The sequence below is a fragment of the Ruminococcus sp. genome, assembly GCF_017650195.1.
Classification (GTDB): Bacteria; Bacillota; Clostridia; order Oscillospirales; family Ruminococcaceae; genus Ruminococcus.
This window is the reverse complement of record NZ_JAGCFH010000017.1, coordinates 1-43,895: the sequence shown is the minus strand read 5'-3', so window position 1 is coordinate 43,895 and position 43,895 is coordinate 1. Positions and strand designations below refer to the sequence as shown.

Annotated in this window: 38 protein-coding genes and 1 other annotated feature; of the genes, 12 read left to right on the top strand and 26 right to left on the bottom strand. The window is 45.1% G+C overall.

The features are described from left to right. Positions 1-509: 509 nt before the first annotated feature. The 6 genes from rpoC to J6U00_RS00650 form a co-directional block, all read right to left on the bottom strand. Positions 510-4,232: a DNA-directed RNA polymerase subunit beta' gene (gene rpoC / locus J6U00_RS00675; protein ID WP_296577582.1), complete on the bottom strand. Its 3,723-nt coding sequence runs from the start codon at positions 4,230-4,232 to the stop codon at positions 510-512. 133 nt (positions 4,233-4,365) lie between these two features. Further along, on the bottom strand, positions 4,366-8,286 hold the full coding sequence (gene rpoB, locus J6U00_RS00670) for a DNA-directed RNA polymerase subunit beta (RefSeq protein ID WP_296577580.1): 3,921 nt from the start codon (positions 8,284-8,286) through the stop codon (positions 4,366-4,368). Between the two features lie 547 nt (positions 8,287-8,833). After that, on the bottom strand, positions 8,834-9,874 hold the full coding sequence (locus J6U00_RS00665; protein ID WP_296577579.1) for a TraB/GumN family protein: 1,041 nt from the start codon (positions 9,872-9,874) through the stop codon (positions 8,834-8,836). Positions 9,875-9,893: 19 nt separating this feature from the next. After that, positions 9,894-10,565: a GntR family transcriptional regulator gene (locus tag J6U00_RS00660; protein ID WP_296577576.1), complete on the bottom strand. Its 672-nt coding sequence runs from the start codon at positions 10,563-10,565 to the stop codon at positions 9,894-9,896. Between the two features lie 172 nt (positions 10,566-10,737). Beyond that, positions 10,738-11,685, bottom strand: a complete 948-nt coding sequence (locus tag J6U00_RS00655; RefSeq protein WP_296577574.1) for a PPK2 family polyphosphate kinase — start codon at positions 11,683-11,685, stop codon at positions 10,738-10,740. 43 nt (positions 11,686-11,728) lie between these two features. Further along, positions 11,729-12,706: a DUF4003 family protein gene (locus J6U00_RS00650; RefSeq protein WP_296577572.1), complete on the bottom strand. Its 978-nt coding sequence runs from the start codon at positions 12,704-12,706 to the stop codon at positions 11,729-11,731. A 314-nt stretch (positions 12,707-13,020) separates the two neighbouring features. Between J6U00_RS00650 and J6U00_RS00645 the strand changes: the two genes are divergently transcribed. Together J6U00_RS00645 and J6U00_RS00640 are read left to right on the top strand one after the other, a co-directional pair. Further along, positions 13,021-13,806 (top strand): nucleoside phosphorylase, encoded by a 786-nt coding sequence (locus J6U00_RS00645; protein ID WP_296577570.1) that lies wholly within the window; start codon positions 13,021-13,023, stop codon positions 13,804-13,806. Between the two features lie 4 nt (positions 13,807-13,810). Further along, the gene (locus J6U00_RS00640) at positions 13,811-14,629 is read left to right on the top strand and encodes an RNA methyltransferase (RefSeq protein WP_296577568.1); all 819 of its coding nucleotides are present in this window, start codon (positions 13,811-13,813) and stop codon (positions 14,627-14,629) included. A 75-nt stretch (positions 14,630-14,704) separates the two neighbouring features. Here J6U00_RS00640 and J6U00_RS00635 read toward each other — a convergent pair whose 3' ends face one another. The 10 genes from J6U00_RS00635 to J6U00_RS00590 all read right to left on the bottom strand — a co-directional run bounded on the left by J6U00_RS00635 (position 14,705) and on the right by J6U00_RS00590 (position 25,421). Beyond that, entirely contained in the window at positions 14,705-16,465 is a 1,761-nt protein-coding gene (locus J6U00_RS00635) for a HAMP domain-containing sensor histidine kinase (RefSeq protein ID WP_296577566.1), read from the bottom strand. 5 nt (positions 16,466-16,470) lie between these two features. Then, positions 16,471-17,145, bottom strand: a complete 675-nt coding sequence (locus J6U00_RS00630; RefSeq protein ID WP_296577564.1) for a response regulator transcription factor — start codon at positions 17,143-17,145, stop codon at positions 16,471-16,473. Positions 17,146-17,949: 804 nt separating this feature from the next. Next, positions 17,950-18,723: a tryptophan synthase subunit alpha gene (gene trpA, locus J6U00_RS00625; protein ID WP_296577562.1), complete on the bottom strand. Its 774-nt coding sequence runs from the start codon at positions 18,721-18,723 to the stop codon at positions 17,950-17,952. After that, positions 18,716-19,906 (bottom strand): tryptophan synthase subunit beta, encoded by a 1,191-nt coding sequence (gene trpB, locus J6U00_RS00620; RefSeq protein ID WP_296577560.1) that lies wholly within the window; start codon positions 19,904-19,906, stop codon positions 18,716-18,718. The genes trpA and trpB overlap by 8 nt, the downstream gene beginning before the upstream one ends. 21 nt (positions 19,907-19,927) lie before the next feature. Then, complete coding sequence (locus J6U00_RS00615; RefSeq protein WP_296577558.1) at positions 19,928-20,524, bottom strand: phosphoribosylanthranilate isomerase; 597 nt, start codon at positions 20,522-20,524, stop codon at positions 19,928-19,930. A gap of 1 nt (position 20,525) precedes the next feature. Further along, the gene (trpC, locus tag J6U00_RS00610) at positions 20,526-21,302 is read right to left on the bottom strand and encodes an indole-3-glycerol phosphate synthase TrpC (RefSeq protein WP_296577556.1); all 777 of its coding nucleotides are present in this window, start codon (positions 21,300-21,302) and stop codon (positions 20,526-20,528) included. Positions 21,303-21,310: 8 nt separating this feature from the next. Next, on the bottom strand, positions 21,311-22,330 hold the full coding sequence (gene trpD / locus J6U00_RS00605; protein ID WP_296577554.1) for an anthranilate phosphoribosyltransferase: 1,020 nt from the start codon (positions 22,328-22,330) through the stop codon (positions 21,311-21,313). Positions 22,331-22,357: 27 nt separating this feature from the next. After that, positions 22,358-22,924, bottom strand: a complete 567-nt coding sequence (locus tag J6U00_RS00600; RefSeq protein WP_296577552.1) for an aminodeoxychorismate/anthranilate synthase component II — start codon at positions 22,922-22,924, stop codon at positions 22,358-22,360. Next, positions 22,921-24,387 carry an anthranilate synthase component I gene (gene trpE / locus J6U00_RS00595; RefSeq protein WP_296577550.1) on the bottom strand — a complete coding sequence of 489 codons (1,467 nt, stop codon included), beginning with the start codon at positions 24,385-24,387 and terminating at the stop codon, positions 22,921-22,923. The genes J6U00_RS00600 and trpE overlap by 4 nt, the downstream gene beginning before the upstream one ends. 61 nt (positions 24,388-24,448) lie before the next feature. Next, positions 24,449-24,717: a binding site (T-box leader), on the bottom strand. Positions 24,718-25,037: 320 nt separating this feature from the next. Then, positions 25,038-25,421: a VOC family protein gene (locus J6U00_RS00590; RefSeq protein ID WP_296577548.1), complete on the bottom strand. Its 384-nt coding sequence runs from the start codon at positions 25,419-25,421 to the stop codon at positions 25,038-25,040. Positions 25,422-25,778: 357 nt separating this feature from the next. Here J6U00_RS00590 and J6U00_RS00585 point away from each other — a divergent pair, with 357 nt between their 5' ends. The 7 genes from J6U00_RS00585 to J6U00_RS00555 all read left to right on the top strand — a co-directional run bounded on the left by J6U00_RS00585 (position 25,779) and on the right by J6U00_RS00555 (position 31,801). Continuing rightward, positions 25,779-26,507 (top strand): ATP-binding cassette domain-containing protein, encoded by a 729-nt coding sequence (locus J6U00_RS00585; protein ID WP_296577546.1) that lies wholly within the window; start codon positions 25,779-25,781, stop codon positions 26,505-26,507. 13 nt (positions 26,508-26,520) lie between these two features. Continuing rightward, a complete protein-coding gene (locus J6U00_RS00580; protein ID WP_296577544.1) occupies positions 26,521-27,447 on the top strand; it encodes a SufD family Fe-S cluster assembly protein in 927 nt (308 codons plus the stop codon). Between the two features lie 81 nt (positions 27,448-27,528). Further along, complete coding sequence (locus tag J6U00_RS00575) at positions 27,529-28,587, top strand: alpha/beta fold hydrolase (protein WP_296577542.1); 1,059 nt, start codon at positions 27,529-27,531, stop codon at positions 28,585-28,587. Positions 28,588-28,765: 178 nt separating this feature from the next. Further along, on the top strand, positions 28,766-29,065 hold the full coding sequence (locus tag J6U00_RS00570) for a hypothetical protein (protein ID WP_296577540.1): 300 nt from the start codon (positions 28,766-28,768) through the stop codon (positions 29,063-29,065). Positions 29,066-29,153: 88 nt separating this feature from the next. Then, a complete protein-coding gene (locus J6U00_RS00565; RefSeq protein WP_296577538.1) occupies positions 29,154-30,182 on the top strand; it encodes a metal ABC transporter substrate-binding protein in 1,029 nt (342 codons plus the stop codon). Positions 30,183-30,197: 15 nt separating this feature from the next. Next, complete coding sequence (locus J6U00_RS00560) at positions 30,198-30,725, top strand: hypothetical protein (RefSeq protein ID WP_296577536.1); 528 nt, start codon at positions 30,198-30,200, stop codon at positions 30,723-30,725. 194 nt (positions 30,726-30,919) lie between these two features. Then, positions 30,920-31,801 carry a DegV family protein gene (locus J6U00_RS00555; protein WP_296577534.1) on the top strand — a complete coding sequence of 294 codons (882 nt, stop codon included), beginning with the start codon at positions 30,920-30,922 and terminating at the stop codon, positions 31,799-31,801. 32 nt (positions 31,802-31,833) lie between these two features. Here J6U00_RS00555 and J6U00_RS00550 read toward each other — a convergent pair whose 3' ends face one another. From J6U00_RS00550 to J6U00_RS00515, 8 genes are all read right to left on the bottom strand, one after another. After that, entirely contained in the window at positions 31,834-32,148 is a 315-nt protein-coding gene (locus tag J6U00_RS00550) for a hypothetical protein (RefSeq protein ID WP_296577532.1), read from the bottom strand. Positions 32,149-32,405: 257 nt separating this feature from the next. Beyond that, a complete protein-coding gene (locus tag J6U00_RS00545) occupies positions 32,406-33,764 on the bottom strand; it encodes an AAA family ATPase (protein WP_296577530.1) in 1,359 nt (452 codons plus the stop codon). Between the two features lie 520 nt (positions 33,765-34,284). Next, positions 34,285-35,043: a carboxymuconolactone decarboxylase family protein gene (locus J6U00_RS00540; protein ID WP_296577529.1), complete on the bottom strand. Its 759-nt coding sequence runs from the start codon at positions 35,041-35,043 to the stop codon at positions 34,285-34,287. 12 nt (positions 35,044-35,055) lie between these two features. Beyond that, positions 35,056-35,538, bottom strand: a complete 483-nt coding sequence (locus J6U00_RS00535) for a flavodoxin (RefSeq protein WP_296577527.1) — start codon at positions 35,536-35,538, stop codon at positions 35,056-35,058. Positions 35,539-35,551: 13 nt separating this feature from the next. Then, the gene (locus J6U00_RS00530; RefSeq protein WP_296577525.1) at positions 35,552-35,884 is read right to left on the bottom strand and encodes a putative quinol monooxygenase; all 333 of its coding nucleotides are present in this window, start codon (positions 35,882-35,884) and stop codon (positions 35,552-35,554) included. A 21-nt stretch (positions 35,885-35,905) separates the two neighbouring features. Next, positions 35,906-36,907 (bottom strand): alpha/beta hydrolase, encoded by a 1,002-nt coding sequence (locus J6U00_RS00525; RefSeq protein WP_296577523.1) that lies wholly within the window; start codon positions 36,905-36,907, stop codon positions 35,906-35,908. Between the two features lie 163 nt (positions 36,908-37,070). Beyond that, a complete protein-coding gene (locus J6U00_RS00520; RefSeq protein ID WP_296577521.1) occupies positions 37,071-38,249 on the bottom strand; it encodes a flavodoxin in 1,179 nt (392 codons plus the stop codon). After that, positions 38,246-38,452, bottom strand: coding sequence for a hypothetical protein (locus tag J6U00_RS00515; protein ID WP_296577519.1), 207 nt, complete (start codon positions 38,450-38,452; stop codon positions 38,246-38,248). Before J6U00_RS00515 ends, J6U00_RS00520 begins: the two co-directional genes overlap by 4 nt. A gap of 136 nt (positions 38,453-38,588) precedes the next feature. Here J6U00_RS00515 and J6U00_RS00510 point away from each other — a divergent pair, with 136 nt between their 5' ends. Further along, on the top strand, positions 38,589-39,491 hold the full coding sequence (locus J6U00_RS00510) for a LysR family transcriptional regulator (protein ID WP_296577517.1): 903 nt from the start codon (positions 38,589-38,591) through the stop codon (positions 39,489-39,491). 386 nt (positions 39,492-39,877) lie between these two features. On the opposite strand, the gene J6U00_RS00505 is transcribed toward J6U00_RS00510, so the two are convergent. Then, the gene (locus J6U00_RS00505; RefSeq protein ID WP_296577515.1) at positions 39,878-40,876 is read right to left on the bottom strand and encodes a GGGtGRT protein; all 999 of its coding nucleotides are present in this window, start codon (positions 40,874-40,876) and stop codon (positions 39,878-39,880) included. Between the two features lie 14 nt (positions 40,877-40,890). Continuing rightward, positions 40,891-41,583 carry a hypothetical protein gene (locus J6U00_RS00500; RefSeq protein WP_295080535.1) on the bottom strand — a complete coding sequence of 231 codons (693 nt, stop codon included), beginning with the start codon at positions 41,581-41,583 and terminating at the stop codon, positions 40,891-40,893. 561 nt (positions 41,584-42,144) lie between these two features. Between J6U00_RS00500 and J6U00_RS00495 the strand changes: the two genes are divergently transcribed. Together J6U00_RS00495 and J6U00_RS00490 are read left to right on the top strand one after the other, a co-directional pair. Further along, a complete protein-coding gene (locus J6U00_RS00495) occupies positions 42,145-42,621 on the top strand; it encodes a C-GCAxxG-C-C family protein (protein ID WP_296577513.1) in 477 nt (158 codons plus the stop codon). Between the two features lie 130 nt (positions 42,622-42,751). Beyond that, positions 42,752-43,861 carry a GGDEF domain-containing protein gene (locus J6U00_RS00490; RefSeq protein WP_296577511.1) on the top strand — a complete coding sequence of 370 codons (1,110 nt, stop codon included), beginning with the start codon at positions 42,752-42,754 and terminating at the stop codon, positions 43,859-43,861. The last annotated feature ends 34 nt before the right edge of the window (positions 43,862-43,895 follow it).

Below are 43,895 nucleotides of genomic sequence, written 5' to 3'. Positions count from 1 at the left end.
TATATTCCGGTAATTCCTAATCACAGTATAACCAAAGGAATCAAAAAACTAACTGAGTTATGCGAAAAGGTAGCAAATGAATAAGGGAAAACACTTCATGGTTCAAACCTGCAATGCTTGGAAAAGATATTAAAAAATGGGTAAGTGAAAATAACACTAATCTTTCGGTGACATATAGAGAATGGCTGCTTTTTTATGAAGATGTGAATAGAATCCCGTATCATCGATGTTTCCATTATTTTCAATAAAGGAGAGCCTAAGAAATAAACTCTCCTGTCTGTCTTATCCTATTCGTTACATTTCTTCGATTGTCAGTTAATAGAATCCGAAAAATATATGTGTTTTTTTATGTATGAACCAGAAAGAAAAAAATAACGCAGTTCTGAATATTTAGGCTACGTTATTGGTGCAGTGGAAATTTGACGTATTTTCGTATTATTGATAAAGGTGTTTTCATCTGTTTTAACCTAATAAAAGCTCCCGAAGAACAATCTCCGGGAGCTTTGAGCTTATATCTGATTTGTAATGGGAGCAGCTGCGTTATGCTCGCCGTAGCCCTCATTCTTAACGACCTCAACGTTTCTGTAACACTCCATACCTGTACCAGCGGGTATGAGCTTACCGATAATAACATTCTCCTTAAGTCCGAGAAGACGGTCGCTCTTTCCTCTGATAGCAGCGTCTGTAAGAGCCTTTGTGGTCTCCTGGAAGGAAGCTGCAGACATAAAGCTGTCCGAATTGGATGAAGCCTTTGTGATACCCTGAAGCACAGGACTTGTCTGTACAAGCTGTACATCGTATTCGCCTGCATCGATACGAGCCTGAAGCTCCTCATTGATAGCATCGATCTCCTTGCTGTCAACGAGAGTACCGGGAAGCAGATAGCTGCTGCCTGTCTCCTCTACCTTGATCTTGCGGAGCATCTGACGTACTATAACTTCGATATGCTTATCGTTGATATCAACACCCTGTAAACGGTAAACCTTCTGAACTTCATTTATGATGTAGTTCTGAACAGCCTGTGTTCCAAGAATATTGAGAATATCGGCAGGATAGATGTTACCCTCTGTAAGACGTGTTCCCTTCTCAATCTCTTCGTTCTCCTGAACTCTGATCTTGAGGTTATATGGAATCATATAGCTTTCAGCATCACCTGTCTCTTCATTGGTAACAATGATATTTCTTGTGGTCTTGATCTCTTCAATGTGCACCTTTCCTGAAAGTCTGGAAAGGATAGCCGCACCCTTGGGGCGTCTGCTCTCGAAGAGTTCCTCAACACGGGGAAGACCCTGTGTGATATCTTCAGCGTCGGCAGAAGCAACACCACCGGTATGGAAGGTTCTCATGGTAAGCTGTGTACCAGGCTCACCGATAGACTGAGCAGCGATGATACCAACAGCCTCACCAACTGATACCATATTGTTGTTAGCAAGATTAGCGCCGTAGCACTTAGCGCATACGCCGGTCCTCGACTTACAGGTAAGAACAGAGCGGATCTTTATCCTTTCTATGCCCGAGTCGATTATCTTCTTTGCGTCTGCGTCATTAATAAGCTTATTGCGCGATACCACGAGCTCACCGGACTCGTCTCTAAGATCCTCTGCAAGGAATCTACCAACAAGACGCTCGTCAAATGGCTCAACGATCTCGTTGCCGTTCTTGATTTCGAATACCTCAATGCCCTCTGTGGTTCCGCAATCCTCCTCACGGATGATAACGTCCTGAGATACATCAACGAGACGACGGGTAAGATATCCCGAGTCAGCGGTACGAAGAGCGGTATCTGCAAGACCCTTTCTCGCACCTCTTGAAGCGATGAAGTACTCCAAAATGTTAAGACCTTCACGGTAGTTAGCTCTAATCGGAATCTCGATAACGGTACCGGAAGTATTGGCGATAAGTCCACGCATACCAGCCAGCTGACGAATCTGTGATATAGATCCACGGGCACCCGAGTCAGCCATCATCCAAATAGGATTGTACTTGTCAAAGTTGGATTTAAGAGCCTTTGTAACATCGTCTGTGGTATTTGTCCAAAGAGCGATGATCTTCTTTGTCTTTTCCTGAGCGGAGATATATCCGTACTCATATTCTGTTGTGATCTGCTCTACCTCTGCGTCTGCACTTGCAAGTATATCCTTCTTCTGAGGAGGTATAGTAGCGTCGCAGACAGCAACCGTAAGAGCTGCTCTTGTTGAATATTTATAGCCGAGAGCCTTGATACGGTCAAGTACCTCTGATGTTGTTGTTGTTCCATGTATCTTTATGCAGCGCTCAATGATGTCAGAAAGCTGCTTCTTTCCAACGAGGAAAGCAACTTCAAGATCAAACTGCTTGTCAGAGTTCGTTCTGTCAACGTATCCGAGGTTCTGAGGGATATTCTCGTTGAAGATAAGTCTGCCGACTGTAGCGTCGATGATCTTGGATACCTTCTTGTCGCCGATATCCTTTGTTATCTTTACCTTGATGTTTGCATGAAGAGATACATCATGCTCATTGTAAGCCATGAGAGCCTCGTTCACATCACGGAACACCTTGCCCTCGCCGGGTTCGCCTGGCTTATCCATTGTCAGATAGTATGAACCAAGTACCATATCCTGTGAAGGAACAGCAACAGGCTTACCGTCTGAAGGCTTCAGCAGATTGTTTGCAGCAAGCATAAGGAATCTTGCCTCAGCCTGAGCCTCTGCAGAAAGAGGAAGATGTACAGCCATCTGGTCACCGTCGAAGTCAGCGTTGAAGGCAGAGCATACGAGGGGGTGAAGCTTGATAGCACGACCCTCAACGAGAATAGGCTCGAATGCCTGGATACCCAGTCTGTGAAGCGTGGGAGCACGGTTCAGCATAACAGGGTGATCCTTGATAACGTCCTCAAGAGCATCCCATACCTTGTTGTCTGCACGGTCTATGAGCTTTCTTGCGCTCTTTATATTGGCTATAGCCTTTTTGTCAACGAGTCTCTTCAATACGAATGGCTTGAAGAGTTCGAGTGCCATTTCCTTAGGAAGACCGCACTGATACATTTTTAGTTCAGGTCCTACTACGATAACCGAACGTCCGGAGTAGTCAACACGCTTACCAAGAAGGTTCTGACGGAAACGTCCCTGCTTACCCTTGAGCATATCGGAAAGGGACTTGAGAGCACGGTTGCTTGGACCTGTAACAGGTCTGCCGTGTCTGCCGTTATCTATGAGAGCATCAACAGCTTCCTGAAGCATACGCTTCTCGTTCCTTACGATAATGTCGGGAGCATCAAGCTCGAGCATTCTCTTCAGACGATTGTTTCTGTTGATAACTCTTCTGTAAAGGTCATTAAGGTCTGATGTAGCGTAACGTCCACCGTCCAGCATTATCATAGGACGGATATCGGGTGGTATAACAGGAACAACGCTGAGTATCATCCACTCAGGTTTGTTGCCGGAGAGGCGGAATGCCTCTATTATCTGCAATCTCTTAAGAAGCTTTACCTTCTTCTGTCCACCGGGGAGACCCACCAGCTCAGCCTTGAGGTCATCTGCAACAATCTCAAGATTGTTTCTCCAGTCGATATCCTCCAGTTCCCTGAACTTCTGGCATTCCTCGCACTCACACTCTGTAGGCTTGTTGAAGCACTCAAGCTTTTTGCCGCCAAGAGATACCTTGCCCATTTCCACAAGTCTCTGCTTGTGAGTGTCATATCTTGCAGGGTCATACTCGTTGAGGAGCTTCCTTATAGCCTCAGCACCCATTTCTGCCTTGAAGTCATCACCGTACTTTTCAAGGTAGGAGAGGTACTCCTTCTCGGAGAGGAGCTGCTTCTTGATCAGCTCTGTATTGCCGGGATCGGTAACTATATACTTTGTGAAATAAAGAACCTCCTCCAGTCTCTTCTGAGATACCTCAAGCACCTGTCCTATACGGGACGGAGTGCCCTTAAAGTACCATATATGAGAAACAGGAGCAGCCAGCTCGATGTGACCCATTCTCTCTCTTCTTACTCTTGCTCTTGTTACCTCAACGCCGCAGCGGTCACAAATCTTACCCTTGAAGCGTATCTTCTTGAATTTTCCGCAGTGGCACTCCCAGTCCTTTGTAGGTCCGAAGATCCTTTCACAGAAAAGACCGTCACGCTCGGGCTTCTGGGTTCTGTAATTTATAGTTTCAGGTCTTTCAACTGCGCCGTGTGACCAGCTTCTAATCTGTTCCGGCGAAGCAAGACCTATCTTTATTGATTCAAAAGTTGTAAATTCCAAACTGCTACCTCCTAAAATATTAATTCGGAATCCTTAATTCGGAACTGCTGATCGCGGTATGTATAAGGACGAGCCGTATACATCGCCGCGGTCATTATTTCGTATCCGCTATCCTTAGTTCGTGTTCCTTTGATTAGTCCTCGCTGTCGAAATCGAATTCCTCATTGTCGTCGTCCAGATCAAGAACGTCTGCATCGTCGGAATCGAGGTCCATTTCGTCGTCCTCGTCGAAGTTGAAGTCGTCTTCGCCGCCGAGAAGATCAAGATCACCGTCTTCGCTGTCCTCGTCCTCACCTTCAACACCGAAGCCTGCGTCGCCAAGCTCGCTTTCGGAGAAGTCCGAATTGTCAAGTGTATCCTCGTCGTCGTAGGAACGTGAAGGCATCGGATCATCGTCATCAAAGTTCTGAGTAAGGTCAATCTCCTCCTGATTCTCGTCAAGCACCTTAACGTCGAGACAGAGAGACTGCATTTCCTTGATAAGTACCTTGAAGGATTCAGGTATACCCGGAGTAGGTACGTTTTGACCCTTAACGATAGCCTCGTAGGTATTGACACGTCCGATAGTATCGTCTGACTTAACAGTAAGAATCTCCTGGAGGGTGTATGCAGCACCATAAGCCTCGAGAGCCCAAACTTCCATCTCTCCGAAACGCTGACCGCCGAACTGAGCTTTACCGCCCAGAGGCTGTTGTGTAACGAGAGCATAAGGACCGACAGAACGTGCGTGGATCTTATCGTCAACAAGGTGGTGGAGCTTGAGGTAGTACATATAGCCCACAGTTACACGGTTATCGAACTTTTCACCTGTACGTCCGTCGTAAAGAGTAAACTTACAATCCTCTGTGAATTCCAGAGCATTGGGATTGATAACTTTATCCATAGCCTTGAGCTCGAACATATCGTCCTTGTGCTCCTTGGCGTGTTCGTTAGCCATTCTGAAGCATTCACGGATATCGTCCTCATGAGCACCATCGAATACAGGCGTCATAATGTGCCAGCCCAGTGCCTTACAAGCCATACCAAGGTGTACTTCAAGAACCTGTCCGATATTCATTCGTGAAGGAACGCCGAGAGGGTTCAGCACGATATCGAGCGGAGTACCATCTGGAAGGAAAGGCATATCCTCCTCAGGAAGTATACGCGAAACAACGCCCTTGTTACCATGACGGCCTGCCATCTTATCGCCGACAGTGATTTTACGCTTCTGAGCGATATAGCAGATAACACGCATATTTACACCTGCCGAGAGCTCGTCGCAGTTGTCTCTTGTGAATACCTTTACATCAACGATAACGCCCGACTCACCGTGAGGCACCTTAAGAGAGTTATCACGCACCTCTCTTGCCTTTTCACCGAAGATAGCACGGAGAAGTCTTTCCTCTGCGGTAAGCTCGGTCTCGCCCTTCGGCGTTACCTTGCCGACGAGAATATCGCCGGAGTTTACTTCAGAACCAATGCGGATGATACCATTTTCATCGAGGTTTGCAAGAGCATCGTCACCTACGTTGGGAATATCACGAGTGATCTCCTCAGGTCCGAGCTTAGTATCGCGGCACTCGATCTCGTATTCTTCTATATGAACTGATGTGAATACATCTTCTCTTACAAGGCGCTCGTTAAGAAGTACAGCGTCCTCATAATTGTAACCTTCCCATGTCATGAAGCCAATGAGGGCGTTCTTACCGAGGGAGATCTCTCCGTCAGCAGTAGCGGGACCGTCTGCAAGTACCTGTCCCTTCTTTACTTCCTCGCCAGCTGTGACTATAGGTCTTTGATTTACGCAGGTGCCCTGGTTGGAGCGCTTGAACTTTATAAGCTCGTACTTGTGCTCAACTCCGTCCGTATCAACCATAGTAATCTTGTCTGCGTCAACGTAAGTAACCTTTCCGTCATAGTCGGAAACGACACATACTCCCGAGTCAACAGCAGCCTTGTATTCCATACCTGTACCAACGAATGGACGCTCTGTCTTGAGGAGCGGAACAGCCTGACGCTGCATGTTAGAGCCCATGAGGGCACGGTTAGCGTCATCGTTCTCAAGGAAGGGAATCATTGATGTAGCTACTGATACGACCATCTTAGGAGATACATCCATGTAATCTACCTTTTCGCGCTCGCACTCGAGGATCTGCTCACGGAAACGTGCGTTTACACGTGGCCTTGCAAGCTTGTTATCCTCTGTGAGGGGCTCATTTGCCTGAGCAACTACAAAATTATCCTCCATATCGGCAGTCATGTATACTACCTCGTTGGTAACAACGCCGGTACTCTTGTCTACCTTTCTGTATGGAGCCTCGATGAAGCCATATTCGTTTATTCTTGCGAATGTTGCGAGGTAGGAGATAAGTCCGATGTTAGGTCCTTCAGGAGTCTCGATAGGACACATTCTTCCGTAGTGGCTGTAGTGAACGTCACGTACCTCGAATCCGGCACGGTCTCTTGAAAGGCCTCCGGGACCGAGGGCTGAAAGACGTCTTTTATGTGTAAGCTCAGCAAGAGGATTGTTCTGATCCATGAACTGTGACAGAGGTGAGGAGCAGAAGAATTCCTTCATAGCTGAAGAAATAGGTCTTATATTGATAAGTGTCTGAGGAGTGAGGGTATTCACGTCCTGAGTCTGAAGGTTCATTCTCTCGCGGATACCGCGCTCCATTCTTGTATAGCCGATGCGGAACTGGTTCTGGAGAAGCTCACCTACGGAACGGATACGTCTGTTTCCAAGATGGTCGATATCGTCAACAGTACCTACGCCCTCGCAGAGGTTAAGAAAATAGCTTATGGAAGCTCTGATATCGTCAAGAGTGATATACTTGGGTGAGAGCTCGTCAGCCTTCTTCTTGATAGTCTCCTCCAGCTCATCTGCGTCGGCAGCGTTGTCTATAATATCCTTGAGGACACTGAAGGATACCTTCTCGTTGATGCCGTACTTCTCAGCGTCGAAATCAACATAGCCCTTGATATCAACCATACCATTACCGATAACCTTTACGGTCTTCTCCACCATGCGGACAGATGTCTCTCCGCGCTCGTCGGTATAGTATTCCTTTGACTCAACGTTTACGTAAGCGCTGTAAACGCCTGCCTGCTCTATCTCACAAGCCTTGTCATATGTGAGTGTCTCGCCTGCATCTGCAAGTATCTCACCTGTCATCTCGCTTACAATAGGCTGTGCAAGAGTTCTTCCTGAAAGACGTGAAGCTATGCCAAGCTTCTTATTGTACTTGTAGCGTCCAAAACGACAGAGGTCATATCTCTTTGCCTCAAAGAAGAGGTTATTGAGGTGGCTCACTGCACTTTCAACCGTAGGAGGCTCACCGGGACGGAGCTTCTTGTATACGTCTATGAGAGCGTCCGAGCGGTTCTTTGTCTGATCCTTCTGGAGGATAGTTTGTCTGAGGCGCTCGTCCTCACCGTATATCTCAAATATCTCCTCATCGGTGCCCTCTTCTCCGAGAGCTCTAATGAAGGTAGTGAGCGGTATTTTTCTGTTTTTATCTATACGAACGTAAACAACGTCGTTTGAATCCTGTTCATACTCCAGCCACGCACCGCGGTTAGGGATTATCTGCGAGCTGAAAAGGTCCTTACCAGTCTTGTCCTTAGTGAATGCGTAATAAACACCAGGCGAACGAACGAGCTGAGATACGATAACACGCTCAGCACCGTTGATAACGAAGGTACCACTGTCCGTCATAAGCGGGAAATCACCCATATAGATCTCGCTTTCGCTGACAGCGCCTGTCTCCTTGTTTGCAAGGGTAGCGGTCGCTTTCATCGAGACCTGATAGGTAGCTCCTCTTGATTTACATTCTGCGAGAGAATATTTGGGAGTGTCGTCAAAGCGGTAGTCCTTGAAGTTGAGGACGAGATTGCCGTTGTAGTCGGTGATAGCGGTCATTTCGCGGAACACCTCACGAAGACCTTCTTCCTTGAACCACTTATACGAGTTCTTCTGTACCTCGATAAGGTTCGGCATCTCCAGAGGCTCGGTAATCTTACCGAAGCTCATTCTGACATTCTTTCCCAGCTGCTTAGGTGTAACATTCACCATAGGCGGAACCTCCTTGTATTTTTTTGCTGCCCTTCCCTTCGCACACAGAGTCGGGAACGACAGTTCTGTTTGTTGCTGCCGTATCATCTGAAAAAATTTCTGCCAAAACTATTGACAAGTCTGTGCAAAGTATGCTATAATATCTTGCAAAATAGCGATACTATTCCATATTGATACATTATAACATTATAATACAGTTTTTGTCCCGTGTCAAGGGGCTCCGTAAAGATTTATCAAAAAGCGCCTAATTTAAAAATGATAAGGCGCTTTTTTTGTTGGAATTTTTCCAGCTCAGTCTTTTCATATGTCAGGACAAAACGGCATATCAGCTTTGTATGATTTCGCATATTTTGGCAGAGAGAAGATATCCTCTATCTTCACAGTCGAATATACCTCTTCCTCCCTCGTTGCCATTGCTGTCAGCAACTTGAATTCTGCTTTACTTATAGGTAAATCTCTACGATAAGACTTTCGCCCGCAAAAACTGTATCATGCCCGACACACAAAAAAAACACTTGTGCAATACGCACAAGCGCTTTTTCATCTATCACTGTCTATCTATGCGTTCCACCTTGTAGCCCTTTTCTTCAAGGATATCATCGATTCCATTCTTTCCTGAGAAATGGGTAACTCCGATGACAATGAAATAATTATCGCCGTTTTCGAGGAATCCCTCTATCTTTTCAGCCATATTCTCATTGCGTTCATACAGGTTGACCTTCAGATAAGCCGCATAATCGTCGTCAAGTTCGGAGGAACGGTCGCCCCAGTAGTACTCCTCGTCAAGAACGTCCACATCTCCTTTTGCCCAACTGTCATGCTGGTCTGCAAGATTTGCTGTAAAGGCAGATATATCCTCTCCGCGGCGCATAGTATCACTTATCATGAAATCTGTCAACTCGTCCGAGCAGGCATTCATAGACTTTGTCTGCGTACTCATATCTTCAAGACCTAATATAGGCTTGCCGTCTATCTTTGCCTTGCCGGTAAAGCTAGCATCGAGAGTTTCCATAACAAGGTTCTTGACGCGGTTTATGATTATAGCATTAACCTGAGAAGCCCAGCCGTTGGCAATTATATTCTCGGACATCTCATTGTAATAGAAATTATCCTGCAAGAACTTCTTTGCCTTCTCATAAGTCTCCTTAGAGATATGATCCTTCACGGTAGTCCCGTCATTATAGAACATCTGGTTGTAAAACTCGTCCCACTGCTCTTTTGTCATATCCGCACCGTCTGTCTCAATAACTATGCCGCTACTCTTGTCATACAGCTCATTAACATAATCCGGCATGGCAAACGTATACTCCGTCGCAAAACGCAATATTCCAAGCATATACAGTTCGCTTCCAGTTTTGGTGTCAGTCACCTTCCATACGGCAGGCTTTGCCTCTTTGACCTTTATGTATGAGTTGATATCGTCAGAATCTTTATTTGTATTATCCGACGTTGTTTCCTTTTCCCCTTCTCCAGTGACTGTTGTCTGTACATTATTATCATTGTCATCATCGACATTGATCTGATGCGAACATGAAACAGCACTAAAAGCAATCAGTGCCGCCGTAACGGCAGCAAAGAAACGTCCCATACTCATAGCATTCCTTTCATCAGCCAAAGCTCTTGTCAATTATATCATAATGTGCGTCTATCGCACGGAAACAGAACTCAGTATCGCCCGTAATGATGCCCTGCACCATTTTTTCATGAGCGTCCTGCAGCTGTTCCTTAACCTCCGGACCGGATGTTGTAAGAAAATCGTCTATCCACCTCATATAGACCTCAGAAACAGCGTTCATGAAGGTTATCCAGAAACTGTTATCCGTAGCATATATAAGGGAATAGTGGAAATCCCTGTCTGCGACCGTCTGTCTGCTTGTTCCCTCAGACTCCTTGAGCCTGTTCAAAGCAGCAACGATCTTAAGCTTGTTCTCCGATGAGCAACCTCTTGCAATAAGATAGCTGCAAACGGTCTTTTCCATGCTTCTTCTGAACGAACATATCTCCTCCTTCGAGGTCTTGTTCATAAGCAGCATGACATCCATTGCCTTTGCGATAGAATCTGAGATATTATCTGTAAGATAATTCCCTGATCCCTGTTTTCCATTGACTATACCGAGAATCTCAAGTCCCCTGAGCGCCTCGCGGACAGTATTTCGGCTTATGCCGAGCTTTTCCGAGATACTGCGCTCTGTCGGAAGCTTGTCCCCTACCTGCAGCATTCCGCTTCTGATAAGATCTAAGATATAATCAATTGTCTTGCGGTACTCACTGTTGCCCATAGCTTCCTCCTTGGCATAAAATTATACATGATAAATTATATCACACTTTTTGCTGCAAGTCAAGAATTTAACGTATTTTCTTGCAAAAGTACAATAAAGGTTAAAAAAATGCCGAACCTTTGAAAGAAATTTCAATTAACCTGATTCATTCTCTCTAGCAGCTTGCCGGACATTATTTTTTGCTCTTTTTCTTGGATTTTTTCTTAGCTGACTCCGGCTTCTTTTCTTTTTTGCCGCTTTCGTACTCCTCCATAGCTTCTGAGAGTATCCTCCTGCACTCGGGCAGCTTTTCCGCTTCCTCGGGCGAAAGTGCAGGATACTGAGGCTTGCAGGCTCTCAGAGCGTCAATGAGTATCTCCGTGAACAGATATCTAGTATACCACCTCTGATCACCCGGGAGCACGTACCAAGGGCTATTTTTAGTAGAAGTGTTGTTTATAACGTCGTTGAAGCACTTAAGATATGCGTCATACTTGTCCCTCACCTTGAGATCATCAGCGCGAAATTTCCAGTTCTTTTCCGGGAGCTCTATACGCTCAAGAAGCTGTCCTGTCTGCTCCTCCTTTGAGACGTGCAGGAATATCTTTACCATGCGGTAGCTGTTCTCATAGAGGTACTGCTCGAAATCATTCACCTGCCTGTATCTCTTCTCAAAGAACTTTTTCTTTGTATCATCGAGCACTCTATCGGATATGTGATATCCCTTCCATATATCCTCAGCTTGAACGGTGACAAGGTCCTCGTAATGGCTTCTGTTGAAAACTGCTATCTCGCCTCTGCGAGGAACATTCTGATGTATCCTCCACAGGTAATCGTGAGCAAGCTCATCAGCTGTAGGAGCCTTGTAGTAATGCACCTTTACTCCTTGCGGATTAATACCGCTGAAAACATACTTTATTATCGAATCCTTTCCGGAAGCGTCAAGAGCCTGTATCACCACGATAAGCCCCTCTTTTGCGTCCGCATAGAACTTGTCCTGAAGAAATGCTATCTCGCGCTTGTTTTCCTCATACTTTTCAATGATCTCATCCTTGTCCGCATTGTCCTCCTTACTGTCTGTTGGGAGCTTGCGGATATCGGTCTTTTTGCCTTCACGGATCAAATATTTGTCTGCCTTCAATTTATATACCTCCATTCTGTAAGAGCCGGTACCGGCTGTTTGTCTATTGATGTATCAGCGGCGCTACGGTCATCATGCTGTAGACCAGCACCGAGTACAGAGTTGCCTGTCTTGCAGCAAGGAGAGTGCGTCTTTCCTGCTCTCCGCCAACATTTTCATCACTTGAGTATGCTATAGTGAGCAACAAGAAGGCGTGGCTTATGGGCTCGCTCCTCCCGAATTCTGAAAGATCCCCAACCGACTTATGCTCGGCAAGAAAGGTTTCACTGTCGCATATATCGCTGATTATCTCCTCGCTGCTGAACTTTGTTATCGAAAGAGCCGCCAGCATGGCAAGCTCGTAAAGCTTGCCGTACTTACGCCCCTTTTTTATCATACTGTCGTACAATTCACAGAATTTGGCGCATTTATCCTCAGGAGTGCCGTGAGCCATCGCAAGTACATGAGAAACCGTCTGTATACTGTTATTGTCGGCACTATGCTTAAGAAGCTTAAAACACGCCTCCATGTCTTCTATGAGCTCGTCGTCGGATTTTTCCGAATATGCCAGCATAACCGCAAATGCAACGTCCTCCTTTGTAGTGAGGATACGGTGCTCCTTCTTCATACGGTCGTATATCTGCCTGCCGCGCATTATGCGCTCCTCGATATTTCCTGTTGGAGCTATTCTCACAAGCAACACCGAAAGCAGGGCAAGATGTTCAGAATTGGTAAAATATTTTTTCAACAGATCATAGCATTCAAGATAGCGCTCCATCTCGCTCTTCGGGTCGCCGCTAACGGATAACCACGATGCTATGAGCGGACGTACAGTGCTCCGGAAGCTGGACAGCATTTTTGGATTCTCCTTTATGAGCTCCATGCTATTACTGAACTTGTCTAGCTCAAACACCGCGTCCGAGGCGCAATAAACATTAGCACATACCGGATAGAGTATATCCCTTTCAAGTGGATAGAAGTCGGTAAACAGTCCGAGGTTAAGAAGGTATTTGTCGCACAATGTCTCAAGCAGTTCTTTCATGGCACACCTCCTTTTGGTATTATCCGAACATAATATTTACAGAGTATGCGCGGCGAAGTTTTCGGCTACGTTTCTCCGTAAAAAACGGTTATTTCTTCCAGCAAGAAATAATTATTGAAACTATTATACCACATTGCAGCAAAAAATTCAACCAAAATCTTGTGAAAATATTGTTTTTTTCGCACAAATGTATTATAATAATGGCATAACTGTCAAAAATCAGGGAGTTCTGACATAATAACACCGTTTCTCTTACTCATGTCACCCCTGTTATTTTCTGCCACAGACCAGCAATAATATGAAAGGATAAAACCATGGCTCTTCAAAAAAACGATTTTCCCATACTGGAATATGACACCTCTCTCTCCTCAATATTTAATTTCAAAAAAACCGCCTCGCCCCTACCACCAAAGGCTGTATACGGCTTTCTCGGCAGTTGTATCGACGACTTTGCCCGCTCCTGCGAAGCATCAATCTCCGGAGAGATAAAAACCATAACAAAGGATTATCCAATATATACCGTAAACTATAAGGGCGAGGAGATATGTTTTTGTCAGGCTCCCATGGGTGCTCCGGCAGCTGTTCAAAATCTGGAACACCTCATACATAACGGCGTAAGACATATCGTTTCCGCAGGCTCCTGCGGAGTACTTTTCGATATCCAGGAAAACGAGTTCATGGTGCCAGTAAGAGCTCTCCGTGATGAGGGCAGCTCCTACAAGTACCTGCCTCCCTCACGGTATATCGAACTTGATATGCCAATGACGGAGCATATATGCCGTACACTCAGTGAAAAGGGCATAGGTTTTCGGAGCTGCACCACATGGACAACCGACGGACTGTTCCGCGAAACCCCTGAAACAGTTACCTGTCGCCGCAGTGAGGGTTGCGATACTGTGGATATGGAATGTGCTTCCCTTGCCGCCTGTGCGAAGCTCCGCGGCGCAGATTTCGGTATGCTTTTTTTCACAGCTGATTCCCTTGCTGATATAAACAACTATGACGAACGGGATTTCGGCACGGCCTCCCTTGTACCTGCCCTCAGCCTTTGCCTTGACATAATAAGCAGCTATTCTCCCCCAAAACAAGGAAAGAGGTAACAAAATGGCAAATATTATAGAAATTAATGACCTTGCAGCCCGTGAACTCCTTCCCTACACCGATACATCAGAGAAAAAGCTCCTTGACTATTTTGCGCCGGGAGATGGCATATTCACTGCTGAAAGCCCAAAGGTCATTCGTACCGCCCTTGATTCTGGCTATGAGCCTGTTTCTCTTCTCCTTGAAAGGAAATACATAAACGGTCAGGCAGCAGATATAATTGAACGCTGCGGAGATATACCGTTCTATACCGCTTCATCTGATATACTCGAAAAGCTCACGGGCTTCAGACTCACACAGGGAGTTTTATGTGCAATGCACCGTAAAAAGCTGCCTGATCCTCAAGATATTCTTGCAGGAGCGGAGCGTATAGCTGTCCTTGAAGACGTGATGAACCAGACCAATATAGGAGCTGTGTTCCGTTCCGCGGCAGCACTTGGCTTTGACGCGGTGCTGCTCACGCCCTCATGCAGCGATCCCCTGTTCAGACGTACAGTCCGTGTAAGCATGGGTACGGTCTTTCAGCTCCCGTGGACTTATCTAAGCACAGGCTCTCCGAACTATATATCTGAGCTTAAAGCTTTAGGCTTTGTATGCGCCGCAATGGCGCTGCGCAGGAACACCGTCCGTATCGACGATGCAAGGCTGAAAGCCGAGGAAAAGCTTGCAGTCATACTCGGCACAGAGGGGGACGGACTGAAAGACGCCACCATAGATCTCTGCGACTATACCATAAAGATACCAATGGCTCATGGTGTTGATTCCCTGAACGTAGCAGCTGCCAGCGCTGTAGCCTTCTTTCAGCTTAGCAGGAATATATAAGAAACTACCTAAATACATCAAAAGGACGCACAAGTGAGTACCCTCGTGCGTCCTTTATTTCTGTTTTACCCCACATTAAAATTCAATGACCGCCGTAAATCTCTTGTCCTTGCAATCAACCTTCAGCCTGAAACCGTTCCTTTCGGCGGCAGCCGCGGCTATTGCAAGTCCGAGACCGTGACTGTTCTTGTCGCTCCGCCCCTTGTCACCCTTCACAAAGGGCATGAGCAGGTCTTTTGTATCCACATTTTCTGCTGTATCATTGACTACTGACAACCGCTTCCTGTCAGCTGTTATTTTTATGCTTCCCCCCTCACGAGTATATTTCACCGCATTAGAGATAAGGTTCTCCACAGCAGCTGAGAGCATATCCTCGTCGGCGCTCACCTCTCCGCCGCCCTCTACAGTGAACTCTATGCTCTTTTCTTCGAAGGCTGTGGTGTACTTTTCCGTGAGTTTCTCCGCAAGCGCCTTTATATCGACTTTCGTTTTGTTCGGATTCTTTATCTGTTCTGTTGCGCTGAGTTCAAGAGTTTTTGCAATCATATCGTCTGTATACGCAACATTTTTCATAATTGAGCTCAGGTATTTCAGCTCCTTTTCACTGCCGACTTCCTTCCGCATCTCAATCAGGTTTTCCGCATAGCCGCCTATGACTGCCAAAGGAGTTTTTATATCATGGGCGAGATTGTTGGTAAGGGCTCGTTGATAGTCCTCAAATGCATACTGGGACTGATTCTTCGTATTCTTCGCCCAGCAGCGCAGGAAGGCGATAAACGCCATTATCAGGAAAAACATCCCTGTAAGGATGATATACATCCTCTTTACGGACTTATTCCATACAAAGACCTTGAAGTAGGTAAAAAGTGTACATTTTTCGTCGTTATAGGTAACAGTCAGATAGCTGGCGTTGCCGTTTTTTATTGTATTGTCGAACTGGTCGTCATAATCCGGGCCGCCGGACTTATACTTTTCGCTTACCGCCTTATCCACCTTTTCCTTTTCTACACCCCATACATTCTCAAAGCCGCAAGACGGATACGTCTCCGGACCGTCATCGCCGTACTTTTTATTCCCCTGAAAATCCATGAACTCATAGCCGCTGAGATTGATACCCTCTGTATTTATCTCTGTATCTTCATAGAGTGCTATCACCTCGTCGTCAAAGATCACCTCATTTAAGTCAGCATATCTTTTATCAGACTTTTTATAATATACCCTTAACGTATGAGGGATTATCCTATGCCTGGAAATATCGACATAAGCGCTCAGGATATCAAAGCTCAGCATACGGTGCTCGGAATAGCGCACATCCAGCGCATGATCTATCAGCTGCCTCAGCTCCGGAAGATCCGCTCCCTCAGGGTCATAGCACAGCCACTTGTTATTTGAAGGGTTATTGTCTGTTTTCAGAATGCACCATATTTTAGCAGCATTTGAAATCATAACATTGCCGTTTCCGTCAATAAGAGCTGATACTGCAATGCCCTCCCTGTCACTGTCCGAGGCTATATGACCTAAAAAAGGAACTGTAAAGCTTTCCTCAAACCCGTAAGTGTTAAGGTAATATGTCCACATTCCCATTTCAAGTGACGCAATGTTGAGCCTGCCGCCTATTTTATCATATTTATCTTCTTTGTACTGTACTGATGTCGACAGCTGATTCTCTAAGCTGCTCTGCTGTGAAAAAGCCTGTCTGCACATAAAATATTCAATGCCATAATTCAACACTGCCGCAAAAAGCAGCGTTATAACGATTACAGCTGCCATCGCCTTTGCAAACAGCTTCCCGAAGGTCGTCCGCTTCGGACGTCGTCTGAAAAGCCTGTTTTTCATTCTGTTCACTCCTTTGTCAGCTTATACCCCCGTCCAACAAGAGTCTTTATCTGCGCACCTGCGCTGCCGAGGGCTTTTCTGAGTTTCTTTATATGATTATCCACCACGCGGTCGCTGCCGAAGTAATCGTAGCCCCACACCCTGTCAAGGAGAGTATCCCTTGTGACCGTCCAGTCCTCATGCTCCAGCAGATAGCGCAGTATGGCGAACTCCTTCGGCGGGAGCTCCACCTCCTCGCCGTCCGCAAAACAGCGGAGGGTCACGGTATCGAGGCTTATCGTACCGCAGGTAAGCTGATTATTGTCTGATATGTTCTTTGCACGGCGCACAAGGGCTTCGCACTTGCTGTACAGCACCGAAAGCAGGAAGGGCTTTACTATATAGTCGTCGCAGCCGAGGTCATAGCCGCTGAGGATATCCTCTTCCCTTCCCCTTGCAGTTATGAAGATAACTGGTATATCGTTTTCCGAGCGTATCCGTCTGCACAGCTCAAAGCCGTCTGTTTCCGGCAACATTATATCGAGGAGCACGAGGTCGTAGCCCTCCAAGCCCCTGTCTATGATATCCGAAGCTTTTCCGCCGCTGTTCACAGTCTCCACTCCGGTGCCCTTGTTACCGAAGTACTCCCGGATTATCTCACATATATCCAAATCGTCCTCAACAAGCAGTATTTTTTTCATAAGTCACGCGCTCCTTATCTACTGACCAAATTATAAACTCTCAATGTGTCTTTTTTATATCCTTTGTATGCTTTTTTTATATCATTATATCTATATTGCATATATTTGTCAAACAATCTGCGGATATTCCCTGTAATGAGGGGTTATAAACAGCAATAAACGATTAGAAAAGAACAATATTTGTCTTGTTTTCCGTTTTATGATATTGTATAATGGTTATGTAAGATACAGTGGGCATATATGTGCATCGATTCAACATATAGTAGAACTGTGTCATATAATACTATTTGTAATTAAAAGCTATATGCATCACCGCTGCTTAAATATGTTACAGGACATAAACATGAATAAAAGCAATCCTTCCCTGACGGTGTGCATATTACATAAAGCTGCGGCGTTCACCCCTCCGCAATGCAGCTTATGCCGGACAATTTCGGCTCCGGCCTTGGCAGTAATGGTACGAACGGGATCTATGATCTCGTTCTTCCAACCAATTCTGCCCGAGAGGATATCCTCCCGTATATTGATACACGATTGTACCACCTCTCTGAATAATAGATAAGAAAGTCCCCCTTATGACCGAGGGGACTTTCTTATTTCAGTGATAGAGCCCGGAAATTCCGGGCTCTTAATGTTATTTACAATTCTCAGCATAAATTTTTGCGTAATAGAGAAAATATGAAATTAATTTTTCAATATTCACTGGTTCCCCAATGAATTTCATCCCATTATAGAAGAAGCTTTTCAGTACATGTTACTGGAGGCTGTATTACATTTCCTCAGTTACTCTGGCACAATGCTGTATCACGATATGACAGCATTCTTCATTTCCCTTACGTACTCGCCAACATAGGGAGCAGCATCCCTGCCATACTTTTCCAGTATCTTGATTATAGCCGAACCTACTATAGCTCCATCGGAAAGGCCTGCCATAGTCTTCGCCTGCTCTGGCTTTGAGATACCGAAACCAACAGCACATGGTACATTAGTGTTTTCGCGTATCACCTTCACTATATCGCCGATATTTGTGTTTATCTCACTTCTTACGCCAGTAACTCCGAGACTTGATACTATATATATAAAACCGCTTGCTTCCTTTGCAATCATTGCGATACGGTTTTCTGAGGTAGGAGCAATCAGGGATATAAGGTCAACTCCGTACTGCTTTGCTACAGCGGAAAACTCCTCCTTCTCTTCAAACGGAAGATCCGGAAGTATGATACCGTCAACTCCAGATTCACAGCAGCGAGCCATAAAGCGCTCTGCATCGTATGAATATACCACATTTGCATAAGTCATGAACACAAATGGTATCTTAACGTCTTTACGAAGCTCTTTTACCAGCTCAAATACTTTGTCCGTAGTTACTCCGCCGGCAAGTGCGCGAATATTTGCCCCCTGTATCACCGGTCCCTCGGCTGTAGGGTCTGAAAATGGTATACCAAGCTCGATAAGGTCCGCTCCATTGGCAGCAGCCTCACGGACAACCTTTGCAGTAGTTTCAAGGTCGGGATCTCCGCAGGTGATGAATGGTATGAAAGCCTTTCCGTCTGCGAAGGCAGCTTTTATATTACTCATAGATTTCCTCTCCTCTATAGCGTGCTATTGCGGCACAGTCCTTGTCTCCGCGTCCTGAAATGGTCACGATTATTATCTTATCCTTGTCCATAGTCGGTGCAAGCTTCATAGCGTATGCTACTGCATGAGCAGACTCGATGGCAGGTATTATTCCCTCTGTACGTGAAAGATACTCAAAGGCGTTTACTGCCTCTTCATCAGTCACTGGCACATATTCTGCCCTTCCAATATCGTGGAGATGCGCATGCTCTGGACCTACTCCGGGATAGTCAAGACCTGCGGAGATAGAATATACAGGAGCTATCTGACCGTATTCGTCCTGACAGAAATAGGACTTCATACCGTGGAATATGCCTATCCTTCCGGTATTTACAGTAGCAGCAGTTTCAAAAGTATCTATGCCTCTTCCGGCAGCCTCGCAGCCTATAAGGCGTACTCCCTCATCGGGAATGAAATGATAGAAGCTTCCTATAGCATTGGAGCCGCCGCCTACACAAGCAATAACAGCATCAGGAAGCCTTCCCTCTGCTTCCAATATCTGCGCTCTTGCCTCACGGGAGATAACAGCCTGAAAATCACGTACTATCGTGGGGAACGGATGAGGTCCCATAACTGAGCCAAGACAGTAATGAGTATCGGATATACGTGAGGTCCACTCGCGCATAGCCTCTGAAACTGCGTCTTTAAGTGTAGCCGTACCGCTCTTTACAGGAATCACATCGGAACCAAGAAGCTTCATACGGTAAACATTAAGAGCCTGTCGCTTTGTGTCCTCCTCGCCCATGAATACCACACACTCCATATCGAGGAGAGCAGCGGCTGTAGCGGTCGCAACACCGTGCTGACCTGCTCCGGTCTCTGCAATCAGGCGCGTCTTGCCCATTTTCTTTGCAAGAAGAGCCTGACCAAGAACGTTGTTTATCTTATGTGATCCTGTATGGTTGAGGTCCTCACGCTTAAGGTATATCTTAGCGCCTCCCAGCTCTCTGGTAAGCTTGTCTGCACGGTAGAGCAGAGACGGTCTGCCAGCGTAATTGTTCAGTAGCTCCGTGAGCTCACGGTTGAACTCAGGGTCGTTTTTATATTGGTCGTAAGCCTGTTCCAGCTCTATGACCGCATTCATCAGCGTTTCGGGTATGTACTGACCGCCGTGAACGCCGAATCGTCCTTTTGACTGTGACATAATATCTTTCCTTTCCTTATCTTATACTGCCCTTACAGCCTCTGCAAAGGCGGCCATTTTATCGAAGTCCTTGAATCCCTCCGTTTCAAGGCAGGAGCTTGCATCCAGCCCGTAAGGATTCAAGGTCTTTATAGCTTTCCCGGCGTTTTCGGGAGTTATCCCTCCTGCAAGGAAGAAATCACGCTTTATACCGCCGATAATCGACCAATCGAACACTTCTCCCGAACCGCTTCCGGAATCAAGCAAAACAAAGTCCGCACAGGAGCTGTTTGCCTTTTCGATATCCTCATTGCTTTTCACCTTGAAAGCTCTAATAACTGTGATACCTTCCCTTTGCAGGCGCCTTATGAGTTCCTCATTCTCATTTCCATGGAGCTGTACAGCTCTTACTGCTCCTGCGCTGACGATACTGTATATCTCGTCAAAACCAGAATCCACGAAAACTCCTACGGGAACTATCCTTTCATCGAGGAGCCCTGTGAGCTCCGCAGCTTTTTCCGGAACGATATAACGCTTGCTGCTCTTTGCAAAAACATAGCCGATGTAGTCTGGCAGCAGCCTGTTTGCGTACTCGATGTCCTCCCTGCGGCGAAGTCCGCACATTTTTATCTTAGTCATATTATCCTTTCAGCTCTGCAAGCTTTGCCTTCTTATCAGTAGCTCTCATAAGAGTTTCACCAATGAGCACAGCGTTTACGCCTGCCTCGCGTAGAAGCCTAATATCTTCCGCATTACGTACTCCACTCTCAGAGACGAAGCTCACGTCTTCTGGAGCAAGCTCCCGAAGTCTGCGGCTGTTGCCTGTATCTACAGAAAAGTCCTTAAGATTGCGGTTATTCACTCCTATTATGCGTGATCCGGCAGCAATAGCTGCATGAAGCTCCGTTTCATCGTGAGCTTCGACGAGAGCTGATATGCCCAGCTCGTCACAGATACCTATATATTCACTTATCTGCTGCTGTGAAAGTATTGAGCAGATAAGCAATACAGCCTTTGCACCGAGGAGCTTTGCCTCATATATCATATATTCGTCAACAGTGAAATCTTTTCGGATACAAGGGATATCCACTGCCGAAGCTATCTCCCGCAGGTACTCGTCGCTGCCAAGGAACCATTTCGGCTCTGTGAGAACTGATATACAGTCCGCACCTGCTGCCTCGTACTCCTTAGCAATATCAAGATAGGGAAACTCCTCTGCGATAATTCCCTTGGACGGCGAAGCCTTCTTGCACTCGCATATAAAGGCAATATCATCCTTTTTCAGTGCTCTTTCAAACTCAAAACTTCCCTTTGGCAGCTGAAGGGCAATCTTTTTCACATCTTCCACCGGGAGCTTTTTCTTAGCCGCAGCCACACGTTCAAGAGCGTAGTCTGCAAGCTGGTCAAGAATAGTCATGCCGCACCTCAGTTCTGTGACTCGGCTATGAATTCATCCATTATAGCAAGAGAAGCGCCACTGTCTATGAGCTCGGCAGCTTTTTTGATACCCTCAGCCATAGTCTCTGCCCTGCCGCCTATATATATTGCCGCGCCTGCGTTCATCAGAACTGCGTTTCTCTTATGTCCGGTTATGCTGCCGTCAAGAATACCGCGTGTGATAGCCGCATTCTCTTCGGGAGTACCGCCCTTTAAGTCATCCCTTGTGCAGCGCTCAAAGCCGAACTGCTCGGGAGTTATCTCGTAATTCTTCATCCAGCCGTCCCTATACTCGCATACTGCTGTAGGAGCGCTCATTGAAATCTCATCAAGCTTATCCTTACCGAATACAACCATACCGTTCTTAGAACCAAGCTTCATAAGCACTTCAGCAACAGGTTCAAGAAGTACACTATCATAAACGCCGAGAAGATGATGCTTCGGGCAGGCAGGATTTGTAAGAGGTCCGAGGATATTGAATACTGTACGGAATCCGAGTTCCTTTCTTATGGGACCTACGTACTTCATAGAGGTGTGGTATTTCTGAGCGAAGAAGAAGCAGAAGCCCACGTTTTCAAGGAGCTGTCGGCACCTTTCAGGTTCGATGTCTATTTTTGCGCCAAGAGCCTCAAGGCAGTCTGCAGTACCTGAAAGTGAAGAAGCCGCGCGGTTTCCGTGCTTTGATACCTTTATGCCTGAGGACGCGATAACGAATGCGGAAGTAGTTGAAATATTGAAGCTGTGAGCATTGTCACCGCCTGTTCCTACTATTTCAAGGAGATCCATATCGTTCTCGAACTTTATCGCAGCGTCACGCATTGCAGCTGCACAGCCTGTGATCTCGTCAATTGTCTCAGCCTTTGTGCTCTTTGTTGAAAGAGCTGAAAGGAAAGCCGCATTCTGGGTAGGAGTGGTCTCTCCTGCCATTATCTCGGATATTACCTTATATGCCTCGTCATAGGTGAGGTCTTCCTTGTTTACTATCTTAACAATTGCTTCCTTAATCATAATAAAACCTCCGTTCAATCTATAGAATTACAATTCAATGAAGTTGCGCAGCATTATCTTTCCGTCGGGAGTCATTATCGACTCCGGGTGGAACTGCACACCATATATGGGGAACTCTTTATGCTGTACCGCCATTATCTCTCCGTCATCGGCAACTGCCGTAACGTTGAAGCAATCTGGTATCGTGGCAGCATCCGCTGCAAGTGAATGATATCTCGCAACAGGCGCCCCTTCATCTATACCTTTGAATATGGGGCTGTTGTTCATGAAGCTTATAACGGACTGTTTTCCGTGCATCAGTTCCTTTGCGTAGGTCACCTTAGCACCGTAAGCGGCACATATAGCCTGATGGCCTAGACAAACGCCAAGAGTCGGTATCTTCTGACATACTGTTCTTGCCGCTTCGATTATTATTCCTGCGTCTTCGGGACGTCCGGGACCTGGAGAAAGGATTATCTTATCAGGAGCAAGCTCCTCTATCTCCTTCACTGTCATCTCGTCATTCCTTATGACCTTGATATCGGGACATATTTCTCCTACAAGCTGATAGAGGTTGTAGGAGAAGCTGTCGTAATTATCAATGAGAAGAATCATACGTCCGCCTCCTCTGCAAGCTTAAGGGCATTTACAACTGCCGCCGCCTTGTTTATACACTCCTGATATTCCTTTTCAGGTACTGAATCAGCAACTATTCCTGCACCGCTTCTTACGAATACCTTTCCGTTCTTCTTGTACGCTATGCGTATAGCGATACAGGTATCAAGGTTTCCGGTAAAATCGATGTAGCCGATAGCGCCGCCATAAATACCGCGCTTGTTGTTTTCAAGCTCTGCTATTAGCTGGCAGGCGCGTATCTTTGGTGCTCCCGAGAGAGTTCCTGCCGGAAGTACAGCACTCACAGCGTCAAGTCCGTCAAACTCTTCCCTTATATCTCCACGCACCGTAGAGCCGATATGCATTACATGGGAATAACGCTCTATGCTGTGGAGCTTTTCCACCTGAACACTACCGAATTTACTAATCTTTCCGAGATCGTTACGTCCAAGGTCAACCAGCATATTGTGCTCTGCAAGTTCTTTTTCATCTGCAAGCAAGTCAGCTTCGAGAGCTTTGTCCTCATTCTCCGTCTTTCCACGAGGACGTGTTCCCGCAAGAGGGAAAGTATGAAGCACTCCGTCCTCCAGCTTTACGAGGGTTTCAGGAGAAGCTCCTGCTATCTCAACGTCTGTTCCGGAGAAATAGAACATATAAGGTGAAGGGTTGATAGTCCTGAGAACACGGTAGGTATTCAGCAAGCTTCCTTCATAGTCAGCGCTGAGTCGATTCGAGAGAACTATCTGGAAGATATCTCCCTCGCGAATATGGCGCTTTGCCTTTTCCACCATATCACAGTACTGCTCCTTGCTAAAGAGAGCTGTTACCTCGCTTTTCAGATGTCCTGCTGGTTCGCGCTTAGAAACGCCGTTTCTAAGGAGGTCAGCCATTTGCTGAAGCTCCATTTTCGCCTTATTGTAGCCTGACTCTCCCTCTTCAAGACGCATATTCGCGATGAGTATGAGCTTCTGGCGGAAGTTGTCAAAAGCTATGACCTTGTCAAAAAGCATCAGGTCCACATCCTTGAAGTTCTCGGTATCCGTCACATCGGTGCGGAGAGTCTTCTCGCTGTAGGCAAGGAAATCGTATGAGAAATAGCCTGCAAGACCGCCCGTGAAAGTAGGAAGATAGTCGAATTTGGGGCTTCTGTAATTTGAAAGTATCTGTCTAATCTGAACTGAAGGATCCTCTGTTGTCATTTTCACGTCGCCGATAGAAAGCTCGTTTCCGGCTGCGGTAATTTGCAGCTTTGGATCGTAGCCAAGGAAGGTATACCGCCCCCATTTCTCCTTGTCTGCCACAGACTCAAGCATATAGCAGTGAGTCGAGATACTCTTGAGTATCATAATGGCTTCGATAGGAGTGCAGATATCTGACAGTATCTCGCAGCTCACCGGGAGAATGTCATACCTGCCGCTCTCAGCATAACGTTTTACTTCGTCGAATTCGGGTAAAAATTTCATTTAAAGCACCTCCGGGGTCTGTCGGAATAATAAAAAAGTCCCTGACAGACCAATTTGATCTGTCAAGGACGAATAATCTTATCCGCGGTACCACCTTGATTCACGGCATTGCCATGCGCTTTACAGGATACTAACATATCCCTGATGATTAACGCACATCCTTACGTTGCAGAATACTCTGGAAAAGGCTACGGAAAAAACCAACTCTTGCCGCCCCATTTGACTGCACCCTCAGCGGTCCATTTGCTAATCTGTTTTTCACCCGACTCTCAGCAACGCGGGCTCTCTGTAGAAGCATAATTAACTTTATCTCCGCTTCAACGGTTTAATATGTTGCTATTATATCATTGATTTTCTCTCTTGTCAAGGGGTTTTTGAAATTTTTTTCGATATAGGGTGTTAGTGCAAGAAAAAAGCCGTACTCTTTGAGTACAGCCATTTCTGATTTGTCCCTTACAACAAATTCTTTTCGGCACGGGGTGCAGACCCGTGCAGAAGCAAAGGAATCACTTCTTGAATACATTATATAATAATGCAATTAATTTAGCAAGACTTTTTTTGCGGATAATTGCCGCCCATTGTGCAAAAAGTGCGGTTATGCACAAAAAACATATTTTTGAGCGTGTTTTTTTGTTGCAAAAGCTGCCATATCAGACTGTTAGCTCTATGATATTCCCCTCAAAAGCGGAAATGCAACTCTCATAGTAACCGTCTCCCGTAATCCTAGGGCCGCTTATTACCTCATAGCCATCTGCTCTTAGTTTTTCTGTAAGCTCGTCTACCCTTTCCTCACTGCCGAGACTGAAAGCTATATGAGCATATCCCATCTGGGCTGTATCTCTTGGCATATCTGCAATTTCCGGACGGGTCATTAGCTCCAGCCGTGAACCGCTGTCAAAGCTGATAAAATAAGAGCGAAAACCGGTCCTTTCATTATAATAGCCACTGTTTGAACTTCCTCCGAAGTACCTGAGGAAAAAGTCCCGTACGCCTTCGAGGTCATTTACGTATACTGCTACGTGTTCAATAATCATAGCTCTGCCTCCCTTCCATGATAAAATTATAATCTGTAATACCATTCATGTCAACAATGGAAGTTTTCATGTATGTAAAATAGGTGTTTTAGTATGATAACGTATTATACCCTATTCTACGTTATTTCCCCTCTTACACATTGTTTCTCTTATGCAACAAAAGGACTGTATTGGTTGATTTCGGGCATACTGCGTGTTATAATTGGTGTGTCCTCAATAACCGCCGCAAGGCGGTCATTATCCCGAACTATGTTCGGAGAGCGTAAGTTCTTAAAAATCATGGAATTTGCGCAGTACACTAATTTATGTTAAGCTCATTTTGCTCTGAAGAGCAAAACAAATTGAAGGGAGTAAAAAATGCTCGAACTGAAAAATATAGTTTTCAACGCCGACAATGACGGTAAAAACGTGGGTATCCTCAGAGATATCAGCCTGACCGTAGAGGACAGCAAATTCGTGGTCATTACAGGTCCAAACGGCGGTGGTAAATCAACGCTTGCAAAGGTCGTTGCAGGTATAGTAAAAAATAATTCTGGTCAGATTATCTTCGACGGCGAGGATATCACCGAAAAAAGCATCACAGACCGTGCAAAAATGGGTATAGGCTTCGCTTTTCAGCAGCCTGTCCGCTTCAAGGGTATGACTGTTGTCGATCTTCTCAGGATCGCTGCCGGCAAAGCTCTTTCTGTATCGGAAGCCTGCGAATACCTCTCAGAAGTTGGACTATGTGCCAAGGATTATATCGACCGTGAAATAAACGCCTCCCTCTCCGGCGGAGAGCTGAAGCGTATAGAAATAGCCACTGTGCTTGCCCGTGACGTAAAGCTTGCGCTCTTTGACGAGCCCGAGGCAGGCATAGACCTGTGGAGCTTCAACAACCTTATACGTATATTTGAAAATATGCGCAGGGACCGCAGAGGCAGATCCATAATTGTTATCTCTCATCAGGAACGTATCCTCAATATTGCTGACGAGATAGTAGTCATCGCTGACGGAAAGATAGTCAAACAGGGCGATAAGGATACTATCCTCCCAGAGATAACAGGTACTGAAAATGCTGTGAATGTTTGCAGCAAAATACAGTAAGGAGGCGACAGATATGGTTAAAATGGACGCAGTTCAGAAAAGACTTTTTCAGGAGGTCGCCGATCTACACGGTATACCGGAAGGAGCTTATAATCTCCGTGCAAACGGACAGGCTATCAGCAGGAACACCACTGCAAATATTGATATCCAGTCCAAAACAGATGTCAGCGGTATTGATATCCGCATAAAGGACGGAACCAAAAACGAAAGCGTGCATATTCCCGTTGTGCTGAGTCAGAGCGGAATAAAGGAGAATGTATACAACGATTTCTATATTGGCGAAGACTGTGACGTCTTAATAGTCGCAGGCTGTGGCATTGAAAACTGTGGCTCCCAGGACTCAGAGCATGACGGTATACACCGATTCTATATAGGAAAGAACTCCCGTATAAAATATGTGGAAAAGCATTACGGCTCCGGCGATGGAAGTGGAAAGCGCATACTAAATCCCGTTACAGAGGTCTACATGGAGGAAGGAAGCACCATGGAAATGGAAATGGTGCAGATAAAGGGAGTTGACTCCACAGAGAGGACAACTATTGCAGAGCTTAAGGAAAACGCAAAGCTCATAGTCCGCGAAAGACTCATGACCCACGGTGTTCAACAGGCAGGCAGTATATACAAGGTAGACCTTAAGGGGGACGGTTCCAGTGCGGACGTGGTATCGCGTTCTGTTGCCCGTGACGACTCATATCAGAAACTGGATCTCTGCATAATCGGAAACGCTGCTTGCAGCGGTCACACAGAATGCGACTCAATAATCATGGATAACGGACGTATACTTGCTGTTCCTTCCCTTGAAGCAAACAGTATAGACGCGGCTCTCGTTCATGAGGCTGCTATAGGCAAGATTGCAGGAGAACAGCTAATAAAGCTCATGACCCTCGGGCTTACCGAGGCTGAAGCTGAAGAACAAATAATAAACGGCTTCCTCAAGTGAGGCTTATGATAATACCAGAGTAATGCTGTTCTGTAATTGTTGCTAAAACAAATCATAATTTAAAGGATGGGGGGGAAGCTTATGAAAAAGGCACTGAAAAGAACAGCGCTCATACTTGCGATATTTCTGATAGTTTCTTTTATAATAGGATATATCATCACCGCAAGTGAAATGAAAAAGAGCTTCGGACGCGGCGAATACCCGGATAAAAACCTTACAGCTACATGGTTATACGACCACTACGAAAATGCCTATCCCCGTGATGAGGTAAGTTTCCAGTCTGGTGAAAACACGTTAAAAGGCTTTATTTACGGCGCAGGCAGCAAAAAGGGCCTTATAGTTTTTTCTCACGGTATAGGCAGCGGACACGAATTATATCTCGGACTCATAACCCGTCTTGTAGACTGCGGCTGGAGCATTTTTGCCTACGACTGCACTGGAAGCGGCTACAGCGAGGGCGAGGGTACAAACGGCCTTGCACAGTCGTTGATAGACCTTGACAAAGCTCTTGATTTCGCGGAGAACGACAGTCGCACAAAGAATATGGACAAATACCTCCTCGGTCACAGTTGGGGTGGATATGCAGCCGCAGCTGTACTAAATTTCGACCACGAAATAAAAGCTAGTGTGTCAATGTCAGGCTACAATACGCCCTATGCGGAGCTTGCAGAAAGCTGCGGCAACTCCTACGGCATTGCTTCAAAGGTGCTTAATCCTCTTGTATGGACCTACAACAAGATAAAGTTCGGAGATAATTCCTCGTGGGCGGCTGTTGACGGCATAAACAAGTCAGGCATACCCGTTCTTGTAATACACGGTGAAAAAGACGAAGTGATAAAATACGACGGAGCTTCTATAATTGCCCAGAGAGAAAAGATAACCAATCCCAAGGCAGAGTTCTATACGTTTTCAGAAGAGAAAAGATGCAGTCATAACTCCTATTTCAATACCAAGGAGTATACGGAATACAAGGAAAAGGTCATTGTCCCCATGCAGGATGAGCTCAATGCAAAATACAACAATGACGTTCCTTACGACGAAAGAGTTAAATTTTATAACTCCATTGACGGAGAGCTTTACAATGGCTTCAATCCCGAGCTTATTGAGCTTATAAACAGCTTTTTTGAAAAGGCTGCTTAAAAAGCGTATTAATTGAAAAATATCTATTTCAAGTGACTGTCTGGGGCAGTCACTTTTTTATCCTTTATGAAAATGCAGTGAAAAAAATGCCATCAGCCTTGACAAGCTTCAAAAATGTGCTATAATAATAATGGCAAAAATGAAATTCATTCTCAAATTCGTGAAAGGAGCTGACAGGATGAAAAGCCTTAAATCAAGAGTAACAGCTATTGCTGCGGTATTCCTCTTTATATTTGTGCTGTCCTGCTCCGCTGCCTTTATCATAAAACATAATTCCCATAAATGCTCGGGAAACGAATGCGGGATATGCACGGAGCTTGCTCATTGCCGAAACAATCTGCGCACACTTGGTACGACAGTCACAACAGCCATTATTACAGTAGTTGAGGCGCTAACGGTATACATTGCAGTATCAGCCGTCAGAAAGGCTTATGCTGTAAATACATTAATAAATATGAAGGTGGAGCTCCTTAACTGATTCTCACCTGTTTTCGTACAGTACGGGACGCAAGTCTCCTTCATACTGTTGCGATGCCTTATATCATCAAAACCGGAGGTTTTTATTTATGTTCAGAAAAACAGCGATCGCTGCGTTGTGTCTTGTGGTAGGCGCTATGTGCCTTACAGGATGCAGCTCCACAAATACTGACATCAACCAGCCTTCCACTACGGCTGAAAAAAATTACGAAACGAGTGGCAATTCAAAAAAGCTCAGCATAGTATGCACCATATTCCCGGAATATGACTGGGTTAGAGAAATAATGGGTAGCCATGCCAAGGATGCAGATATAACCTACCTCCTCGACAGCGGCACTGATCTACATAACTTCCAGCCAACGGCTGAGGATATACTTAAAATATCCACCTGCGATCTGTTTATCCATGTGGGCGGCGAGTCCGACATATGGGTAGGCGACGCGCTCAACAGTGCCGTAAACAAGGATATGCAGACTCTTAGTCTTATAACGATCCTCGGCGATTCAGCCAAGGAGGAAGAGCTCAAGGAGGGTATGGAAGCCGAGGAGGAGCACGAGGACGAAGACGAGGAGGAAGAGGTTGAGTATGACGAACACGTGTGGCTCTCCCTAAAAAATGCAAAGCTCCTTTGCGAGGAGATTGAAAAAGCTATTGCAAAGGCTGATCCCGAAAACGCTCCAGATTACGGCAGTAATCTTGCGGACTACGCAGCAAGGCTCGACGAGATGGACAGAAAGTTTGCCTCCCTTACAGGCTCTGCCAACAATAAGGTGCTCATATTCGGCGACCGTTTCCCCTTCCGCTATTTCGTCGACGATTACGATATAGACTATTATGCTGCATTCGCAGGCTGCTCCGCCGAAAGTGAGGCGAGCTTCAAAACTGTAAGCTTCCTTTCCGATAAGCTTAGCGAGCTTGAATGCGATACCATATTCACTATCGAAAAGTCAAACAAGTCAATTGCGGAGGCTATAATCGCCAATTCAAAGAAAATGGACTGCTCTATTGCAGAGCTTGATTCAATACAGTCCGTATCATCAGCAGACGCCGCAAGCGGCGTTACATACCTTTCACTTATGGAACAGAACTACAATGTTCTTGCGGAGTATTTTAATTAAAGGTCGTGAAAAGCTATGAAATCTATCAGAACTTTAATCGCATTAATAATTGTACCACTTTGCCTTTTTTCCTGCTCGAACGCTACTAAATCAGAAACAAGTAGTACACCCTCATATCAGTCTTCAGACGAACCGCCAATCGGCGGCATAAAGCCTAAGGACGAAGCCTTCAAAGGCAATGGAGAATACGATGTTGACCTCACACAGCTTAACTCTTCTATGGTTTATGCGCAGGTCAGCGATATGATGAACTATCCTGATAACTACAAGGGCAAAAGCGTCAAAGCAAACGGCACATTCGCCTACTTCAAGGACGACAATACTGGAAACGAGTACTTCTCGGTAGTCATCAAGGACGCTACTGCTTGCTGCGCTCAAGGTCTGGAATTCGTCCTCGACGGGGACTACACATACCCTAAGGATTACCCTGCTCAGGACGCGAATATAACCGTAACAGGCAATTTCGATTATTATACGGAAGGCGACTACAGATACGCCCGACTGACAAATGCTAAAATGGACGTCGGACAGCTTTCATGGTAAAACAACCAGAAATACTGAAAATCTCAATGTAAAAATACAACACTGGCTCCGCAGAAATATTTCCGCGGAGCCTTCATTATTACTCATAACTCATTCTATTGACAAATATGGCTTAAAATGATATAATCACCATGTTAGGGAAAGAGGTTTCCGCCTAAGTGGAGCCTTAATGCTGATCTGAAACGAGGAATTGTATGAAAACAGCAGTAATGACTGATACAAACAGCGGTATTACTTTGGAAGAGGGCAGGAGCCATGGCATATATGTACTGCCTATGCCTGTTATTATAGACGGCAAGGATTTCACTGAAGAAATAGATCTTACTCATAGCACTCTCTATAAGGCTCTCAACGAAAACAAGGATATAGTTTCCTCGCAGCCGTCTCCCGGCGCTCTTACCGAAATGTGGGACAAGATACTCGCGGACGGCTATGACGAGCTTGTATATATACCTATGTCAAGCGGTCTCAGTGGTTCCTGTGATACTGCCAAGGCTCTCTCAATAGATTACGAAGGGAAGGTTTTCGTAGTTGACAATCACCGTATCTCGATAACTCTGCTTGATTCGGTATACGACGCGAAGTTCTACGCAGACAGCGGCATTAACGCTTCCGATATAAAAGATGCTCTAGAGGAGAACGCTTATCAGAATGATATATATATCACGCTACAAAGTCTTAAACGTATAACCAAGACAGGACGTATCACAGCTGCCGGTGCGGCGATAGCGACTGTCCTTAATCTCAAGCCTATACTAAAGATACAGGGTGGCAAGCTGGACGCTTATGCCAAGGCAAGAGGAATGTCCGCGGCAGAGGGTAAAATGCTGGAGGCAGTCCACAGGGATATTGCGAGCAAGTACGCAGATATCCCAAAGGAGCACCTGAGCATAGGCGCGGCTGGAACTATGGAGACTGAGGAAGAGATAGAACGCTGGGTAGGCATAGTAAAGTCGGAGTTCAGCGGATATAAAGTAACATACCGCCCCCTTGCGTGCAGTATCGCTTCTCATGTAGGAACAGGCACTCAGGGTGTTGCTGTGGGGCTTACTGCAAGAGCGCTGGAAATAAACTGATATAAATATAAAAACTATGAGGTCTAATCATTTTACAAGTTTTCGTTCGATATCTCAGTTATAATGTTTCCGTCATAATATATTTCGTAATAGTTACCTAAAAAATCATAAAGACAAATCCTATCATTTTTCATTTCAAACGCAGACTCGTTACTTCCACATCTGACAAATAAGTCTTCTCCTGAAAACGACCATATTTCCTTAAGGTTTTCGGATATCCTGTATATCTCTGTTTCTCCGTATAGAATATAGTCTTTTCCAAACGGTGTGCCGAAAGGAGAAATGGTTGCTTTTTTCATAATCTCAAGAGTAACTGGATCAAATATACACAGTACGTCATTTAACATGAAAAACAAGCCGTCATCATGCAACGCAACAAACGAATCTATCGGTGTATGCTTTACCTTTGGCTAAGGATGGGACGTTGGAAACGAAGTTGGATACGATTATTTGATAAGGTTTGATATATAACGAAAAGACAGATACCTCAACGTAAACGAAGTATCTGTCTTTCATTTTCATAGCTCGCTGTTTTGGTCTTAATATAGTAATCTGAATTATACTGCTATATTAGCTCCACCCTTGAGCAGCGGCAGTGTTTTTGTTACAGGCATATCGTCATGTAAGGCGGAATGCATACAATGTCTTCTTTAAAACTGAGATTGCGTGGATGTATCACATAACATTCGCCTATCCGAGCCTTGTATTTCTCCTTGAAACGTTTCAGCGACTCGATAGAATACTTCTTACCCGACTTGACTTCGATCGGATACATCTTGTATTTCAGCTTGCTGTTGTTGGAGATCAGAAAGTCTATCTCAATATCGTTACGGTGCTTTTCAGCATTGTACTGCGTATAGAAATACAGCTTGTGTCCGTTCGCTGTGAGCATCTGGGCGATAGCGTTCTCATAGAGCATATCCTCGTTCATGTTCAGCTTGTCACCGAAGATCTGCTTGTAGACCTCATCTTCAAGCAGTTCATTCTCGTCAAAGGCGTGACTGACGAGCAGTCCCGTATCGCCGAGGTAGCATTTTACATAAGCTCTGTTCTCGTTGATCGACAGCCCGACATTCGGGTCATTGCACATGAAACACTCATTAGAGATCATCGAATCCGACAGCCAGAAGAAAGTCTCCTCATACTGATCGGCTTTGCTGCCTGCCGAAACATTATTAAAAACGACACGTTTTTCGTGCTGTGAGAGCAACCCTGGTATCTTGTCGAATATGGTGAGGACTTTGCTCCTGTATCTTGAATCTATCTTCATGATGTCACTGCGGTACAGCGAGAGAATATCACGTTTCTCAATGTCAGCCTTGTCGAAGTCCTTACGGCTTTCAAGGAACGCAAGAACACTCTGCGGCATACCGCCCACAAGCATATACTGATTGAACAGAAGCATCGCCTTATGGTGCAATTCATTTTCAAGAGGTGTCCTGTCAGCAAAGCACTTGCGAATATACCCGCATATCTGCTCCTCGCCCAGCGCATCGCAGAATTCCTCGAAATCCAGCGGGTACATACTGAGGTGACGTTCTTCCGAGGGAATTACAATGTCCTTGACGTTCTCCTTGATAGAAATGAGCGATCCTGTTTCGATATAATCATATCTGCCGTCAGCAACAAGATACTTGACGCACTCCCTCGCTTTAGGGTACATCTGCACCTCGTCAAAGATGATAAGCGACTCACGCTCATACAGTTTCACACCATAGTAAGTGGATAAAAGCATGAAAAATGTATCAAGGTCGTTCATGTGCTTGACGAAATAGTCCTTGACCTCATCGGGACACTTGGCGAAATCTATCAGGATATAGCTCTTATATTCGTTTTTGCCGAATTTCTCGCATATCGTTGACTTTCCGATACGTCTTGCACCCTCGATAAGAAAGGCTTTTTTACCGTTCAGCTCGTTTTTGAGAGTCAGCAGCTTGTCGTACATTTTTCGTTTTAGTATCATAATTACGCCTCTCTCCATAATACGCAGGTTTAAGATTGTTTGTTTATTCCTGAATACGCAGGTTTACAATGTATTATAAATTCCATTATGCGCAGGTTTATGATAATTATACTAAAATGTTCTGAAAAAGTCAAGTGTCATCTAAAACGCACTTTTACGTAATTCGCATTATTACAAGCCCCAAAAAGCTCCCACAGCACAAAACTGTAAGAGCCTTATTGTTTATTCAGATAAACACATTAACGTGTATTTCCCGCCAATTCAGTAACCTACGCTTAGTGGACTTGCCGTAGAGATAATCCTTAGCATTGCCCTGAAGCAACGTAAAATCACCGATTTTGACGTATTCGAAAATTACTTTCCTTCGCTGATTGCAGCCTGTATTGTGGATAGTGTGGCAATCACAATGCAATTAATAAAAGGCTATATTTTGCTGAGAATTTGCTGTGGCAAAAGTCCTCCATTGTCAGCAGTTATTATTGTATGATACAAAAACAGGATTGGATATGGAACTCCATTGTCAGTTTTTTAGCTTCATGTATTCCTCATCAGAAACAGCCTCGCACCATTCCGTGCTACCGTTCTCGCCCTCAATCTCTATTGCAAGATGTGAGAACCACGAATCGGGTGCAGCACCGTGCCAGTGCTTAACATTTGCTGGTATATTGACAATATCGCCTGGGTGAAGTTCTCTTGTTTCCTTGCCCCATTCCTGATAGTACCCACGACCGCCGACACAAATCAGCATCTGACCGCCGCCGCTTGTTGCGTGATGGATATGCCAGTTGTTGCGGCAGGCAGGCTCAAAGGTGACATTGTAAATTGCAAGCTGTTCAGTTGAAACAGGTGCAAGATAGCTCTGTCCGATAAAGAAATCACCATAGGGGTTCGGTTCGCCGATTGGGAAGAATATCTCATTCTGATACTTGTCTTTGTCGGTCAGTTCGGGAGATTTTTCACTCCATACCTCTTTTGCAAGGTTGAATACAGCCCAGGCGTGCGGCCAACCTGCATAGAAAGCTGTATGTGTAATAATCGCTACAATCTCTTTCTGCGAAACACCGTGATTCTTTGCATTCATCAGGTGATATTTCAGGGAACTGTCTGTCACTCCATGAGACATCAGAGCAACTACAGTGATGATACTCCGTGTTTTCAGATCAATATCGGTATTGTTCCAGTTCTCACCGAAAAGAATATCATCGTTGTAATGGGCAAATTCAGGAGCAAATTCACCGAGGGTATCTCTGCCAGCGGTTTGTACGATCTTTTCAGCCATAGTGCTTCTTCCTTAGATTCCGAGGGAGTCAACCCACTTTTTCAGCTCACTTACCGATGTGCTTGCAGCGAAACGCTTGCCGTCCTTGATAACCGCTGTATTGGAAACGCTGGGTTTCAATTCCTTTGCAGAATTACCCATTCCGCTTCCGCCTGATGTAGCAAACAGAATAATCGTCTTTCCCGAAAAATCATAGGCTTCAAGGAACGTATTGATGATTGTTGGTGCAACATACCACCATATCGGGAAACCTACAAAGATTTTGTCATAATCAGCGATGTTTGCATCTTTATCGGCAATAGCAGGACGGAACGACTTGTCATTCATTTCAATCGAGCTTCTGCTGTTCTTGTCCTGCCAGTTAAGGTCAGCATTTGTGTAAGCCACGGCAGGCTTGATCTCATAAAGATCTGCACCTGCTGCTTCTGCGAGCTTTCTGGCAAGTCCAGCAGTCACGCCACTTGCTGAGAAATATGCTACTAATGATTTGCTCATGATGATTTCCTCCTTATTTCACGATGAATTTGTTGTCTTTCTCTGGAATACCGTCCTCATCGGAGATATACCTCTCAACTTTCATTTTCAGTCCGTACTTTTCCCGCAACTTTGCGATTGTCTGCATCATAGGCGAAGCATGATGGACATCAATTGCGTCCTGACTTGTCCATTGATCTATCAGCAGTACCGTTTCAGGATCGTCAAACGGCTGAAAATAGGCGTAACGGAGATTGCCTTCCTCGTTTCGTATCATGTCAACCGTACCGCTTTGTACCATTTCTTCTGCGAATTTTCGGGCGTTTCCGTTTACGCCGGTGTAGTAGATATTTACTGTGATGCTCATTTTTAATCTCCAACAAAACATTTATTTCAGATACTCGTTGTAGAATGCTTCGAGCTTATCAAACGGAATAACGTTATTTTCGCCGCCGTCATACAGATCGGTATGGGAAGCTCCTTCAATGATAAGAAGCTCTTTATTATCTGCATATTTGCTGTCTTTAGTCATCGCTTCATAAGCGTCCTTACCAAAGTAGCTTGAATGAGCTTTTTCACCGTGCATTATAAGCACTGCGCTTCTGATCTCATTGCTGTACGTATTGATGGGCTGGTTCATAAATGACATACAGCCTATGACATTCCAGCCACCGTTGGAGTTGAGTGAACGTGGGTGATAGCCTCGTTCGGTTTTATAATAGTCATAATAATCCTTTACAAAATAAGGGGCATCGTCCGGAAGCGGATCAACAACTCCCCCGCCAAGGGTATATTCATCTGCTGCATAGTCTTTTGTACGCTGTTCATTCAGAGCGAGTTTTGTAGCATATCTTGTTTCCTCATTGTCGCTCTCGTCAAAGTAACCATTTGCATTTACTCGGGACATATCATACATTGTGGATACGACAGTTGCTTTTATCCTTGTATCCAATGCAGCAGCATTGATCGCCATTCCGCCCCAGCCACAGATACCGCATATTCCTATTCTTTCAGGATCAACAAGAATATGTGTTGAGAGAAAATCGACAGCTGCCTGAAAATCTTCTGTATTGATGTCGGGAGAAGCCATATATCTCGGCTGACCGCTACTTTCACCTGTAAACGAAGGATCAAATGCTATGGTAAGGAAACCGCGCTCTGCAAGCGTCTGTGCGTAAAGTCCACTGCATTGCTCCTTGACTGCACCGAACGGGCCACTGACAGCTATAGCAGGAAGCTTGCCCGAAGCATTTTTAGGTGTGTACATATCAGCAACAAGTGTGATACCATAGCGGTTATGGAAGGTCACCTTCTGATGATCGACCTTATCTGATTCGGGAAATGTTTTATCCCATTCCTGTACAAGCGTAAGTTCTTCTGTATAAGTCATATTGCTACCTCCTGTTGTATTTGACATTTTATTGACTTCGTTTGATTGCTCAGCGCTACAAGATGTTGATGCAATTGTGCAGGCTGATAGAACTAATGCGGTTATTAGATTTCTGATTTTTTTCATAATTACCTCCATTTTTAATTGCATGAATATAGTTGGATTATTGTTTTATAGAGAGCGTAACATTAACATTACCCTCGCCAAATATAGCTTTTAATTCTTCCTGTGTCGTATTCTCAATATGTCCGAGCTTTGTGTAGCTCCACGAATTGGAGTTATAGAATATCGTCATTTGATTTCCCTGATAGAGCATGATGTCACACGGCTCTGTTTCGATGCTTGCGTCTGTTCTGGAAAGCGACCATGGCAGCTTGCCTACCTTTTCAAATCCGCCGTATTCATTCAGCGTAACGGTGACAGACTCTGCTTTCAGCTTTTCGGCTAGCTCAGTAGCAGCGGTGCTATCAGCGAATGAAGCCGTAAGTTCCTGACCGTTCACGGAGATAAGCAGTTTAGGTTCGGACTTTTCATTATTCAGAGGAAGCATATCTATCCACTCCTTGACATCCTCCTTTGTGGCACCCGCAGGGAAACGCCTGCCTTCAAGCTGATTGCCGATTGGCACAAGGTCTGCAATATTCTTCTCGCTTGTCGCAATGCCGCTGCTGCCTGATGTGCAGAACGGAACGACCGTCTTATCCGAAAAATCATAGCTTTCAAGGAATGTGTCGATGATACGGGGCTCTTGTCCCCACCATATAGGATAGCCGAGGAATATCGTGTCATAGCTGTCGATAGAAGTGATTGGGTTTGCTATCTCAGGGCGGACGGTTTTATCATTCTGCTCCTTGTTTGCACGGCAGTTATCGTCCTGATACTTGATATCAGCATCAGTATAAGGCACAGCAGCTTCGATAACATAGCTGTCAGCGCCGGTTAGTTCAATAAGATATTCGGCTATCTTTTCGGTATTACATGTGCGCGAGAAGTAGATGACAAGCGTATTGCTCTCTGTTACCGTTTCCTTTACAACTTCACGTCTCATCAGACAAAGGTCAAACACGTCCCAGCAATCATCACCGTTCATATCATAGGGCTTGCCGCTCAGGTCTTTTTCACTGTTTTTATTAAGGATAAAATCCTGTAAGTTTATAATGTCTTTCTCAGTATACTCATATTTCATATAAGTTGCAGAGGACTGCTCATCATCAGCAGGAGTAGATAACTGCACGATACTGTTTTCTGCAAGTTCAGTGCTTGTATAATTACTCATTCCGCAGCCTGTTGCGGTAAAAGACAAAGCAACTGCCGTTATCATTGAAACGATTATTTTTTTCATTTCAAGCCCTCCTTTTTCATAATAAAAACCAAGTAATCAAGACAGCTTATACATCTCTCTTTTTCGTGAACTACATCAAGCAGTTCACGCCGATGAGCTGCAAGCATTTTCTCGCATTGCCTTTCGCTGCACGTAGAGAATTTCTCGATGAACTCTTCATCACAGCCCGCGTCGATAAGGTTTTGTCTGATTTTTTCGTTCATATGGACACCTCCATATCTCTTGCTGACTTTATTATATCACGGCTTTTAATAAATTACAAATACTTATATCAAATACGCAGCTATGCTTGACAGTTATAGATGATTGTGGTATGATATATAAAAGGAGGCTTACTGTATGGATATTCGTGTACTAAGATATTTCCTTGCAGTTGCAAGAGAACAGAGCTTTTCCACGGCGGCAGAAAGACTTTTTTTATCACAACCAACGCTGTCCCGTCAGTTAAAGGAGCTTGAGGACGAGCTTGGAAAAACTCTGCTTGTCCGCTCAAACAAAGGCGTCACGCTGACCGAGGAGGGAATGATCCTCCGCAAGCGTGCTGAGGAAATAGTGGAGCTTATGGACAAAACGGAGCAGGAAGTCCGACAGAGCAATGACAGCGTTTCAGGTACTGTATATATCGGTGCAGGCGAGACTTATACGATAAAGCTCATTGCCGATACTGCACATCACCTGAAAGCCGATTATCCAGATATCCATTACAGCTTTTTCAGCGGCAACGGTACGGACGTACTGGAAAAGCTTGAAAGAGGACTGCTTGATTTCGGACTTGTATTCGGGAACATTGATAGAACTAAGTACGAAGCCATTGAGATACCGCTGCATGATACATGGGGCGTACTAATGCGCCGTGACGAACCGCTTGCAGAGAAGAAAGCAGTAACAATTGCCGATTTATCAAAACTTAATCTGATCATTCCGCGTCAGTTTGATCACCTCACCATGATCTCCGAGCTTATCGCCGAGCAGGCTCCTGACGCACATATCGTGGCTGAGTATAATCTTATCTACAATGCTTCTGTCATGGTCAGTGAAGGCATAGGCAGCGCCATTGCGCTAGATAAGCTGATCAATGTCAGCGGTGACAGCAAACTATGCTTCCGACCTTTTGAACCGCCAATGGAAGCAATATGCTATTATATATGGAAACGGTATCCTGTTTTAACCAAGGCTGCCAGTGTATTCTTAGAACAATTTAAAAAGGATATCTCAAACATAAAAATGAACAGTCAGAATTAATATCTCAGCATTCTGAACTGATTACTCACATCGATGAAAAAAAGCTCTCACAGCCGAAAAATGTGAGAGCCTTATTGTTTTATTCAGATAAACACATTAACGTGTATATCACGCCAGCTTAGTATTCTGCGCTTAGTGGACTTCGCATAAAGATATTCTTTAGCATCGTCCAGATTCAGCGTAAAATAGCCAATCTGAGTATATTTCCGAATTACTTCTTTTCGCTTATTGCAGCCTGAGCATCAACAAGTGGAGCTGTCATCCACATTAAACTTAGGGTGACAAATAGGTGACAAAAAACGTTGTCGTCTCAAAAATAGTAAAATCCTGACAAGTCGTAAAACCTGTCAGGATTTCATTTTATGCGATTTATAGCCGATTAGCTATTACTTCATAGCCTCTTCAACAGCAACTGCACAAGCAACTGTTGCACCAACCATCGGGTTGTTGCCCATTCCGATAAGTCCCATCATCTCAACGTGAGCCGGAACTGATGAAGATCCTGCGAACTGTGCATCAGAGTGCATACGTCCGAGAGTATCTGTCATACCGTAGGAAGCAGGACCTGCTGCCATATTGTCTGGGTGAAGTGTACGTCCTGTACCGCCGCCGGAAGCAACTGAGAAGTACTTCTTGCCTGCGTCAACACGCTCCTTCTTGTATGTGCCTGCAACAGGGTGCTGGAAACGTGTGGGGTTAGTCGAGTTACCTGTGATAGATACATCAACGTTCTCCTTCCACATGATAGCAACGCCTTCTCTTACATCGTTAGCGCCGTAGCAGTTTACCTTAGCACGGAGACCATCTGAGTAAGCCTTGCGGAATACTTCCTTTACCTCGCCTGTAGCGTAGTCCATTTCTGTCTCGATGTATGTAAAGCCGTTGATACGTGCGATGATCTGAGCAGCGTCCTTGCCGAGACCGTTGAGGATAACGCGGAGGGGCTTCTGACGAACCTTGTTTGCCTTCTCAGCGATACCGATAGCTCCCTCAGCAGCAGCGAAGGACTCGTGACCTGCGAGGAATGCGAAGCACTCTGTGTCCTCTTCAAGAAGCATCTTGCCAAGGTTTCCATGGCCGAGACCTACCTTACGCTGGTCAGCAACTGAACCGGGGATGCAGAAAGCCTGAAGTCCTTCACCGATAGCAGCAGCAGCGTCGGCAGCTCTCTTGCAGCCCTTCTTTATAGCGATTGCACAGCCTACTGTGTAAGCCCACTTTGCATTTTCAAAACAGATAGGCTGGATACCCTCTACAAGCTTGTAGATATCGAGGCCCTTAGCCTTGCATACCTCGGCACACTCCTCGATAGAGCTGATGCCGTAGTTTTTAAGAACAGCGAGGATCTGCTTCTCGCGTCTCTCATAAGATTCAAATAAAGCCATTTTACAAGTCCTCCTTAGTCTTTTCTGGGATCAACGATCTTAACTGCGTCAGCAACTCTGCCGTACTGGCCCTGTGCCTTTTCAAATGCAGTGTTTGCGTCATCGCCTGCCTTGATGAAATCCATCATTTTACCAAAGTTGATGAACTTGTAGCCGATGATCTCGTCGTCCTCATTAAGAGCGAGACCTGTGATATATCCGTCTGTGAGTTCAAGATAACGGGGACCCTTCTTGAGAGTACCATAAGTTGTACCAATCTGTGAACGGAGTCCCTTACCGAGATCCTCAAGACCTGCGCCGATAACGAGACCGCCCTCAGAGAATGCAGACTGTGAACGTCCGTATACGATCTGGAGGAAGAGCTCTCTCATAGCTGTGTTTATAGCATCACAAACAAGGTCTGTGTTAAGAGCTTCAAGAATTGTTCTGCCGGGAAGTATCTCAGCAGCCATAGCAGCGGAGTGTGTCATACCCGAGCAACCGATAGTCTCAACGAGAGCTTCCTGTATAACGCCTTCCTTAACATTGAGTGTGAGCTTGCAGGTACCCTGCTCAGGTGCGCACCAGCCTATACCGTGTGTAAAGCCGGAAATATCCTTTATCTCCTTAGCCTTTACCCACTTTGCTTCCTCAGGAATCGGAGCAGCGCCGTGAGCAACGCCCTGTGCGATAGGGCACATTGTTTCAACTTCGTGCGAATAAATCATTATAAATACTCCTTTCGGTTTTTAGGCAGCCCATATTGCACGATTAGCCATTGCGGTACAATAAGCGGCTTTTCTGTTTCATGCACTGATACTGTGCGAAATGTATCCTGTTCTGTGCCAAACATACCTAATATATATAATACGACTTTTTCGCTTTAAAATCAAGTCTTTTTTACAAAAATATTTCATCGTTTATTTTTTAGTCGCTCTACGAGGCTATATATAGCCTCGTAGAGCGTTAAAAAAATATCATTCTCATTTTCTGGCTCTTGATTTTTGCTTTTTAATGAGTTATAATATAAACTATAATTTATTGGTTCTGCCGTTTGTTACAATTCGTAATGAGCAATCAAGCGTGCCGGCTCACACCGGCAGATCAAAATTCTCGTTCCTGTCATTCCAGTTACGGACATCAGTAATCACGAATTATAGATTCAAAAGCAGCAATTATCCATTTAATGGGGCGAGACCTGTATCGCCATGACGTTTTTTCGTTATATAACGGACAGATACTATTCTCTCCTGCAAGCTGACAGTTTCATTGAAAGGAATTTTACTCTTATGAGATATGATCATGCCGACAAAGCCTGCGAGCTCTTTGCAGGCGGTCTTAACTGCGCACAGTCTGTATTTGTCGCATTCTGCGACGTTACCGGCATGGACAAGGAGCTTGCCGTTCGTCTCTCATCTTCCTTCGGCGGCGGTATGGGAAGAATGAGAGAGGTATGTGGTGCCTGCTCCGCTATGTTCATGATAGCAGGGATCCTATACGGTCCTGGTGAGGGCTTTAGCCACGAGGACAAAGCCGCCCATTACAAGCTCATACAGGAGCTTGCCTCCCGGTTCAGAAAAAATCACGATACCATTATATGCAGGGATCTTCTAAAAGAACTGTCTGTAACAAGTACCCCCGAGCCCGAAAAACGCACGGAGCAGTACTATAAAGTTCGCCCATGCGTCAGATTCGTCCGGACAGCCGCAGAAATACTTGATTCATACCTTGAAGAGAACCCTCCTGCTTTCAGCACCCGCTCATAACAGAAGAATCCTTCCGATTTTTAGCCGTATCATACATTAACGCATATTATTTACAATTTAGTTATTGAATTTTAGCTGATTTTGTTGTATAATGAAATATAGTTTTACTCGAGGGGAAGTGACAAATAGTATGGATTCCCAAAATGGCACAAATTTTTTAAGAAATTTCGTTGCCGAACACAAACAATTCTTTGAACCACAAAATGAAATATCAATTTTTACCATAGGACTGGCAGCCTGTCTGTGCGCACATATTTCTTACTTCGTCATGTTCTATCTGCTCGGAATAAAGGAACTGATGATCTTTAATGTTTTCAGCATCCTGACATATATAATCCTTATTATAGTCGTCCGCTTTGTACACGACAGAAGCCTTGTTGTATACATCGGAGATCTTGAAATCATACTTCATGCCGCCTATGCCACCCATTTGCTCGGCTGGCAGCCTGATTTTGCGATGTTCTTTATACTCATCATACCGGCTACTTTCCTAACAAAGACCCAGAAATTATACATACCGTTCCTGATAGGCGGAATATCACTGGGACTGTACCTGTACTTCAAGATATCACTTGATTACAATGCTGATGTAAAATATACATTTGACGATAATAACATAGTAAGGGCTATACAGATAACCAACGCGGTCATTGGAGTATTCGTGATGCTCTGTGCAGCTGTGACAAATATAATGATACGCGAATACATGGAATTCCAGCTCATCGATCAGAGGGAGACTTTCAAGAAGCTCGCCTCTATAGATCCGCTTACTAATCTCTACAACCGCCGCGCTATGAACGAGAACATAAGGACTATACGCAGAAACTGCCGCACTCCTAAAAGTAAATACGTTATAGGAATCGGCGATATAGACAATTTCAAGAGCATCAACGATACCTACGGTCACGATACTGGAGACAAGGTGCTCGTATATGTTTCAAATCTGTTCATCAGCACTATCCCCGACGGCGGATATGCTGCAAGATGGGGCGGTGAAGAATTCCTGTTCATAATACCGGAATCGAGCATAGAAGCAGGTCTTGCCTTCACCGAAAAGATACACAAGTCACTGCGTGCTCATGTATTTGAGATCGACGACTGCGAATTTGGAGTAACAATGACATTCGGAATAAGCGTCGGCATTCAGGTAGATAAGATTGACACTGTCATAACCAAAGCTGATAAGCGCCTTTACAAAGGCAAAAATAATGGTAAAAACCATACGGAATATACCGACTGATAAAATCTCCCCGTACGCTGTACGGGGGGATTTT

Bases quoted from the DNA above. Each gene is read 5' to 3' on its own strand.
- trpD (WP_296577554.1), bottom strand. From the start codon at position 22,330: ATGATTAAGGAAGCAATTGTTAAGATAGTAAACAAGGAAGACCTCACC.
- J6U00_RS00665 (WP_296577579.1), bottom strand. From the start codon at position 9,874: ATGGGACGTTTCTTTGCTGCCGTTACGGCGGCACTGATTGCTTTTAGT.
- J6U00_RS00635 (WP_296577566.1), bottom strand. From the start codon at position 16,465: ATGAAAAACAGGCTTTTCAGACGACGTCCGAAGCGGACGACCTTCGGG.
- trpA (WP_296577562.1), bottom strand. From the start codon at position 18,723: ATGAGTAATATAAAAGCTGCCTTCGCAGACGGAAAGGCTTTCATACCA.
- J6U00_RS00540 (WP_296577529.1), bottom strand. From the start codon at position 35,043: ATGGCTGAAAAGATCGTACAAACCGCTGGCAGAGATACCCTCGGTGAA.
- J6U00_RS00510 (WP_296577517.1), top strand. From the start codon at position 38,589: ATGGATATTCGTGTACTAAGATATTTCCTTGCAGTTGCAAGAGAACAG.
- J6U00_RS00550 (WP_296577532.1), bottom strand. From the start codon at position 32,148: ATGTTAAATGACGTACTGTGTATATTTGATCCAGTTACTCTTGAGATT.
- J6U00_RS00505 (WP_296577515.1), bottom strand. From the start codon at position 40,876: ATGGCTTTATTTGAATCTTATGAGAGACGCGAGAAGCAGATCCTCGCT.
- J6U00_RS00495 (WP_296577513.1), top strand. From the start codon at position 42,145: ATGAGATATGATCATGCCGACAAAGCCTGCGAGCTCTTTGCAGGCGGT.
- J6U00_RS00630 (WP_296577564.1), bottom strand. From the start codon at position 17,145: ATGAAAAAAATACTGCTTGTTGAGGACGATTTGGATATATGTGAGATA.
- J6U00_RS00490 (WP_296577511.1), top strand. From the start codon at position 42,752: ATGGATTCCCAAAATGGCACAAATTTTTTAAGAAATTTCGTTGCCGAA.
- J6U00_RS00640 (WP_296577568.1), top strand. From the start codon at position 13,811: ATGGCAAATATTATAGAAATTAATGACCTTGCAGCCCGTGAACTCCTT.
- J6U00_RS00565 (WP_296577538.1), top strand. From the start codon at position 29,154: ATGTTCAGAAAAACAGCGATCGCTGCGTTGTGTCTTGTGGTAGGCGCT.
- J6U00_RS00570 (WP_296577540.1), top strand. From the start codon at position 28,766: ATGAAAAGCCTTAAATCAAGAGTAACAGCTATTGCTGCGGTATTCCTC.
- trpE (WP_296577550.1), bottom strand. From the start codon at position 24,387: ATGAAATTTTTACCCGAATTCGACGAAGTAAAACGTTATGCTGAGAGC.
- J6U00_RS00600 (WP_296577552.1), bottom strand. From the start codon at position 22,924: ATGATTCTTCTCATTGATAATTACGACAGCTTCTCCTACAACCTCTAT.
- J6U00_RS00500 (WP_295080535.1), bottom strand. From the start codon at position 41,583: ATGATTTATTCGCACGAAGTTGAAACAATGTGCCCTATCGCACAGGGC.
- J6U00_RS00515 (WP_296577519.1), bottom strand. From the start codon at position 38,452: ATGAACGAAAAAATCAGACAAAACCTTATCGACGCGGGCTGTGATGAA.
- J6U00_RS00525 (WP_296577523.1), bottom strand. From the start codon at position 36,907: ATGACTTATACAGAAGAACTTACGCTTGTACAGGAATGGGATAAAACA.
- J6U00_RS00560 (WP_296577536.1), top strand. From the start codon at position 30,198: ATGAAATCTATCAGAACTTTAATCGCATTAATAATTGTACCACTTTGC.
- J6U00_RS00555 (WP_296577534.1), top strand. From the start codon at position 30,920: ATGAAAACAGCAGTAATGACTGATACAAACAGCGGTATTACTTTGGAA.
- J6U00_RS00590 (WP_296577548.1), bottom strand. From the start codon at position 25,421: ATGATTATTGAACACGTAGCAGTATACGTAAATGACCTCGAAGGCGTA.
- J6U00_RS00645 (WP_296577570.1), top strand. From the start codon at position 13,021: ATGGCTCTTCAAAAAAACGATTTTCCCATACTGGAATATGACACCTCT.
- J6U00_RS00580 (WP_296577544.1), top strand. From the start codon at position 26,521: ATGGTTAAAATGGACGCAGTTCAGAAAAGACTTTTTCAGGAGGTCGCC.
- rpoB (WP_296577580.1), bottom strand. From the start codon at position 8,286: ATGGTGAATGTTACACCTAAGCAGCTGGGAAAGAATGTCAGAATGAGC.
- J6U00_RS00650 (WP_296577572.1), bottom strand. From the start codon at position 12,706: ATGAAAGAACTGCTTGAGACATTGTGCGACAAATACCTTCTTAACCTC.
- J6U00_RS00575 (WP_296577542.1), top strand. From the start codon at position 27,529: ATGAAAAAGGCACTGAAAAGAACAGCGCTCATACTTGCGATATTTCTG.
- trpC (WP_296577556.1), bottom strand. From the start codon at position 21,302: ATGACTATTCTTGACCAGCTTGCAGACTACGCTCTTGAACGTGTGGCT.
- trpB (WP_296577560.1), bottom strand. From the start codon at position 19,906: ATGTCACAGTCAAAAGGACGATTCGGCGTTCACGGCGGTCAGTACATA.
- J6U00_RS00520 (WP_296577521.1), bottom strand. From the start codon at position 38,249: ATGAAAAAAATAATCGTTTCAATGATAACGGCAGTTGCTTTGTCTTTT.
- J6U00_RS00660 (WP_296577576.1), bottom strand. From the start codon at position 10,565: ATGGGCAACAGTGAGTACCGCAAGACAATTGATTATATCTTAGATCTT.
- J6U00_RS00545 (WP_296577530.1), bottom strand. From the start codon at position 33,764: ATGATACTAAAACGAAAAATGTACGACAAGCTGCTGACTCTCAAAAAC.
- J6U00_RS00585 (WP_296577546.1), top strand. From the start codon at position 25,779: ATGCTCGAACTGAAAAATATAGTTTTCAACGCCGACAATGACGGTAAA.
- J6U00_RS00535 (WP_296577527.1), bottom strand. From the start codon at position 35,538: ATGAGCAAATCATTAGTAGCATATTTCTCAGCAAGTGGCGTGACTGCT.
- J6U00_RS00530 (WP_296577525.1), bottom strand. From the start codon at position 35,884: ATGAGCATCACAGTAAATATCTACTACACCGGCGTAAACGGAAACGCC.
- J6U00_RS00615 (WP_296577558.1), bottom strand. From the start codon at position 20,524: ATGACTAAGATAAAAATGTGCGGACTTCGCCGCAGGGAGGACATCGAG.